This is a genomic window from Bacteroidales bacterium, from assembly GCA_035353855.1.
Lineage (GTDB): Bacteria > Bacteroidota > Bacteroidia > Bacteroidales > CG2-30-32-10 > DAOQAK01.
Window position 1 is genome coordinate 1 of the sequence record DAOQAK010000019.1, and the last position, 57,671, is coordinate 57,671.

51 protein-coding genes (1 of these 51 running past the window's edge) are annotated in these 57,671 nt (G+C 32.9%); 32 read left to right on the forward strand and 19 right to left on the reverse strand.

What is annotated here, in order from left to right:
* The first annotated feature begins 243 nt into the window (after positions 1-243).
* A complete protein-coding gene (locus tag PKK00_06335; GenBank protein ID HNW98010.1) occupies positions 244-1,701 on the forward strand; it encodes a choice-of-anchor Q domain-containing protein in 1,458 nt (485 codons plus the stop codon).
* Between the two features lie 340 nt (positions 1,702-2,041).
* Here PKK00_06335 and PKK00_06340 read toward each other — a convergent pair whose 3' ends face one another.
* Positions 2,042-2,956: a ribonuclease Z gene (locus PKK00_06340; protein ID HNW98011.1), complete on the reverse strand. Its 915-nt coding sequence runs from the start codon at positions 2,954-2,956 to the stop codon at positions 2,042-2,044.
* Entirely contained in the window at positions 2,956-3,696 is a 741-nt protein-coding gene (locus tag PKK00_06345) for a T9SS type A sorting domain-containing protein (GenBank protein HNW98012.1), read from the reverse strand. The genes PKK00_06340 and PKK00_06345 overlap by 1 nt, the downstream gene beginning before the upstream one ends.
* A 226-nt stretch (positions 3,697-3,922) precedes the next feature.
* On the opposite strand from PKK00_06345, the gene PKK00_06350 reads away from it, so the two are divergent.
* The gene (locus PKK00_06350) at positions 3,923-4,807 is read left to right on the forward strand and encodes a T9SS type A sorting domain-containing protein (protein HNW98013.1); all 885 of its coding nucleotides are present in this window, start codon (positions 3,923-3,925) and stop codon (positions 4,805-4,807) included.
* 74 nt (positions 4,808-4,881) lie between these two features.
* Here the strand turns inward: PKK00_06350 and rpsA are convergent, their stop codons facing one another.
* From rpsA to PKK00_06365, 3 genes are all read right to left on the reverse strand, one after another.
* Entirely contained in the window at positions 4,882-6,762 is a 1,881-nt protein-coding gene (rpsA, locus tag PKK00_06355; GenBank protein ID HNW98014.1) for a 30S ribosomal protein S1, read from the reverse strand.
* Between the two features lie 381 nt (positions 6,763-7,143).
* Positions 7,144-8,055, reverse strand: coding sequence for a type IX secretion system membrane protein PorP/SprF (locus PKK00_06360; GenBank protein HNW98015.1), 912 nt, complete (start codon positions 8,053-8,055; stop codon positions 7,144-7,146).
* Positions 8,056-8,107: 52 nt separating this feature from the next.
* Positions 8,108-10,279, reverse strand: coding sequence for an OmpA family protein (locus PKK00_06365; protein ID HNW98016.1), 2,172 nt, complete (start codon positions 10,277-10,279; stop codon positions 8,108-8,110).
* 287 nt (positions 10,280-10,566) lie between these two features.
* Here PKK00_06365 and PKK00_06370 point away from each other — a divergent pair, with 287 nt between their 5' ends.
* From PKK00_06370 to PKK00_06385, 4 genes are all read left to right on the forward strand, one after another.
* Complete coding sequence (locus PKK00_06370; protein ID HNW98017.1) at positions 10,567-12,534, forward strand: glycosyltransferase; 1,968 nt, start codon at positions 10,567-10,569, stop codon at positions 12,532-12,534.
* A 108-nt stretch (positions 12,535-12,642) separates the two neighbouring features.
* Entirely contained in the window at positions 12,643-14,364 is a 1,722-nt protein-coding gene (locus tag PKK00_06375; GenBank protein ID HNW98018.1) for a hypothetical protein, read from the forward strand.
* Between the two features lie 15 nt (positions 14,365-14,379).
* On the forward strand, positions 14,380-15,216 hold the full coding sequence (locus tag PKK00_06380) for an exonuclease domain-containing protein (GenBank protein ID HNW98019.1): 837 nt from the start codon (positions 14,380-14,382) through the stop codon (positions 15,214-15,216).
* On the forward strand, positions 15,213-15,809 hold the full coding sequence (locus PKK00_06385; protein ID HNW98020.1) for a fumarylacetoacetate hydrolase family protein: 597 nt from the start codon (positions 15,213-15,215) through the stop codon (positions 15,807-15,809). The genes PKK00_06380 and PKK00_06385 overlap by 4 nt, the downstream gene beginning before the upstream one ends.
* A gap of 601 nt (positions 15,810-16,410) precedes the next feature.
* On the opposite strand, the gene PKK00_06390 is transcribed toward PKK00_06385, so the two are convergent.
* From PKK00_06390 to PKK00_06400, 3 genes are all read right to left on the reverse strand, one after another.
* On the reverse strand, positions 16,411-17,394 hold the full coding sequence (locus PKK00_06390) for a hypothetical protein (protein ID HNW98021.1): 984 nt from the start codon (positions 17,392-17,394) through the stop codon (positions 16,411-16,413).
* 600 nt (positions 17,395-17,994) lie between these two features.
* Complete coding sequence (locus PKK00_06395; protein ID HNW98022.1) at positions 17,995-18,285, reverse strand: DUF721 domain-containing protein; 291 nt, start codon at positions 18,283-18,285, stop codon at positions 17,995-17,997.
* A 2-nt stretch (positions 18,286-18,287) separates the two neighbouring features.
* Positions 18,288-19,406, reverse strand: a complete 1,119-nt coding sequence (locus tag PKK00_06400) for a DNA replication/repair protein RecF (GenBank protein HNW98023.1) — start codon at positions 19,404-19,406, stop codon at positions 18,288-18,290.
* Between the two features lie 422 nt (positions 19,407-19,828).
* Here PKK00_06400 and PKK00_06405 point away from each other — a divergent pair, with 422 nt between their 5' ends.
* From PKK00_06405 to PKK00_06480, 16 genes are all read left to right on the forward strand, one after another.
* Complete coding sequence (locus tag PKK00_06405) at positions 19,829-20,530, forward strand: DUF4339 domain-containing protein (GenBank protein ID HNW98024.1); 702 nt, start codon at positions 19,829-19,831, stop codon at positions 20,528-20,530.
* 124 nt (positions 20,531-20,654) lie between these two features.
* Positions 20,655-23,291: an AsmA-like C-terminal region-containing protein gene (locus PKK00_06410; GenBank protein ID HNW98025.1), complete on the forward strand. Its 2,637-nt coding sequence runs from the start codon at positions 20,655-20,657 to the stop codon at positions 23,289-23,291.
* Positions 23,292-23,390: 99 nt separating this feature from the next.
* Entirely contained in the window at positions 23,391-24,410 is a 1,020-nt protein-coding gene (locus PKK00_06415; GenBank protein HNW98026.1) for a PDDEXK nuclease domain-containing protein, read from the forward strand.
* Between the two features lie 344 nt (positions 24,411-24,754).
* Positions 24,755-25,306, forward strand: a complete 552-nt coding sequence (locus PKK00_06420) for a hypothetical protein (GenBank protein HNW98027.1) — start codon at positions 24,755-24,757, stop codon at positions 25,304-25,306.
* 51 nt (positions 25,307-25,357) lie between these two features.
* A complete protein-coding gene (locus PKK00_06425) occupies positions 25,358-25,975 on the forward strand; it encodes a YiiX family permuted papain-like enzyme (GenBank protein ID HNW98028.1) in 618 nt (205 codons plus the stop codon).
* Positions 25,976-26,021: 46 nt separating this feature from the next.
* Positions 26,022-26,621 (forward strand): hypothetical protein, encoded by a 600-nt coding sequence (locus PKK00_06430; GenBank protein ID HNW98029.1) that lies wholly within the window; start codon positions 26,022-26,024, stop codon positions 26,619-26,621.
* Positions 26,622-26,684: 63 nt separating this feature from the next.
* Positions 26,685-27,185, forward strand: coding sequence for a hypothetical protein (locus tag PKK00_06435; protein HNW98030.1), 501 nt, complete (start codon positions 26,685-26,687; stop codon positions 27,183-27,185).
* Positions 27,186-27,328: 143 nt separating this feature from the next.
* Positions 27,329-28,156 (forward strand): hypothetical protein, encoded by an 828-nt coding sequence (locus PKK00_06440; GenBank protein ID HNW98031.1) that lies wholly within the window; start codon positions 27,329-27,331, stop codon positions 28,154-28,156.
* A gap of 138 nt (positions 28,157-28,294) precedes the next feature.
* Positions 28,295-28,810, forward strand: a complete 516-nt coding sequence (locus tag PKK00_06445; GenBank protein ID HNW98032.1) for a hypothetical protein — start codon at positions 28,295-28,297, stop codon at positions 28,808-28,810.
* Positions 28,811-28,931: 121 nt separating this feature from the next.
* On the forward strand, positions 28,932-29,633 hold the full coding sequence (locus tag PKK00_06450) for a tetratricopeptide repeat protein (protein HNW98033.1): 702 nt from the start codon (positions 28,932-28,934) through the stop codon (positions 29,631-29,633).
* Positions 29,634-29,718: 85 nt separating this feature from the next.
* Entirely contained in the window at positions 29,719-30,240 is a 522-nt protein-coding gene (gene ribH / locus PKK00_06455) for a 6,7-dimethyl-8-ribityllumazine synthase (protein ID HNW98034.1), read from the forward strand.
* Between the two features lie 157 nt (positions 30,241-30,397).
* Positions 30,398-31,372 carry a methionyl-tRNA formyltransferase gene (gene fmt / locus PKK00_06460; protein HNW98035.1) on the forward strand — a complete coding sequence of 325 codons (975 nt, stop codon included), beginning with the start codon at positions 30,398-30,400 and terminating at the stop codon, positions 31,370-31,372.
* A 179-nt stretch (positions 31,373-31,551) separates the two neighbouring features.
* On the forward strand, positions 31,552-31,824 hold the full coding sequence (locus tag PKK00_06465) for an HU family DNA-binding protein (GenBank protein HNW98036.1): 273 nt from the start codon (positions 31,552-31,554) through the stop codon (positions 31,822-31,824).
* 105 nt (positions 31,825-31,929) lie between these two features.
* Positions 31,930-32,961, forward strand: a complete 1,032-nt coding sequence (locus PKK00_06470; protein HNW98037.1) for an agmatinase family protein — start codon at positions 31,930-31,932, stop codon at positions 32,959-32,961.
* Positions 32,961-33,662 (forward strand): RNA methyltransferase, encoded by a 702-nt coding sequence (locus PKK00_06475; protein ID HNW98038.1) that lies wholly within the window; start codon positions 32,961-32,963, stop codon positions 33,660-33,662. Before PKK00_06470 ends, PKK00_06475 begins: the two co-directional genes overlap by 1 nt.
* Before the next feature lie 58 nt (positions 33,663-33,720).
* Positions 33,721-33,948, forward strand: coding sequence for a 30S ribosomal protein THX (locus tag PKK00_06480; GenBank protein ID HNW98039.1), 228 nt, complete (start codon positions 33,721-33,723; stop codon positions 33,946-33,948).
* Between the two features lie 33 nt (positions 33,949-33,981).
* Here the strand turns inward: PKK00_06480 and murD are convergent, their stop codons facing one another.
* Complete coding sequence (gene murD, locus PKK00_06485) at positions 33,982-35,349, reverse strand: UDP-N-acetylmuramoyl-L-alanine--D-glutamate ligase (GenBank protein HNW98040.1); 1,368 nt, start codon at positions 35,347-35,349, stop codon at positions 33,982-33,984.
* Positions 35,342-36,721 carry a hypothetical protein gene (locus PKK00_06490; GenBank protein HNW98041.1) on the reverse strand — a complete coding sequence of 460 codons (1,380 nt, stop codon included), beginning with the start codon at positions 36,719-36,721 and terminating at the stop codon, positions 35,342-35,344. The genes murD and PKK00_06490 overlap by 8 nt, the downstream gene beginning before the upstream one ends.
* 114 nt (positions 36,722-36,835) lie before the next feature.
* On the opposite strand from PKK00_06490, the gene PKK00_06495 reads away from it, so the two are divergent.
* Positions 36,836-37,399, forward strand: coding sequence for a YqgE/AlgH family protein (locus PKK00_06495; GenBank protein ID HNW98042.1), 564 nt, complete (start codon positions 36,836-36,838; stop codon positions 37,397-37,399).
* Positions 37,400-37,403: 4 nt separating this feature from the next.
* Here PKK00_06495 and PKK00_06500 read toward each other — a convergent pair whose 3' ends face one another.
* The 7 genes from PKK00_06500 to PKK00_06530 form a co-directional block, all read right to left on the reverse strand.
* A complete protein-coding gene (locus PKK00_06500; GenBank protein HNW98043.1) occupies positions 37,404-38,291 on the reverse strand; it encodes a serine acetyltransferase in 888 nt (295 codons plus the stop codon).
* A gap of 5 nt (positions 38,292-38,296) precedes the next feature.
* A complete protein-coding gene (gene cysK / locus PKK00_06505) occupies positions 38,297-39,217 on the reverse strand; it encodes a cysteine synthase A (GenBank protein ID HNW98044.1) in 921 nt (306 codons plus the stop codon).
* Between the two features lie 8 nt (positions 39,218-39,225).
* The gene (locus tag PKK00_06510) at positions 39,226-40,563 is read right to left on the reverse strand and encodes a YihY/virulence factor BrkB family protein (protein ID HNW98045.1); all 1,338 of its coding nucleotides are present in this window, start codon (positions 40,561-40,563) and stop codon (positions 39,226-39,228) included.
* Positions 40,564-40,640: 77 nt separating this feature from the next.
* Positions 40,641-42,197, reverse strand: a complete 1,557-nt coding sequence (citF, locus tag PKK00_06515) for a citrate lyase subunit alpha (GenBank protein ID HNW98046.1) — start codon at positions 42,195-42,197, stop codon at positions 40,641-40,643.
* A gap of 1 nt (position 42,198) precedes the next feature.
* Positions 42,199-43,407: an aldolase/citrate lyase family protein gene (locus tag PKK00_06520; GenBank protein ID HNW98047.1), complete on the reverse strand. Its 1,209-nt coding sequence runs from the start codon at positions 43,405-43,407 to the stop codon at positions 42,199-42,201.
* Between the two features lie 410 nt (positions 43,408-43,817).
* Positions 43,818-44,057, reverse strand: coding sequence for a hypothetical protein (locus PKK00_06525; protein HNW98048.1), 240 nt, complete (start codon positions 44,055-44,057; stop codon positions 43,818-43,820).
* 277 nt (positions 44,058-44,334) lie between these two features.
* Complete coding sequence (locus tag PKK00_06530) at positions 44,335-44,676, reverse strand: hypothetical protein (protein ID HNW98049.1); 342 nt, start codon at positions 44,674-44,676, stop codon at positions 44,335-44,337.
* Between the two features lie 151 nt (positions 44,677-44,827).
* Between PKK00_06530 and PKK00_06535 the strand changes: the two genes are divergently transcribed.
* The 9 genes from PKK00_06535 (at position 44,828) to PKK00_06575 (ending at position 55,013) form a co-directional block, all read left to right on the forward strand.
* Positions 44,828-45,499 carry a DUF5011 domain-containing protein gene (locus tag PKK00_06535; protein ID HNW98050.1) on the forward strand — a complete coding sequence of 224 codons (672 nt, stop codon included), beginning with the start codon at positions 44,828-44,830 and terminating at the stop codon, positions 45,497-45,499.
* Positions 45,500-45,594: 95 nt separating this feature from the next.
* Entirely contained in the window at positions 45,595-46,272 is a 678-nt protein-coding gene (locus tag PKK00_06540) for a hypothetical protein (protein HNW98051.1), read from the forward strand.
* A gap of 50 nt (positions 46,273-46,322) precedes the next feature.
* Positions 46,323-46,652 (forward strand): DUF5011 domain-containing protein, encoded by a 330-nt coding sequence (locus PKK00_06545; protein ID HNW98052.1) that lies wholly within the window; start codon positions 46,323-46,325, stop codon positions 46,650-46,652.
* Between the two features lie 77 nt (positions 46,653-46,729).
* Positions 46,730-48,664 (forward strand): sulfatase-like hydrolase/transferase, encoded by a 1,935-nt coding sequence (locus tag PKK00_06550; GenBank protein HNW98053.1) that lies wholly within the window; start codon positions 46,730-46,732, stop codon positions 48,662-48,664.
* Complete coding sequence (locus PKK00_06555) at positions 48,661-49,545, forward strand: diacylglycerol kinase family lipid kinase (GenBank protein HNW98054.1); 885 nt, start codon at positions 48,661-48,663, stop codon at positions 49,543-49,545. Before PKK00_06550 ends, PKK00_06555 begins: the two co-directional genes overlap by 4 nt.
* Entirely contained in the window at positions 49,546-49,887 is a 342-nt protein-coding gene (locus tag PKK00_06560; protein HNW98055.1) for a translation initiation factor, read from the forward strand. It begins immediately after the preceding gene.
* 60 nt (positions 49,888-49,947) lie between these two features.
* Entirely contained in the window at positions 49,948-53,784 is a 3,837-nt protein-coding gene (locus PKK00_06565) for a DUF3857 domain-containing protein (protein HNW98056.1), read from the forward strand.
* Positions 53,785-53,847: 63 nt separating this feature from the next.
* The gene (locus tag PKK00_06570) at positions 53,848-54,561 is read left to right on the forward strand and encodes a hypothetical protein (GenBank protein HNW98057.1); all 714 of its coding nucleotides are present in this window, start codon (positions 53,848-53,850) and stop codon (positions 54,559-54,561) included.
* Between the two features lie 11 nt (positions 54,562-54,572).
* Positions 54,573-55,013 (forward strand): hypothetical protein, encoded by a 441-nt coding sequence (locus PKK00_06575; protein ID HNW98058.1) that lies wholly within the window; start codon positions 54,573-54,575, stop codon positions 55,011-55,013.
* Positions 55,014-55,143: 130 nt separating this feature from the next.
* Here PKK00_06575 and PKK00_06580 read toward each other — a convergent pair whose 3' ends face one another.
* Together PKK00_06580 and PKK00_06585 are read right to left on the reverse strand one after the other, a co-directional pair.
* Positions 55,144-57,147 carry a tetratricopeptide repeat protein gene (locus PKK00_06580; protein HNW98059.1) on the reverse strand — a complete coding sequence of 668 codons (2,004 nt, stop codon included), beginning with the start codon at positions 57,145-57,147 and terminating at the stop codon, positions 55,144-55,146.
* Between the two features lie 114 nt (positions 57,148-57,261).
* Positions 57,262-57,671 carry the final stretch of a tetratricopeptide repeat protein gene (locus PKK00_06585; GenBank protein HNW98060.1) on the reverse strand. 1,396 nt of this gene lie beyond the right edge of the window, so only the last 410 of its 1,806 coding nucleotides appear in the window; the start codon falls outside the window, past its right edge — the gene reads right to left on this strand; it ends in the stop codon at positions 57,262-57,264.

Sequence of the window (57,671 nt, forward strand, 5' to 3'; positions counted from 1 at the left end):
AAGTATATCAATAACTTTGGGTATGCTTGCCTATTTTTTCTCGGACATCAATGTTAATTTTTATCTTTTTTTCAATTTTTCTGTCGGTTAATCCATTTTTTTTATAGATAAATTTCAAATATTTAAAATCATTAAATATCTAATATTATATATCATACGAAATTTAATTTATAAGGTTATGTACAATAATAATTAATTAACTACGTAAATAATCATATTTGATTAATTTTGCCGTATAGAAATATGAAAGGAAAAAGCATTCAATATATTCCGAAAGCATTTTTGTTTATAATGATATTTGTTGTTATAACAATCACTTCATGTAAAAAAGAAAAACTCATAACGGACTCATCGGCTAAACTGCAATTCTCTACCGACACCCTTATTTTCGACACTGTTTTCACTACCATAGGCTCAATAACCAGGCAGGTTAAAGTATACAATCCGTATGACAATAAAATAAACATTTCCAATATTCGCCTTGCTGGTAATACCAATTCACAGTTTAGTATAAACATTGATGGTGTTGCTACAACCAACTTATCGGAAATTCAAATGGAAGCAAAAGACAGTATATATATTTTCGTAAAAGTTACTGTTGACCCGAATAATAGTAATTCCCCTTTTGTGATTTCTGATTCTATTCTTTTTGAAACGAATGGAAACCTTCAAAAAGTTCAGCTTGTAGCCTGGGGGCAGAATGCCTATTATCATACTCCAAAATATCCAACAAGTAATCCCTGGTATTCGGTTATTCCTTGTGATGCTGTTTGGACAAATGACAAACCGCATGTAATATATGGGTACGCTGTTGTTGACTCAGCATGCACGCTTACAATCAAAGAAAATACAAAAGTATATTTGCACAATAATGCAGTACTATGGATTTACAGGGATGGCAGTTTAAATATTGAAGGTACTCTTGGCAACCCTGTAATTTTCCAGGGTGACCGATTGGAATCATATTACCAGGATGTTCCCGGCCAATGGAGCCGTATTTGGATTTCACGCGGAAGTAAAAATAAAATAGACCATGCCATTATTAAAAATGGAATTGTTGGAATTCATGTTGATACACTTGGTGATAATTGCAACGAACCTGCTTTAAAAATTAGCAACACGATTATTGAAAATATGAGTGCCGCAGGAATGTATTTCCAGGGAACATGGATTGAAGCCGAAAATTGTGTCATTGGAAACTGCGGTCAATACGGAGTAATTCTGAATATTGGCGGAAAATATGATTTTAAACATTGTACTATCGGGAATTATTGGACCCAGTCAAACAGGCAAACACCATCACTAGTACTTAATAATTGGTATGAAGATATAAATGGAATTACCCAATACAGGGATCTGGAAAAAGCATATTTTGGAAATTGTATAATTTACGGCACTGTTGATGATGAATTATATCTTGATAAAAAATCAGGTGCATTATTTAATTATAATTTTGACCATTGCCTTATTAAAACAAAGTTAGATACCGCAGCATCTTTCACTGCAAATTGTTTGAATTGTTTTTTCAATCAAAACCCTGATTTTACTGATGTATCTGCTACTGATTACAGTCTGAACAGCACATCGCCTGCAATTAACAAAGGCGCTCTCAGTATTGCAAATTATGTTCCTTTCGATATTTTACGCCATAACCGCACAACCAACACTGCGCCTGATATTGGGGCGTACGAGAAAGAATAATACTATTTTAGAATTCAGAATTCAGAATTGAATATTTGTCATATGGTTTTGGGTTGAGCTACTGGGTTGGTTGATAATTTAAAGTCGAAAGAAAATCAAATCACATTTTATACATCATCTGGCTTCGATGAACTCAGCCTGACCGTGCGCATGCCGTCATATTGAGTTTATCGAAATATGTTGCGATGGAATTTTTCTTTCTACAAATAACTATTACCCTAACTAGCCGCTATTCCTATAAACTTTTTACTTGGGTTTATAAAAATAATTTAAGATTTTTGATTTGAAGCGACGGATTAGATTTGATTTCTAATTTCTATTTTTTTATCAAAAAAATTCCCTAAGAAATATCATACGTCATTCCTTCTTCAGCAAGAATACTGTTATTAAATTCTTTCTTAGCTTCTTCAAGTAATGGGGAAAGGTCATCATAACGGGCTGAGTAATGACCTAACATCAACTTTTTCACTTTGGCTTTATTTGCAATAGTTGCTGCATCGTAAGCAGTGCAATGAAATTTTTCGCGTGCACTTTTTTCTTTATCACGAAGGAATGTGGCTTCATGATATAACAAATCAACACCATTAATAATTGAAAGATAAGAATCCGTATAACCAGTGTCGGAACAATAAGCGTATGAAACGGACTTCGGTCCGGCAATAGTAAGTTCTGCATTACTATGATATTTCTTATTCACATCAGTAAAACCATGACCTTTTTTAATGGAATCAAAAGCTTCTTCAGGAATATCAATTTTCTGTAAAATTTCTTTTTTAATTTTTCTTTCTTTTTGTTTTTCGATGAACAGAAACCCTGTAGTAGGAATTCTATGATCTAATGGAATGGTTCGGACAACAATATTTTTATCTTCATAAATTATTTCTGAAAGCGTACTGTCAACAGGGTGAAATATCAACGGATACACAAGTGTTGTTTTTGAAATTTCAAGCTGTATGTCAAGAATTTCTTTCAGGTCATTATCGGCGTATAAATGGAGTTCTTTCTTTCGTCCCAATAAATGCAATGTAAACAACAACCCCATCAATCCTAAATAATGGTCGCCATGAAGATGGCTAATAAAGATATGGTCGATACGTTGGAATTTTATTTTAAACCTGCGCATTTGTATTTGCGCACCTTCTCCGCAATCAATCAAAAATAAGCGCTCATTTACATTGAGTACCTGAGCGCTTGAATGTCTTTCGACAGTAGGTGTTGCAGAACTACAACCCAGAATCGTAAGTTTAAATGACATTACTTTTCGATGATCATTCTTTTGGTTAAAGTTGTAGTATTATTACTCAACTTATACAAATAAATTCCGGAAGGTAATCCGTTGGATGAAAACTCAATTTTATTTTCACCAGTTGATGCATCAATTGTTTTTTCAAAAACTTTTTCACCAATTACATTGAGTATAGTAAAAGAATATTTTCCATTATTTGGTGATGTGAAAGTAACCGAAGTATTTTTTGAAAAAGGATTTGGTGAATTTTGTTCCATCGCAAATTTATTCGTATTCAATACAGCAAAACCGCTTGAAGAATCGACAACTAATTTATAACCGGAAAAAGGATATGGAACAGTATACATACCATACATTGCATGAATAGTTGTATTAATAGTTAGTTTATATGTTTTACCTTCCATTGTATCTGTAGGTGTACCTGTAATTAAAACACATCCATTTGATCCACCAGGCCAACCTGTTTTATCAGGTGTAGCAGTAAAAGTAGCAGGCAATCCTAATATTGATGAAAAGTTTACTGAATCAATAGCAATTGTACCATAAGTAGTAACTGTATCAGCAGGTACTACAACTGTTATTGAAGTACTGTAAGGCACAGCAACCTGTGCATGGGGTATATTGGTAATTGTATCTGGATATGCACCAGGAGTAGTATAGCTTATGTCTGGAGTACATGGAGCTTGTGCATTTAACAGAAAAGTTCCTGAAATTATCAATGCAAAAGTTAAAAGTATTTTTTTTATCATATAGAAGTTTGTTTTTTAGTTCATCACAAATATATAAAAAAATGAAAATACCATCCTATATTTAAAACTTTTTAACAACCTTATATGTTTTATTGCATTTTAAATGATTTATAATTTATTTGTATGCAATTTTATTATTTCTTTAATTTGAATTGAAATTACAGAAAGATTAAAACTAAATAGTTAAGATATTATATTATTCATATAGAAATAAAATTCTTCAATCATGAAAATAAAAATACTTTCTTTAATTATATCACTTTGTTGTATTCTGGTAATATCAACCAATGGTCAGAATCAAAAAGCAATTTCCGAAAATGCTATATGGGTTTCATATTACCAGATAGGCTCCCCGCCTACATGCTACTCCAGGCTTTATAAAACAGGCAAGGATACATTAATTAACAGCAATGCATATATTAAAATGTATATGGCTCCGGTGCATCAAACTGGTGCAAATTCATTTCAGATTGATGCACCTTTTCAATACCATCTTGCTTTCAGGAATGATTTAAACAACCGCGCATTTGTTATCCCTGCTAACGACAATACAGAACAATTATGGTATGATTTTAATCTCACAGTTGGTGATACTTTACCTAATATTTCAAAATGGTACTCAACGCAATTCATAGATCAGGGAGATACTATTATAGTTACAAGCATCGATTCTATTTTTTATTGCAATAAATATTATACCCGATACAATTTTAATCATCCTCAATTCCCTTGTCTTGTTCGCGAAGTTGGTTTTACAGGTGATCTGATCAATTATAATGGTATTTATTTTGAATATGCAGTATCTCTTTCAAAATTTATTTCTGATACATCGATGACTGATTGTTCAATAATATTAACAGGATTAGAAAATATAATTCCTGGTTCTCCAACAATAAAAATATATGAAAACAATACTAACAATATTGTTTTCATTGAATCATCGATAAATTCTAATATCAAAATTTTAAATATAAATGGACAGGTTATTAAACATGTCATGAGTAACAGCAATTCCACATCTGTTGACTTGAATACCTTACCAAACGGAGTTTATATAATACGAGTAACAACAGACAAAGAAATTTTTACAAAAAAAATTGTAAAAGAATAAAACAAAATAATTAATAAAACAAGAGCGCCCATCAGAAATGATGGGCGCTCGAAAATTAACTTTATATAATTAAATTATTCTTCTTTTGATTCTTCAGCTTCTTCTGAAGTTTCATCTTTTTTAGCTTTCTTTACAACTTTTTGATCCATTTCTGTTTTCAGGTTAGCCAATACATCAAGGTCGCCAAGAGTAGTTTTTTCTAAATTATCTTTAATTTTTTTAACTGCTTTTTTAGTTCCTTTTTCTTTTTGTTTGGCATCAGTTTTCTCAGCAGTTTTTTCTGCTGCAGCTTTATCCTGGAAAATTTTAGTATGAGAAACTATGATCTTCTTGTTTTCTTTTGAGAACTCGATCACTTTAAAATCCAATGCTTCGTCAACCTTTGCTGTAGTTCCGTCTTCTTTCTGGATATGACGTAAAGGAGCAAATCCTTCAACACCATAAGGAAGAGCAACAACAACGCCTTTTTCAGCAGCAGATACAATTGTTCCTTTATGAACTGAATCTACAGTGAAAACAGTTTCAAAAACATCCCATGGGTTTTCTTCCAATTGTTTGTGTCCAAGGCTTAGTCTGCGGTTTTCAACATCCACTTCCAAAACAATCACATCAATTTTTTCTCCGATTTTTGTAAATTCAGCAGGATGTTTAATTTTCTTCGACCATGAAAGATCGCTGATATGTATTAAACCATCAACACCTTCTTCTAATTCAACAAATATTCCAAAGTTGGTAAAGTTGCGAACAACGGCTGAATGCTTTGAATTTACAGGGTATTTCTGAATAATGTTTGTCCATGGATCGGGGATAAGTTGTTTAATGCCAAGCGACATTTTACGTTCTTCTCTGTCGAGAGTAAGTATGATAGCTTCCACTTCATCACCAACTTTCAGGAAGTCCTGGGCGCTACGTAAATGCTGCGACCATGACATTTCAGAAACATGGATCAAACCTTCAACTCCTGCTGCTATCTCGATAAATGCACCGTAATCGGCAATTACAACAACTTTTCCTTTTACTTTATCGCCAACTTTTAAATTAGCATCCAGTGAATCCCATGGATGAGAAGTAAGCTGTTTCAATCCAAGAGCAATACGTTTCTTGTTATCATCAAAATCAAGGATAACAACATTTATTTTCTGATCAAGGGTAACAATTTCTTCAGGATGATTTATACGTCCCCATGACAAATCGGTAATATGAATCAAACCGTCGACACCGCCAAGGTCAATGAATACACCATATGATGTGACGTTCTTAACGGTACCTTCAAGTATCTGTCCTTTTTCAAGTTTGCTGATAATTTCAGCTTTCTGCAATTCAAGTTCAGCTTCAATAAGCGCTTTATGTGATACAACTACGTTCTTATATTCATGGTTAACTTTAACCACTTTAAATTCCATGGTTTTTCCAACAAATACATCATAATCGCGAATAGGTTTAACATCAATCTGTGATCCGGGTAAGAATGCTTCAATACCGAATACATCAACGATTAAACCACCTTTTGTACGACATTTAACATATCCCTGGATAATTTCATCATTTTCCAATGATTGGTTAACGCGTTCCCATGAACGTAAAACACGTGCTTTCTTGTGTGAAAGTAAAAGCTGACCTGTACCGTCTTCCTGGCTTTCAACATAAACTTCAATCTTGTCGCCAACTTTCAGGTCAGGATTATATCTTAATTCAGATAAAGAAATAATTCCGTCAGATTTGTAACCGATGTTAACAACAACTTCACGGTTATTTTTAGCAACAACAGTTCCGTCAATTACTTCATGTTCGATAACTGAACTGAGGGTATTGTTGTAAATCTCCTCAAGTTTTTTTCTTTCGTCTTTGCTGTAATTGTCGTGTTTTTTTCCAATCGCATTCCAATCAAAATCGGCAGGCTGTGTGTTCTCAACTTTGTTAGTAGTTTCTTCAACTACATTTTCATTTTCAGTCATAATAGTTTAATTTGTATTCCACTCTTCATTTCCCGCCCTATTTATTTTCGGGATGATTTGCGGAAGGTGTTAATACTCCGTTTTTTAATTTTTATTAATTAGGGGGTGCAAAGATAAAAATTATTTTTAGAAATAAAAAGAAGTTAGGAAATTAGTTTTTTGAAAATCATTGATATAACAATAGTTCGTTATGCTTTGAGATTTTTCATTCTTCAAAATGACAAAATGCAGTATTATTTTGTCATTTCGAGCAATAGCGAGAAATCTGTAATTATCTGCATTTTGTAAAAACTTAACGAACTATTAATATATAAAATATTTATATAAAAACAAAAAAAGCTGCATTACTGCAGCTTTTTGATATATTTTAAAATATTTCTTTTAATTGAAGAAACGCGGAGTTTTAGTAGGGATAACTTTTTTAGATACATCGAATGATGCCATGAGTAATATTTCGTGCGAACCACCGCTATATGATTTTATAGCTCCCATGTTAGCATCGTAAGAATATCCAATCCTTATGTTTCTTGTTATGTCAACACCAAGTAACCCAACAATTGCATCACCAGGTCTTACAGTTGCTCCTACCCAAAAACGATTAGCATAGAATGCAAGGGCAGAAATATCAACCTGCGAAATAAATCCTGCACTCTTAAATTTCACTGAAGGTATAATATTGAGTTTTTCGCTTGCTTTGATTTTATATTTGGCATAAACATAATAATGTCTTGGAACCTGTAATGCGGTAGCTTTATCAATAGGTTTTTCTATATGAGTTACTGATGCTCCTATACAAAGTTTGTTAGTGTTATAAGCTACACCAAAGTCAAAATCGGGTTTTGTTTTTGTATCATTAACATAAATACCGTTTGGATCATTCATATCATCATATATAAGCTCATTACCTTTAAGTCCTTTGTTGAGCATCCCGAATCCCAAGCCAAATGATAAACGGCTGCTCTCATTTAAAAACATCTGATAAGCATACATCAATTTAAAATTGACACTGTTTTCATAACCAAGTTTATCAATGATCATGTTTAATCCAACACCACCTGACATTTTATCAACATACGTATTTGCGCTTAACAGTTGTGTTTGAGGAGCCTGATCGAAACCTGTCCATTGCTGACGGGTTAACAATGTAGCATCTAAAGTGCCCGAAATACCTGCCATTGCAGGATTATAAGTTATTTCACTGAACATGTAATTACTGAATTGTATATCGTTCTGGGAAAAACCGGAAAGAACAATAGCAACCAGGAACATAATAGTTGTAAAAATCTTTTTCATGTGTTAAGTGATTTAATTATAGTGCAAAAGTAATACATTTTTAATTTAAAACCTATTTTTTTTCATATACCCATGCTGATGGATATACTTTTTTAATACTTTCAAGTGCAGTAGATGCTTCTGCTTTGTTTTTATATTCAGCAAATGCAACACGCCATTTATTCGTTTCATACAATCCTACAACAAATGCTTTTGAATAACCTGCTTTCTTTAATGTTTCTACAGCATCGTCAGCTTCATTCTGAGTATTGTATGCACCAGAAATGACATAATATTTACTTAATCCTGTATTCGTCGTTGTTGGTTCAGTATACGTTTCAGAAGAACTGGTTGCATTTGAACTTAATATTTTAAAAGTAGTACGACGGTTTTTCTGATGTTCTTCTTCCGTTTTTGCACCTTTGATTACAGGCATAGCAAAACCATATCCTTTTGCAATTAACCTTGATGAACTGATTCCGCAGGAAATTAGATAATCAACAACAGACTGTGCTCTTCTTTGTGATAGCTCTGTATTATATTTCTCGGCTCCACGTTCATCGGAATGTGAACTTATCTGAACATTAACATCAGGTGTTTCTTTCAGAATATTTACAAGTACATCTAATTCAACTTTTGATTCAGGACGTAAGTCGGCTTTATCATAATCATAAAAGATATTATTGATCTTCACTTCTTCTTTAGTAATTTTAATTAAAGCGAAATCGAGGTCGTATCCTCCGTCTTTATTATAACTGCGTGAATAAATATCATTATCGGTATTGAATTTTTTACTATCGTTAAGGTAACCGTCACGAGTTCCTTTTATTGTATATTTCATATTCGGTTTCATTCTTGTGAACTCATATTTTCCTTTATTATCAGTAATAGCCGAATCAATACTTCCGTCGCTTCCTTTAAAATATACTATGGCATTATCCAAACCTTTTTCAGTTTGTTTATCTCTTACATATCCTACAGCTGTTAATATAACAGGGATTTTTGAATAGGAATAAATATCATCATCGCCAACTCCGCCGGTACGGTTACTACAGAAGAACCCTTCATCTTTTAAGTTTATAAAAATTAAACCAAAATCATCAAAGCTGGTATTGAATGGATACATCATGTTAACAGGTTTACCATATTTTCCTTTTGAAATTTTGCTGGTAAAAATATCAAGTCCGCCAAAACCGGGCTGACCGTCAGAAGCAAAAACCAATAATGAATCTCCCGACAGGAATGGAAACATTTCGTCACCAATAGTATTGATTAATGTACCTAAGTTTTCAGGTTGCCCCCATTTTCCATCAGTTTTTTTAATGATATAAATATCTTTTCCTCCAAAACCTCCGGGCATATCTGAAACAATATACATAACACTGTCATTAATGCTTATAGAAGGATGACCAACACTAAATGTATTGCTGTTATAATCGAAAATTTTTGGTGTACCCCATGAATCAGCATTCTCATTATATTCAGAACACATAATATTACAATTGGTTTTTTTACCTGTTTCACCATTACACTGCATATAATATCCTATTTTGGATTTGGTGCTGTATGTGAATGTTCCTTCATTAAAACTGGTATTTACAGGTCCCTTGAATGCAGAAGGTTTCGACCATTCTTTTTTATCGGTATTGTATGTTGATTCATATAAGTCAGAGAAACCCTGCATGGTTGCCGGATCGTATTTGCCTAATAAATCCATACGTGTTGATGCCAAAACAACTTTAGTGCTGCTTAAATATGCAATTCCATAATCACTGGTTGTGGAACATAAATTAGATTCTACCTTAACTTCATGCAAAGGTTTATTAGTCTTACTTTTTAAACCTAACTGACAAGATTCAATTTTAATTTTAGCAAGTTGATCATTGGGTTTAACTGTGAGGTATTTTTCAAAATATGTGATCGCATCTGAATAGCTGCCTAATTTTAAAAGCATGTTTCCCATGTGATAATAAAGCATACTGTCATTACATCCGGAATCAATAGCTTTCTGGTACCAGTTTTTAGCTTCTGTGTAATTATTACCATACCTGTAGCATTCTCCCATTTTAAAATTGATACGTGTAACCTGATCGGGAGTAGCTTTACCTAAAGCTTTATTATAATATTTCACAGCACTAACATAATCTTTGTTTTTAAATGCTGTATCCGCTTTCTGTAGCGGTGTTTGTGCTAATAGTGAATTTGATAAAATCAAAACAAACAGAAATAGAAAAATTCTTTTCATTTTTTTATGGTTTTATGGGTTTTGGTTCAATAAAAAAACTTATTCAAAATAAGTTAGCAAAAATATATAGTTTTTATCAAATATCAAAAAACATTTTCTTATATTTTATGATAGTATAAATAATTTCCCTGTTTGTCTATAAATTTTTAAATTAATTCATTTACATACAACTATAAATAAATTCATGTATCTTTCTATATAATTATTTAAATTGATAATACATATACAACAATAATATTTTTTGTTCGTTATGAGTTAATTCAATAATTTTGTCTTTTATTCATTTCATGAAATTATCTGTAATCATTGTAAACTACAACGTAAAGTATTTCCTCGAACAGTGCCTGTCATCCGTTGTTGCCGCATGCAGAAATATTGAATCGGAAATTATTGTGGTAGACAATAATTCCGTTGATGGTTCATGTAAAATGGTAAAAGAGAAATTTTCCAATGTTATTTTGCTCGAGAATAAAACAAACTTTGGATTTTCTAAAGCCAATAACCAGGCAATAAATATTTCAAAAGGAGAATACGTTCTTGTTTTAAATCCTGATACCGTAGTAGAAGAAAGTACATTTTCAAAAACCATATCATTCATGGACGCTCACCCCGACGCCGGCGGACTTGGAGTTAAAATGATTGACGGCAAAGGGAAATTTCTTCCTGAATCAAAAAGAGGATTGCCTACACCCATCGTTGCTTTTTATAAAATTTCAGGGTTAGCTCATTTATTTCCAAAATCAAAGATTTTCGGGAAATATCATTTGGGCTATCTTGATAAAGATAAAATTCACCCTGTTGAAATCCTGGCCGGTGCATTTATGTTGCTTCGCAAGAAAACACTTGAAAAGACAGGTCTTTTTGATGAAACATTTTTTATGTATGGCGAAGATATCGACCTGTCGTACCGTATAATTAAAGAAGGATATAAGAATTATTATTTCCCCGAAACCCGCATCATTCATTACAAAGGCGAAAGCACTAAAAAAAGCAGTATAAATTACGTCATCGTATTTTATAATGCCATGATCATTTTCGCGCGAAAACATTTTACAAATAAAAGCGCGAAATTATTCTCGATACTCATTCACTTTGCCATTTACCTAAGAGCATACATGGCAATCGCATACCGTTTCCTGAAAAAAATAATAATTCCCCTGCTCGATGCCTGCGTAATTTATTTAGGATTTTATTTTTTAAAAGATTATTGGGAACATAATATCCTTTTCACCCGAGGAGGACATTATCCAGAAGAATATATTTTACTGGTCATTCCTGCATATATTTTCGTATGGCTTCTTGCTGTATTTTTAAGTGGCGGTTATGACAAACCTTTCCGTCCGTTAAAAATATTATGGGGAATAATTATAGGCACAACAATAATCCTCGTTATTTATGCTCTTTTAAATGAAGAATTCCGTTACTCAAGAGCGCTTATAATCATTGGTGCAGCATGGTCGGTTGTTGCAATGTACCTGATGCGCTTCATCTTTTATTTATCAGGAATAAAACATTATCGGTTCGACTCAGGCGAAAACCGTAATTTTATTATTGTCGGAGATAAAGAAGAAGCAGAACGTGTAACCAACCTTCTAAGGCAAACCAGCATCAATCCTAATTTTATAGGACTGGTAAATATTCCCGAAACAAATAATAAAGGAAATGGTTTTATAGGAAACATTTACCAGATAAAAGAAATCATTGAAATATATAAAATTGATGAAGTTATCTTTTGCGCCAAAAACCTTAGTCCACAGGATATCATAAATAAAATGTCGGAGCTGAAAGATTTACAAGTTGATTATAAAATTGCCCCTCCCGAAAGTTTATATATTATAGGAAGTAATTCCATTGACACTTCGGGCGACCTGTATATTATAAATATTAATTCTATCAGTAAAGCAAGTAATAAGCGCAACAAGCGTTTTCTTGACATAGTTGTTTCAATGATTTTATTAATCCTCACTCCTGTTTCAATTTTCATTGTAAAAAACATCCTGGGTTATTTCCGGAATATTTTCGGCGTTTTGGTTGCATATCGTACATGGGTCGGATATTATTATAATGATGAAGCATTTAAACTTCCGCGGATCAGGAAAAGCATATTGAATCCTGCTGATGCTTTCAGTAAAGGAAAACTCGATAATGAAATGATCTCCCGCCTGAATATGATGTATGCCCGCGATTTCAAAATTTCAAACGACCTGAATATTATTTTTAAAGGATTCCGTTTGTTAGGCAGAACATCAAAATAATTTTTCATTCCAATTAACATTCTTCTGTTTTTTGTTCAAAACTTTTGATAATGTTGCTTGTTGCTATTATTACAAAAATTGTAATTTGGTCAACAATTTATTATGCTTATGAAGAAATATTTTTTCACGATTCTTATTTTAAATTATTTTTTTCTGACAATGAATTTGTTTTCCCAAACAGAAAACCAGGGAAACAGCAAAGCTGCCAAGGATAATTTTTCTCTTGAAAACTATAAAGATGCTCTTGAAGAATATTTGAATTTATTAAAAAACGATTCCAATAATCTATTATATAACATGCGTGTTGGCTTGTGTTATCTTAATTTGAACATTGATAAATCAAAAGCCATTCCTTATTTATTAAAAGCTTCTGCCGATCCGAAAGTTGAAAATTTTGTGTGGTATGAATTAGGACGGGCCTATCTTATCAATTACAAACCTGATGAAGCCATAAAATATTTTAAAAAATATTATAATGTTACCGGCGGAAAAGAAAATTATTATGTTTCATCACAGCGTATGATTCAAATGTGTGAAGAAGCAAAATCAAAAATCAGCAAACCGGTAAATGTTACAATAGAAAATGCAGGCCCGGAAATAAATACCGCTTACGCAGAATATAATCCATACATTCCCGGTGATGAATCATTCCTGGTTTTCACTTCCAAACGCGCTGGAAATACAGGCGGGATGACCGACTTCGATGGATATCCTACATCTGATATTTATATTTCTTATCAGAAATATGATAAATGGACAAAAGCAAAAAGTGTAGGACCACTTATTAATTCTGAACTGGTAGAAGAATCCGTAGGTATTTCAAGCGATGGTACCAAACTATTTATTTATTGCGATAATTATACAGCAATGAACGAAGTACTGATGTCGGAAAAAAAAGGTAAATCTTTTACCAAGCCTGTTTATCTTGGAGAAAATATCAATTCCAGCAAACTCGAAACTTCTGCAGCAATTACACCCGATAAAAAATATATAGTTTTTTCGAGTGATAGAAATGAAGAAGCCGGTGGCATGGATTTATACATTTCCAAGAAACTTTCAAATGGTGCATGGGGACCGGCAGAAAATATCGGAGAACCAGTCAATACTATTTATGATGAAGATTATCCCTATTTTTCTGCTGATGGGAAAACACTTTATTTCTGTTCCGAAGGGCATAACAGTATGGGAGGATATGATATTTTTAAAAGCACATGGAATGAAAAAGATGATTCGTGGAGCAAGCCAGAAAACCTTGGATACCCCATTAATACTACCGATGATGACATGACCATCAGTTTTTCATCTACCGGACGTCATGCCTATATTGCATCATCACGCCCCGGCGGTTACGGTGGTTTAGATATTTATAAAATCATTTTTAATGATATTGACCCCGCTTATACTATTCTCTCGGGCACCTTATTAAATAATGATTCCATGAATATTTACAAAGCACTTGCACTTTCCGATACACTGCAAAAAGATTCACTGATACAGTTAACCGATAATGATCTTGCCGTAAAAAACAATGATACATTAGTAAAAAATAATAACACCACTAAAAAAATTCCTGTTGACATTTCTGTTATTGATAAATCCACTCAGAAAGTTTTCGGGAAATATCATCCCAATGTTCTGAATGGAAAATTTCTTATCATACTACCACCGGGCGATTATAAAATTAATGTTATTGCTGAAGGTTATGAAAAATATTCGGAAGATATAAGTGTTTCTGATCGCAACAGTAATACTGAAATTTTCAAAGACATTATGTTGCCTGCTATTGTTAAAGAGCCAGAGATTGCACCAGTAAACGAACAAAAAAACTAAACTAATAAATTATTTATGGAACTAACACTATCGAAGCCTCTGGCTTTTTTTGATATTGAAACAACCGGAACCAATATTGTAACCGACCGCATTGTTGAAATATGTATTTTAAAACTTTTACCAAATTCAGAAAAAGAAATTCTCACACGCCGCATAAACCCCGGTATTCCTATTCCCCCTGAAGTTACGGCAATTCACGGAATCACAAATGAAGATGTAAAAAACGAACCCTCTTTTTCGGAAATTGCAAACGAGCTGAACACTTTTTTCTCAAACTGCGATTTAGCCGGATATAATTCTAACAAATTCGATATCCCGTTTATTGTTGAAGAATTTTTAAGAGCAGGTATCGACTTTGATTTACGCAATCGCCGTTTTGTTGATGTACAGAACATCTTTCACAAAATGGAACCACGCACACTCAGCGCTGCATACCGTTTCTACTGCAATAAAGAGCATGAAGATGCTCACAGCGCCGAAGCCGATACAATTGCAACTTACGAAATACTGAAAGCACAGCTTGATAAATACAAAGAAACAGAATATACCGACAATGATGATGTGAGCAGTATTCCAATAAAAAATGATGTACAGGCATTGCACAATTTTTCATTCAACTTGCACTTTGCCGATTTTGTCGGGCACATTGTTTATAATCAGAAACAAGTTGAAGTGTTCAATTTCGGGAAACATAAAGGAAAACCGGTTGAAGATATTTTTAAATCAGAACCTTCATATTACGACTGGATGATGAAAAGCGATTTTCCACTGTTCACAAAAAAACTGATCACTGCCATTAAACTCAGGGGATTCAATAAAGCATCTGTCAATATCCAAAAGAACGGTAAATGAAAATTATTTGCATAGAAGGGAATTATAAAAACAACGAATTTAATTCTTCGCATCCTGTTTTTTTTATAAAACCCGAAACCTGTTTACTAAAAAATAATCATCCATTTTTTATTCCCGACCACTCCCCTGTTATTATTCCTAATGTTAACCTGGTAATTAAAATATCACGCCTGGGAAAAAACATACAGGAAAAATTCGCGCATCTTTATTATAATGAAATTGGTATTGGCGTAGATATAACAGCAACAGATACTTTGGCTGATTGTAAAAAAAACAGCCAGCCATGGGATACTGCAAAATCATTTGATAATTCAGCGCCTTTAGGAAATTTTATTCCCATAACATCCATAAGCAATTTATTTAACATCCCATTTTCATTACAAATAAATTCCGAAACAGTTTTAACATCCAATTCATCTGAAATGATTTTTAATTTTAATAAGATCATTCAACATGTTTCGCAATATATTACTATTAAAACCGGCGACCTGGTTTACACCGGCAGTCCTTTATCTTCATCGTATTTAAAAATAAACGACCGGCTCGAATGTTATATTGGCTCTCAAAAATTACTTTGGTTCAACATAAAATAAAAAGATTGTCCTGTAAGGACAACAGTTTGGTAAAGAAGAAACGCAACTTTATAAATGTACCGCTTGCCTAGCCAATAAGCAGGTACGTACTAGCTCTTTATAAAAAAAATATTTATTTTTATATCTGTTGTAGGTTGTAGCTGCTGGTCTGGTTGAATGGCAAAAGTTGTTTGTAAAAAAAACTTTTAACTCATAACGATTAACTTAACCAGTTGCCATAACCCATCAGCATAAAACCATAATAGAAATCTTTGTTAATTAAGCCCATTGTAATAACTGTTCAAATGTATAGTGCCTACCTGCCTCGCTGGTCAGCATCACAGCGAGGAGTGCAAGGCAGGCGGCATATTTATTTAATGATATATCAAAAAAATATTAGTATAAACTCCAATTCGCTATAGCGAACAAAGAATTATACTCGTTCTTATCAAGAATGCAAAAGAAAATTTGATTAGAACGAGTTATGCCGATAGGAACAAAATAAGAAAAATGCAAATCTGTTCCGTATCGGTATAAATTCAAAATTCTAAGAGAATAAATCTGTAAAAAAAAAGTCCTGCCGAAATATTGACAGGACTTTATTTATATCGGTTATGTATTTTCACTTCACTGAAACTTTTGCTGTAAAGAAACCGGTATTCGAGGAATTATAAACCGTTTCATAAATGGAAAGGAAAATGGTTCCGCTTTCTTTAGCTGTTCCAAAATATTTTGAACCGGCTTTAATCATTGTGCCATCTTCTCCAATTTTGTATACCAGGTTTCCGTATGAAGGATATGTGCTCTCGGTATTGTAATCTTCATAATCGGCTGAGCTGGATCCATCAGGAGTGTATTTATTTCCCGAAAGGCTCTCCAGTACTATTTCACCAGACGAGGTAATATTTATTTTCTGTCCGCTTTTCACTTTTATTCCTGTATTTAGCCATCCACCATTCTCATTTCCACTTATATGTTTATTGGCAAGAATTTTAAAAGATTTATCGCCGTTTTCCATGTTATAATAAGTTACTTCAGCTTCTTTGATTTTTTCTTTTGGAATATTCAGATCGCCGTATTCGGTTTTTAAAGTAATGGCTTTTATAGAAAAAATACCGCCTATATTATATTCATAATTAATGGTAACAATATCTTTTGCATTATAACCTTCGTCAACGCCATAAGTGCTTTTCATTTCGCTAACAGCTGCTTCAGCAGTATAATCAGTATATTCAGAAGTAGTATATTCATTGCTATAAATATATTCATCAATGATTGGAATAGCGCCTATGTCCATTTTTACCAACTCGTCATAGGCAGCCTGACGCTTTGTTTCATCAGCAACATTCATCGCTTTCACCATATTGATGATTTTACTTTTATTTGCAACATCAGGATTAATACCAAATTCAAGCGATGAAACATCTTTAATTGGAATTTCAAGTTTACCCCAATCGGTATTTAGCGATACGGTTGATATGCTCGCTGATGTACCCGAAACAACATTCCCATCGCGAAGTGTAAGTTTCAATTCAATTTTTTCTTTCTGTGCAAATGTTGATAATGATATAAAAATTGCGATTAATACGAACAGTGTTTTTTTCATAAGTATATTATTTAAATTATTTTTCTTTATTCTTTACACAAAAGTAAGTGAAATTATTCTCTTAATAGACATCTTCAAAAAAATATTATTTACATTCTTTTGTCTTGACACAAAAGAATCAATAAGTCAAGGCTATCAGGAAATTTCTACAAAAGCTACGATTTGATTTTTATCCCGAAAACGAACTCACCCGATTGAAAATCGGGCTCAAACAGCGTTTTCTTAGCACAGTGCAAACAACACAAATTCAAATCTTATTTTGCGATGAAATTTCCTGAATGCCATTAAAAATTTACGCGTAGGCAATGGAAAATTTGGCATGGCAGATTTTTGTGCGATGATGGTCGTGATGGTTGTGGATTAGATAGCTATGCTCGTGCGACAAACAACCATCGCAGCCTGCCCGACTGAGTCATTCAGGCAGGAGCTTTAAAATTTTCCGATTTTTGCTTTACTTTTTCTAAAAAGTAATAATAAAATATGTTTATATTTTTCCGAAACGTTTATGAATAATTCTGTTTTTCATTATTTTAATTTGCCAAAAGATATCTATCGCACGTTGAACAATAAATGTATAGTAAAAAAAATTACAGAATCTGATTATTTAAAAAGAATTTCAACAACAATTTCTTCACCTGCTTGCTTATTGAGCATCTTCATGAGTTTTGCACGTGCGTAATGCATTTCTTCTTTTAACGCAGCATTATCAAGAGTTACATAAAGTTTTTTATCGCGGTAGTAAAGTGCCTTAGTGTGTTTATTGATAATTTTCCCAACCACCTTGGGCCATAGTTTATTTATCTTTACTTCATTCAGTTTATCCGACAAATTGTAATCATCCATCAGCGCATTGATCAAATCGTGAATCTTGTATTCGTTTGCACAGCCCATAATTATTCCGGTCTATATTTTGTGTCAACTACAGCGCCCTGTTTTATTGTAAAAACTTTAAGCTCTGTTTTAATTTCTTTAAAAATATTCTCAACTCTTTCGGGATGCGCATCGGTAATAAATACCTGCCCGAAACTATTATCGCTAACCAGTTTCATCAACTGCTGCACCCTGAAATTATCTAATTTATCAAAAATATCGTCAAATAAAAGTATGGGTTTAAAACCCTTTGTTTTCTTAGTGTAATCAAACTGCGCCAGTTTCAATGCAATCAGGAATGACTTCTGTTGGCCCTGCGAACCAAACTTTTTTAAAGGATAATTTTCAATACTGAAACTTAAATCATCTTTATGAACACCAACAGTAGTGTATTGTAAAGCCCTGTCGCGTTCAATTGCCTCATCCATTAACTGCTGAAATTTTCCATCATGCAATTGCGATTGGTACTCAATATTCACAGCTTCCCTGCCGCCAGAAATAAAACGGAAATGTTCGCGAAACATAGGAAGAAAATTCTCAAGGAATTCAACTCTTACCGAAAATATTTTTTCACCAAGTGTTACCAGTTGTTTGTTCCATATTTCGAGCGAAGCCTTTTCGAACCGGCGGGTTTCGGCAAAATGTTTCAGCAAGGTGTTGCGCTGCAACAACGCTTTATTATAATTAATAAGGTCGTCTAAATAAATTTTATCGAACTGCGAAATGATGCTGTCCAAATATTTCCTGCGGGCTTCGCTGCCTTCAATGATAAGCGCGCTGTCGGCAGGAGAAATCATAACCAGCGGGTACAATCCAATATGGTCCGACAAACGCTCGTATTCTTTTTTATTTAATTTGAATTGCTTGCGTTCATTGCGTTTCTGTGCGCAGTACACATTATCGCTGCTATTTTCTTTTTCAAAGATTCCCTGTACTACAAAAAAATCGGAATCATGAAAAATATTCTGCGAATCGATTGGATTGAAATAGCTTTTACAAAACGAAAGATAATGTATGGCATCGAGCAGGTTGGTCTTGCCTTCGCCATTATCACCAACAAAGCAGTTGATCTTCTCGCAGAAACTCAAATCAGCTTCCCGGTAGTTCTTAAAATTGATCAACGATATTTTTTGAAGAAACATTATTTTTCTTTATTAGCGCAAAGATAACAAATTTTACTAATCTACATATGAGAATATTTTCAACAATTTATTATCCTTAAAATTTTACTACAATATAAGAAACTGTTTAAGTTTTATTTTTTTTATTTTGTATGAAAATATCAGCCACGAATACACAAAGTTGCACGAAGGCTGGTTGTGTTGGTATTGTATTTTATTTATTGTTATATCGTAAAAGGTAAAAAATATTCGAACTAAGGACGATAGCTATTTTTAACTTAATACTAATAATTTTGCTGCAATATAATAAAAAGATTTATTTTTGATAAAATTGAAAAAATAAGTTAATACAAGTTGGCGAAATCCAACTATTGTATTTAGGGTTACTGTTCTTTATTAAAGCAATAAAATAGTTGGCAGCAAGCCGAATAAATGAAAAGAATATGAAATACTATTACATCGAAATAAAAGGACAGCAACAAGGGCCTTGGACTATCGAAGAATTAAAAAATATGCGATTGACCAAGGGAAGTTTGGCGTGGACAGATGGAATGACTGATTGGGACAAAGTTGAAAATATTGACGAATTGAAGGATTTTGCAATACCGACTCCTCCTCCTTTGAAAGTTTCCGAAGCACAGAATAATTCAAACATTTCTCAAAAAAAAGACTCAAAATATGACAATAATTATGAGAAAGCAAGTGAAGCTGTAATAGTAGGATTTGTATTTATTATCATTAATTGTGTTATCATATTTGGTGGTTTAAACAAATTTAAGACCAAAGAAGAAGTTGCTAATTATAATTTTATAGTAGGTTTTATATCATTTATTTTTAGAATAATCATAACAGTTTGGGTCAGTAATATTGCGAAAGGACAAAATAGAGATACATTTGGTTGGGGTATTTTTGCGTTCTTCTTTCCTACTCTTGCATTAATTATAATAGGTTTTCATAGAAAATTAAAAGGAGATGACCAGCCTATTACTTCAAAAATTGAGACACCAAATAAAGAAGAAGCAAAAAGCATTACAGTGAGGTTTAAATCAAACAAGAGACTTGAGACATTTGATTTGAAATATTGGGAGACAGTAAAAGATTATTATGGTGAAGAGAATTTTGATATTATTAAATACTATAAATAAAAATATATCGGCCAGCTGCCAACTTTGAGCTGCTTCAATGGCTCCCTGTTCGTGCTCTTCTCATGACAAGTGCAAAAAAATAAATAAACTAAAAGATAAACATAAAAACTAAAACACAAAAACCATGATAAAAAAAATATTAAAAATTACGTCGATCGTAATAGCGGTGATAATCATTGCTGCTATTGTACTTCCGTTTGCATTCAAAAGTAAAATCGAAGCAAAACTGAAAGACGAAATTAACAAAAGCGTTAATGCAAAAGTCGACTGGAAAGACTACAGTTTAGGTCTGTTCCGAAACTTTCCAAATTTTAATTTATCGCTCGATGAGCTTACTGTCATTGGTGTTGATTCATTCGCAACCGACACACTTGCAAATATAAAATCGTTGAACATCACAGTCGACCTGATGAGTGTTATCAACGGCAGCACCTATAAAATCAAAAAAATAAATTTAGATGAACCCAACCTATTATTGAAAATTTTAAAAAGCGGAAAAGCAAACTGGGATATTGCAAAACCTTCGGAAACAACCGATACGACTGCTACCGAGCAACCTTCCGATTTCAAACTGGCGCTTCAAAAACTTTCCATCACAAAAGGAAATATTATTTACGACGACCAAAGTACGGATATGCGAATTGAAGCGAAAAACGTGAATAGCTCCATTAAAGGCGATATGACAGCCGATGTAACTTCATTAAGTACAAAATCGACCATCGAATTTTTAACTTTTGCTTATGGCGGAATGAACTACCTGAACAAAGTGAATACCGAAGCTACAGCCGATATTGAAGCCGATCTGAAAAATTCAAAATATACATTTAAAGAAAATGAGTTTCGTTTGAACCAGTTGTTCCTCGGTCTTGACGGATTTATATCGATGCCATCGGATGATATTGATATGGATCTAAAACTGAATGCAAAAAAAACCGAGTTCAAAAATTTCCTTTCACTTCTCCCCGCCTTGTATGCTAAAGACTTTGACAACATTGACACAAAAGGAAAACTTGCGCTCGACGGTTATGTTAAGGGAACTTACAACGATAAAAAAATGCCAAGCTTTGCCGTGAATATCCAGGTTGATGACGGCATGTATAAATATCCCGATTTACCGAAAGCCGTTACCAACATCAATATCAAGACAAGCATTACAAACACCACCAGCGATATTGACAACACGGTTATTGATATTTCAAAATTTCATTTCGAAATGGGCAGCAATCCTGTCGATATAAAAATGAATATTAAGACTCCTGTATCTGACCCGCAGATCAACGGAACCATAAAAGGAAAAATAAATTTAGCTGAAGTAAAAGATTTTTATCCTTTAGAAAAAGACCAGCAGATGAACGGAACAATTAACACCGATGTTACATTAAACGGAAAACTTTCATCAATTGAAAACAAGAAATACGAAGATTTTAAAGCAACCGGACAGGTTTCGATTAACGGCTTAACCTACAAAAGCAACGACTTTGCACAGGGAATCACCATCAACGATATGAAATTATTGTTTTCGCCGCAGTATGTTGAACTGGCTTCATGCAGCATGATAATTGGCAAAAGTGATTTGAAAGCCACAGGACGCATCGATAATTTATTATCGTACTTTCTCAAGAACGATATTTTAAAAGGCACATTCACCAGCTCATCGAAGCTAATGGATCTGAATGAATTCATGCAGCCTTCTCAAACAGCTACAACTGCTCAGAAAACAGATACCGCATCAACCATGTCGGTAATTGAAATTCCTGCGAATATTGATTTTGTTGCAAATGCAACATTCGGAAAAGTTTTATACGACAACATGGAAATGACAAATGTGGTCGGCGTTCTGAAAATAAAAGATCAACAGGTAAACCTCGAAAATTTAAAAATGAACATGCTCGACGGACAGCTTACCATGAGCGGTTATTACAGCACAAAGAATCCGAAGCAACCTGAAATAAATTTCAACCTCGATATAAATCAATTCGATATTGCAAAAACAAGCAAAACATTTTTAGTGGTTCAGAAATTAGCACCTGTTGCCAACGCATGTTCCGGAAAATTTTCAACTAAGATGAATATGACAACATCATTGGACGGCAAAATGACTCCTGTTATAAAAACCATGTCGGGCAAGGGTTTGCTGAATACTTCAAGCATCACTGTTCAGGGTTTTGGCCCGCTGACAAAACTTGGCGAAGCATTGAAAATAGAAAAATTCAAAAAGCTAATTCTTGATAAAGTCAATCTTTCATTCAGTTTTGCTGACGGAAAAATATTTGTTGAACCTTTTGATTTTACTTACGGACAATCAAAAGGAAAAATCAGTGGTTCCAATTCGTTCGATCAAACCATTGATTATGTAATGAATCTTGAAATTCCAAAAAGTGAATTTGGCGGAGCAGCCAATGGTGTGCTGAACAATTTAACATCGAAGGCAAACAGCAAAGGTGCAAATGTTACGGTTGGCGATGTTGTGAAAGTAGATGCCATAATTGGAGGAACCATTACCAAACCTACTATCAGTCTTGGATTAAAAGGCACCATGAACGAGGCTATTGACGATTTGAAAGATAAAGCAAAAACCGAAATCGACAATAAGAAAAAAGAAGCAGAAGATAAAGTAAAAGCAGAAGCAGATAAACAAAAGCAGGCAGCCGAAGACAAAGCCAAAGCCGTACAGGATAGTTTGAAAAAAGCTGCTGAAGAAAAAGCAAAAAAGGAAAAAGAAGATTTGAAAAATAAATTAAAAAATAAAATTAAGTTTTAATTTTTTCAACGTATAAACATATTAAAAAAAGCAATCCTTCCATTACAATCTGTACAGTAAAAAAAGATGAATAACAGAAATTAATTAAGTTTGTAAGAAATGCAAAAAGAGAATAAAATATTACTTAATACAGAGACAGCGATTTTTCAAGAGTTATCTCAACTTATTGAGCAAAGCAAAGCACAGGTTGTATCGTATGCAAATAGTACGTTAACACTTCTTTTCTGGCAGGTAGGTAAACGTATTAATGAGCATATATTGCAAAATAAAAGAGCTGAATATGGAAAGCAAATAGTGCAGACTTTATCGGCTCAATTGGAAAAAGAATTTGGCAGAAGTTTTACCGAGCGTAATTTGCGTAGAATGATGCAATTTGCAGAAGAATTTGCCGATATTGAAATTGTGACATCACTGATGACAAAATTGAGTTGGACACATTTTCTCCAACTACTTTCATTAAAAACGATGGAACAAAAATTATTCTATTCGAGGAAAATAGCAGAAGAGCAATGGAGTGTAAGGCAAACTCAAAAATATATTCAGCAAAAAACGTATGAAAGACAAGAAATTGCCAATTCGCAAATTGTAGGAGAGAATACAGCGTTGAAAGACACATTTAAAGATCCATATATTTTAGATTTTCTGGGAATGAAAGATGGGTATCTAGAAAAAGATTTGGAATCTGCTATAATTAGAGAGCTTGAAAACTTTATATTAGAACTGGGGAACGGTTTTACGTTTGTAGAACGACAAAAACGAATTATTCTTGATGGAAAAGATTTTTATCTTGATTTATTGTTTTTTCACCGAAAACTAAAACGACTTGTTGCAATTGAATTAAAACTTGATGATTTTAAACCTGCATATAAAGGACAAATGGAACTCTACCTTAAATGGCTCGATCGATATGACAGGCAGGAAGACGAGAACAGCCCTATTGGCTTGATATTATGTGCAGGAAAAAGTACCGAACAAATTGAATTACTCGAGTTACACAAAGATGGCATTATGGTTGCCGAGTATTGGACAGAATTACCACCTAAAAAAGAACTTGAAGCAAAGCTTCACAAAGCATTGATTGAAGCAAAAGAAATTTTAGAAAGAAAAAAATTACAATAATGAAATGAATTTTATTGGCAATAAAAATATTTTAAATATACAGAAGACCGCTTTCTTATGTAGTAGGTCAATTCTGCATCAGTAGTATTAAAGTGCTACGATGAGTAATCGAGTATAAAGAAAAGAGTGCTGTATTATCAAAGATATTCTTAGCCAGCAGGAAAAAGAAGATTTAAAAAATAAATTAAAAAATAAAATTAAGTTTTAAAATTTTTCAAATGCTGATATTGCAGTAATAAGTATACACAAAAGTTATGATGCAAATAATGAAATGGACACTTTATATTATTTTAATATTTTTTTTTCTTTCTTGTGACTCAAAGAAGTTTAAAACAAATTCTGTTTTGAGAGATACTTTAAAAAAAGATACGATTACAAAGTCTTACTCAAACAATCAAAATGAATACAGGTGGGACACTTTATATATTTCAACCGATTCTGACACCTACGTTATTGGAGATTCTTTTACTAAGAAAATTAGATGTGTCTCAACAAGATTTAGACCTGTAATTTCATTTGGAGACTTCCCTGTTGATACAATGTTCAAAGGATTGAAAGCTCCATTAGATTTAAAAAGTCATAAATTAGGTAAAATGTTTAGAACAGCAATAACTACAACCTATAATAAAGAGGGAGTTAATTTTGCAGGGCATTATTGCTTTGTTGAATGGGGTTGCGGTTCTGGGCGCCAAGAAAGTGTAGTAATTGATGTTAGGACAGGTAAAATTTACGATGGATTAAATTCTGGACGTAGTGGATACAGATTCAAAAAAGATAGCAAAATGATAATTATTAATTCGCCTGATGATAAAGACTACTATTTTGATGATGTATATGGAAAACCAAGAGTATATATTTTTGACGAAAATAGTAAACAGTTTAAAGAAAAAGAATAAACCTGCTGCAAAAAAGTGTTTGCCGTAAGTGAATTTAATATGCTCTTCATTATGCAAAAAAAATTCACATCAATTATTTTATTTTTTCTGACAATTTTATTTTACCAATGTAATGTCAGACAAAATAAAATTTCCGATGGTGATATTATCTTTCAGACTGACACATCTACATACAGCAAAGCAATTAGAGCTGCAACACATTCTCAATATTCACATTGCGGAATTATTTTCCAAGAGAATGGAAATTATTTTGTTTATGAAGCAATAGGTCATGTTAAAAAGACTTCATATAATAATTTTATAGCAAGAAATAAAGGACTTCATTATGTAATAAAAAGATTAAGGAATTCAGACAAAATATTAACTTCAGAGGTTTTGAATAAAATGCAAAATAAATTCAAAGCTTTTGAAGGGCTCGAATATGATGAAGGATATAACTGGTCTGATGATAGACTTTATTGCTCTGAATTGGTTTGGAAGATTTATTATTATTCAACTGGACTTGAAATAGGAAACACACAATATTTAAAAGAATTTGATTTAAGTAGTAAGCTCGTTATGGAAAAAGTTAAGGAAAGTTTTGGAGATTCAATTCCATACGAAGAGTTTTTTGTTTCACCAGAAGCAATTTTTCAATGCAAACTCTTATATACTGTTGATTCACTTTAAAAGGCTAGTGGCAGCTAAGAGCTCATTAGCATTCAGTATTAATATTATGAGAAAACATTTTAATATATTTATTTTAATTTTAGGCATAGGACTTCTTTCTTGTTCATCATGTATTGATAAAAGAAAAGACAATGCTACTGATTCATTCAAACAATTATTAAAGAAATTTAAAATTCTTAAATTACCATTACAAATAAGAGAAGGGGAAATTGAAACCAATGGTCTTGCTTTTAGTTGTGACAAAAACTCCAAAAGCGATACTTCTTTTATAAAATTTTATTGTATGTATTATGGCATGCTCCCCGATACTAATAATTTCTATGCATTAATAGTTTTAAATCCCGCAGATATTATTTTACCTACTCTGATAACATTTGACAAGACAGGAAAAAAAATAAACGAAGAAATATTATGTGTAAGTGGGTGTGGCGGCGGTGGACCAGGATTAGACTGTAATCCTCAGACTACAATAATAGAAAATGATTTGACAATTTATTGTGTAGATACTATTCGTACAGTTGAATTTGACAGAAAAGGAAATCCAATTGAAAGCACACGAAAATATTATTGTGAGTATAAGAATGGGAAATTAAATAGTAACGGAAAAATCACAATGACAACTGAACAAACAAAAGATTTAAAATAAATACTGTGAGTTTGTGTCTATTCACTACAATTACAAACGACATTTAACACCAAGTTTGATAATATGAATAAAAATACTGTTTTAAGATTACTGACTTTATTTTCGTTATATTTAATTGCAGGAAAATGCGCTTCACAGGACAGCACTGCATTCTACAGACGCTCTAGTATATATTTTGAGATTGGAGGAAATGCATGTAGTTATTCCATTAATTATGAATGGATACTCACTCATAATATCCAAAATAATTTCTCGGCAAGAGGTGGAATAAATTATCTTGCTGGATATATGGGCTGTATTATTATGACAAATTATTTTTGGGGAAAGAAACATAATTTATTTGAGCTAGGTGCCGGGCTTTATAGACATTGGAATAAAAATGACTTAGATAATACTTTTACAATGACAGTTGGGTATAGATATCAAAAAAATGGATTACTATTTAAGTTAGGGTTCACCCCATTATTTGATGTAGCTTTTGACAGAAAGCAATTTATTAAGCCTATGATCGGGCTTGGTCTTGGTTATGCTTTAAAAACCAAGAGAATAATTCAGAACGACTGATGCCTGTTGACATTCATACAGATTTGCTAGTTTAGTTTGAATGTAATAAATTTGAAATGATAATTAAATTTACACAACATAATTTTATTTAAAGAATACGTTGCAATAAAAAAACCGTTATAAACATTATCTTAAATTTATACATGAATAAAAAAATTGCTTTCATTTTTTCTTCAATAATATTCATGGTATTGTTATCATCATGTTCAATGATGTTTCAAAGAGCTTATATAGCTTCAGCGCCCAATATCAATTATTTTGAAAAAGAAAATGAAAAAAATCTAAAGCTTACATTATTCTTAAATCATTACGAAGCACAATCAAATTTTGCACTTTCAAAAAACATAGGATTGTATACAGGTATTAATGGTGGTTTTAGAAAACAAATTGGTTGTGAAATTGCAGGAATTTATTATAAGAAATTAAACGATAAAAATTATTTCGAAACGCAGGCTGGCTATGGTTACTTCAGCAACACATCCACAATAACTGATTTACCATGGGATATGGGAGCAATGATAGAACATGGGACATGGTATAGCATGAAAAGCAATACGATTTATCATAAGTTTTTTATCCAACCTACATACATCTATAACCTGAATAGTGTGAATTATGGTTTTGCTATTAAACTTAGCGCAAATTATTTCGACAAATATTATTACTATCATTGCTTTAGCGAAAACCCCGAGGATAATTTCATTACATACGACACATACAGCACTGGCGACTTTCAACATAAATGGAGTTTTGCTTGCGAACCTTCTTACAGGGTTCAATATAACAGCAAACTTTATTTACAATTATCAGGAATTATCATAAGTAATTTTGGCAATTCACAATTAATTCATGGTCGATTTGATCATTCACAATTAACAGATGAAAAAGTAATCGGAATATCGAGAAACCCACAGCATCTGTATTTCCTATTCACTATTGGATATGAAATAAAATTTGGAAAGAAAAAATAAAAACAAATCACATAAAATGAGTAATAAGTGTAAAAACATTGTTATAAACATAACAACATCGTAATTTGAAAAGCATTTAAAAAGCTGCATTGATAGTATAGATTTAATATCTTTGACCAATTCTTAAATAATACTCATATGCCAACACCAAGCGAAGAAAGCTACAGGTTCCTGATCGAAAACGAATGGCGCGATATTCATCATTCCCGCATACAGGAATGGTCGGCATTAGGATTAATTGCTGCCGCACATGCTGGATTATTCGCTTTTGTTGATAAAATAAAAAGCGAACCCGCTACTTATCTTTATCATATTAATCTAATTTATGTTTGCAGTATTATTGATATCTCATTTGCATTATTAGGATTAATAATTGTTTGCCGTCACCGTAGATTAATGTGGCTAAAATTAAATTGGATATTCGACGCAAATGATAAACTTGGTTTAATAAAAAAAAGTGCTAATCCTAATGGTATTATTCCTGAAAATTACTGGAAGCAAAAATATCGTGATTCTTATCTTGAATTTTTGAATAAGCCAAAAGTTAACTGGAATAAATTAAAAATGCCACGACCTTTTTCAACAAGCGGGTTAATGGCAATGTTATATATAATCCTTGGTATTATTGATGTTTTTATATTATTTTCCGCGTAGATATTTTATAATTTTACTAACTTTTAACAACTTGAACCTGAATAAAAAATTATTATTTACACCATATATATTGTTAATATAAAAAAAAAATTAATTTTGCAGTCTCAAAATAAAATTTAAAATGGCAAAATCAGATAAAGAATCAGTAGGCGACAAGAATATTTCTGCAGTTGAGGAAGCGCTTAGTAAAACCGAAAAATATATTGAGAAGAATCAGAAAATCATAATGTACGTCATTGGGGCTATTGTAGTAGTAGTTGGCGGATATATGCTTTTCAAGAAATTCTATCTTGAACCAAAAGAGGAAGAAGCACAAAAACAAATGTTCTGGGCAGAACGTTATTTTGAAAAAGATTCACTCGACCTGGCTCTCAATGGCGATGGAAACAATATCGGGTTCCTTGAAGTTATTGATGAATACGGAATGACCAAAGCTTCAAATCTTGCACATTATTATGCAGGAATGTGTTTGTTAAAAAAAGGTCAATATGAAGAAGCAATTGATCAGCTTGAAGATTTTGATTCCGACGACCAGTTAGTTGCACCTATGGCTACCGGAGCTATTGGCGATGCATATATGGAACTCGGCGATAATGATAAAGCATTAAAGCAATACATGGAAGCTGCCGATATGAACAATAATCAATTCAGTACCCCATTCTTTTTAATGAAAGCAGGATGGACATATGAAGTTATGGGCAACTATGACGAAGCACTAAAATTATACGAGCGTATTCGTACTGATTATTACAAAAGCGTTGAATGGCGCGAAATTGATAAATATATAACAAGAGCCAAAGCTCTTAGTTCTTCTAAAGAATAATTTTACTTTTACCTGTATTAAAAATAGCAGAAATGAAAATTTCTGCTATTTTTGTTTTCAATCATTGATAAATACAAATAGGATTATGTCATCAAAACTAAAAAACCTTTCACCCTTTAAACAGGGAAATATGCCTTCAGCTTCAAAAATGTCGTTTGGGATAGTTGTTTCCGAATGGAATGAAGAAATCACAGGGAAGCTGTATAAAGGCGCTTATAATACATTAATTAAATATGGTGTAAAAAAAACCAACATTATAAAAATTAATGTACCCGGAAGCTTTGAACTACCTTCAGGCGCCCAGTTCATTTTGGAAAATACAAAAGCAGATGCTGTTATTTGCCTGGGTTGCGTTATTCAGGGCGAAACACGTCATTTTGAATTCATATGTAATGCTGTTGCAAATGGAATTTCAAGTGTGGGAATTCTTTATAAAAAACCGGTAATTTTCGGAGTACTGACAACAAACAATCAGCAACAGGCAAAAGACCGCTCTGGCGGAAAACATGGAAACAAAGGCGATGAAGCAGCTTATACGGTAATTAAAATGGTGGCTCTACAAAAAGGGTTATCTGGAAATAAAAAGGGAAAAGGTATAAAGGTATAAAGGTATATGGTATATGGTATATGGTATATGGTATATGGTATATGGTATATGGAAAGTGGAATATGGAAAATTAAAATATCGAATTAAATCTTTATAAACTTATACCCTATACCCCTATACCTCTATACCCCTATACCCATGTTCAAAATAAACTTTAATGAAAAAAAATTTAAATATCGTTTACATGGGCACGCCCGAATTCGCAGTTGCCCCACTTAAACTTTTACTGGAAAACGGTTTTAACATTTCTGCTGTGATCACCGCACCCGACAAGCCTTGCGGGCGAGGATTAAAAGTTGCACACTCTCCTGTTTATTTGTTTGCAAAAGAAAAAGGATTAAAAATTCTGCAACCGGTAAAATTGAAAGATGAAAATTTTATTAATGAACTTTCGGAAATTAATCCCGATTTACAAATTGTGGTTGCATTCCGTATGCTTCCCGAAGCCATCTGGAAACTCCCTAAAATAGGAACTTTCAACCTTCATGCTTCACTGCTTCCGCAATATCGTGGCGCTGCTCCAATCAACAGGGCTATCATGAATGGAGAAACCAAAACCGGAGTTACTACTTTTTTCATCAATGAAAATATTGACACGGGAAATATTTTATTACAACAGGAAACACCCATAAATCCTGATGAAACAGCAGGTGAACTTCATGATAAATTAATGAATATCGGTTCGGATCTTGTTTTAAAAACTGTTCAAATGATAGAAAATGGAAATATTAAAACCATTCCTCAAAACAAATTTGTAACAGAAAATATTGTTTTAAATAATGCTCCTAAAATTTTTTCCAACGATTGTAAAATAAACTGGAATGCGGGAATCGACAGTGTTTTCAACCACATCCGCGGTCTAAGTCCTTACCCTGCCGCACACACCGAATTAATTTCACCTGAAGGCACTCCCTATTATATTAAGGTATTCCGCTGTACCAAACGAAAAGAAACACATAATTATAAAACAGGAAAAATACTGACCGACCGCCGAACTCAGATAAACGTTGCTGTTCCTGGTGGTTTCATAAATCTTGTGGAAATTCAATTGCATTCAAAGAAAAAAATGACCATTCCCCAGTTTTTATGCGGATTTCCAATAGATGACAACTGGAGCGTAAACCTTATTTAACTTCAAATAAGCTGTTTTTACTAAGTAATTCAGGCATTTTCATCGAGAGTTGTTAACAAAAACGCCAATTTATTAACAAAATCGCACTTTTTAGAAGTGAAGTGCTTGCGGATTCGCTGATTATACCTATATTTGCGCTGTAATTAAAAAACCAATTAATTAACCTAAAACAAAAAGGTATGAACAAAGCACAATTAATTGAAGCAATGGCTTCAGAAGCAAAAATCACTAAAGCTGCTGCAAAATCAGCATTAGATGCATTCGTATCATCTACTACAAAAGCTCTTAAAAAAGGTGAAAGAGTTGCATTAGTAGGTTTCGGAACTTTCTCAATAGCTAAAAGAGCTGCTAGAAAAGGACGCAATCCTCAGACTGGTAAAGAAATTAAAATTGCTGCTAAGAAAGTTGCAAAATTCAAAGCTGGTGCTGAATTAGCTGCTAAAGTAAAATAATTTTTGCTTTGCTAATCTTCTAAAAAGTCTCCCGCCCGGGAGACTTTTTTTTTATTTTACATTTTGTACTTTTGTGTACTATAAATAATTTTAACACTTTATTACATGAATGATTTCAATCCAAATGATATTGGAAATATCAACAATAATATTTTCGGGCTTCCTTACGATACAAACTCTGCAAATATAGTATTTGTGCCCGTTCCATGGGATGTTACCGTTTCATATAACGATGGCACAGCTCATGCTCCCGAAGCCATATTCAACGCATCTTTCCAGGTTGACTTATTTGACCCGATAAAAAAAGATGCCTGGAAAACAGGGTATGCGATGACTAATATTCCAAAAGAAATTATTTCAAAAAATAAAAAACTAAAACAATTATCATCATCCATTATTGAATCGCTTGCATCAGGCGAAAACATTAGCACTTCAGTCATTCAGAAAAAACTAAACATTGTAAATCAGGGTTGCTCCGAATTGAATGAATGGGTTGCAAAAGAAACAAAAAAATATATCAGCAAGAACAAACTTGTTGGTATTATTGGCGGAGATCATAGTTCGCCTTTAGGTTTTATAAAATCACTTTCAGGTAAACATAGCGATTTCGGAATTTTACAAATCGACGCTCATGCCGACCTTCGTGATGCATATGAAGGATTTACTTATTCTCATGCATCAATAATGTTTAATGCTTTAAAAATACCACAGGTAAAAAAACTGGTACAGCTTGGCATCCGCGATTATTGCGAAGATGAACACAACCTGATTCAAAAGAATAAAAAAAGAATTAAAACTTTTTTCGACAGGGATATAAACGGGAAAAAATTCAAAGGCATAAGCTGGGAAAAAATCTGCAAAGAAATCATCAGCGAACTTCCCGATAAAATTTACATCAGTTTTGATATTGACGGGTTAGACCCAAAACTTTGTCCGTGCACCGGAACACCTGTCCCCGGCGGCTTCGACATACATGAGATTTTTTATCTTTTCGAAATGTTAGTTTCATCAAAGAAAAAAATAATAGGTTTCGATTTATGCGAAACAGGAATCAGCAAAAATGAATGGGATGCAAATGTTGCAGCAAGGGTTTTATTCAAACTTGCCAACATCATGTCAAAATCAAATAATTTATAATGACCGGTAAACTTACATATGAACAAAAAACAGGGTTATACGATTTCCTGGCTGGTTTTATTACCGATAACCGCAAGCAACGCTTTGATGAGATAGCAGCATTCCGCACCCGGCATTTAACTGTTGTCCTTGAAGATATTTACCAGTCGCATAATGCAAGCGCTGTGCTGCGTTCATGTGATTGCTTCGGCATACAGGATGTTCATATCATTGAAAATGCAAATACATATAATGTGAATCCTGATGTTGCATTGGGTTCTTCAAAATGGTTATCCCTTTTCAAATACAATCAAAAAGAAAATAATACTACAGATTGCATTTCCTATTTAAAAAAGAAAGGTTATACTGTTCTTGCAGCTTTGCCCCACAATAATGATAGTTTGATTGATAACGTTGATATATCAAAGAAGACAGCTATAATGTTCGGAACGGAAAAGAATGGACTTACTGAAGAGGCAATTAATTCAGCTGATGGTTTTGTTAAAATCCCTATGTATGGATTTACTGAAAGTTTTAATATTTCAGTATCTGTTGCTATTGCTTTATATTCTTTATCACAACGTTTACGAAACAGTAATATACACTGGCAACTGGACAAAAATGAAATAATCGATATGAAAATAGAATGGGTTAAAAATACAATACAGGATGCAATTTCATTAGAAAAAAAATATGTTGAAAAAATTATAAATTCAAAATGAAAATATTTTTTCAGAAAATTTTTATATTTGTAATACTTAACCTTAAATAATAAATTATATGGGAAAAGGAGACAAAAAATCAAAAAGAGGTAAAATATCAATGGGCAGTTATGGTATAACCCGCCAAAAGAAAAGAAAAGGAACATACCCTGCTAAACCGGTTAATACGGCAAAAAGCGAAAAAAAGATTACAGAAGTTATTTCTGAATCTGATACTAAAAAAACCGCTGTAAAAAAAGCCCCGGTTAAAAAAGCGAAAAAAGAAACTGAAACGACAACGGAATAAATAAACCAAAAGAGTTGAAAAGGTAGTGAGAAGTTATAAAACGCTTTTCACTATTTTTTTATATACCTCTCCCCTTTCTTCAAAATTTCTAAAACTGTCATAACTCGAAGCGGCAGGTGAAAGCAGACAAATTCCATCTTTTACTGTCTTTTGCTTTGCAACAGTTACAGCATCTTCAAGCGAATCGGCAATAATTAAATTTTTATTGGGTTTTTTCTTTGAAATCATCTGATACATTCTTTCACCGGCTTTTCCCATAAAAATAATATTTTTCACTGATGATTTTATCAAATAATCTACAAGATATGAATAGTCAACACCCCTGTCATAACCTCCAAGAATAACGGTATTCACATCTTCAAGCGTTTTAATGGCTTCAATGGTTGCTTCAGGAATCGTTGCAATGGAATCGTTATAATAATCGATCCTGTTAAAATTACCTACGTATTCAATACGATGCTCCAGACCCTTAAAGAAATTCACACCTTCAATAATATTGTTATCAGGAATACCATATAGTTTACAGGCGCAAATAGCGGCCATAATGTTAAGCAGGTTGTGGCTGCCTTTCAGTTTTCGTTCCTGGTAAATATCATAAATCGGGTATGCATCACCGTCTTCGCTGAAAAATATACTTCCATCAAGAACATAACAACCAAAGTTGCATTTATTTTTTAAGGAAAAAGTATAACAGTTATCAGCATATTCCTGCGATTTTATAAACTCTCTCGATGCTTTATCATCGGCATCATAAATAAAATAATCATAAGCTTCCTGGAATCTGAAAATGTTAAATTTTGCCTGCTTATAATCTTCGAAGCTTTTATAATAATCAAGGTGTTCCTGGAAAATACTCAGCAATATTGAAATATGCGGGGCTTTATGAATGTACTCCAGTTGATGCGATGACAATTCATAAACAATACATGTTGTTGAACGAATCTGTTCAAAAACATTAAAGGGAGGCACACCAATATTCCCAACTAATAGCACATCATCAGTATATAATTTCATGATGTGATAAATTAATGATGAAGTTGTGCTTTTTCCTTTAGTTCCTGTAATTCCAATAATTTGACGATGATAACATTCCAGAAAAATATCCGTTTGTGAAGTAATTGTGTTCTTATCAAATTTAAAATTAACATGATTCAGCGAAACACCCGGGGTTTTAAAAATCAAATCATATTCCAGTATTGCTTCAAGATACCTGTCGCCTGAGTAAAATTTTATCTTTTCATTTTTTATACTTTCAAAAGCATTTGCATTTTTATCGGCTATCGCCAACTTCACATTAGGAAAATATTTTTTAAAAAAACAATATGTCGATTCCCCTTCCCTGCCGTAACCGAGAATTAATATTTTTTTTCCTTTAATTTTTTCTTTTATCAAATCAATCATAAAGATGCTTTTTTAAACTGTTTTCAAAACTTGTTTTTAAAAAATGTTCAGCATTAAATTGTTTCAAGAATACAGAAGTGTCAAAGGTTTTATATTTATTATACTCATTGCTTTCTTTATAATGTTTAAGCAATTTAGGAAGTTTATCATTAAGCTTCTCAATAATCATTACCAGGGCCACATTTACATCATCAATAGTTCCAACACATTCAAATGGCTTCGTTTCTTCAGCGCCATATAATTGTTTAAATATATAAATTAATTTTTCATCATCAAGAATATTCTTTCCAAATATATTTATTATTTCATCAGAACTGATAAAAGGAGAAAGAATTATTGCCGTGAACAAGCATTTAGGACATATACCACACCAGCTATCGGTTTTGCTTCCGGCATTACAACTTCTAAAAACCTTGAAATATTTCGGGGATTTAGAAAATAATTTTGCAATCTGCAATTCATTAATTGGTCGTAAAAAACTAAAATAATTAAAATCTTCCGAAATATATTTCTTTACATAATCCCTGAAATCTTTTTCAAAAGCAAACGATTTTGAATATTGATGATTAACATCCGAACCACTTACGGTTGATTCATTAGCGCTCGATTCATTCGATAATAAAATATTTTTATTTCCGGTTATAGCAGAAGTATAAAGCGAAACAAAAGCCAGCAATGCAGAAAAAGGAGTATGACCATTCAGAAAACCTTCATCATTCATTTTAAGCAAAAGCGGATCAATGGTTCGGTTTACCTCGATGACCTTATCCATAGAATAGCCGGCAGTTTCAGCAACATCAACACATGCTTTACGCGGGTTTAAGATAAGCAATAAATTTTTATCTTTCGACTCTGTATTCAATTCAATAGTTACTACAGAATCCTTACCTCCGCCAACAGGGATGATGTTGGCATCATCCAGCGAAAAATTTTTTTTTGCAGCTACATCTTCCGACTCGGAAATAATTTTCATAAAATCTTCCTGCGTATCATGAATTGAATTCAGATAAAAAAACTCACCCAGTCCTTTATAATAAATATTTTTCCACCATTCAATCTGTTCCCTGCTCAGCAAAAAAGGTTTAACAATAACTTCCTTAGGACACGCGGTTTTCCAATAACTTATAAGTTCTATCATCCCTATATTGAAAACAATATTATCCAGATCTTTTTCAGAAAAATCATTAATTTTATAAAAAGATTTTAACGGGATAGTATAAGAAGGACGGAAATTATATATGTTATCGAGATTAAAATTAAATGCTATTTCAACGGAATGGGACAATATCCTGTGTTCAAAACTTTCGAATGAAAATCGTTTAAACTGTTTTCTGAATTTTTGATATTTATAAAAGTTATCTGATTTCCCCATTTATAAAACGATAAATAAAATTGAATATTTTTTTTAATCTTTGTTTCAAATATACAAAATTGTTTATTTAAAAATTAGGTTTCATTTAAACTTTTTAGTATTTTTATGTAAATTATGAATCCAGCTAATATAAAACCGGCACAAGGCACCTTATTAATATCGGAGCCTTTTTTAAAAGATTTTTATTTCAGAAGATCTGTAGTTCTGCTTGCAGAACATGATGAAAATGGTTCTTTTGGACTGATTATAAACAAACCACTTGAAATAAAACTAAATGAGGTAATAGTTGATTTTCCTGAATTTGATGCGGATGTATATCTTGGCGGGCCTGTAAAAACTGATAGTTTATTTGTACTACATACTATCGGAAATAAAATACCTAACAGTTTGAAAATAATTGAAGGCCTTTACTGGGGCGGTGATATCAACACTATTAAAAAATTAGTAGAAGAAAAAAAGATAAACAAAAAACAAATTCGTTTTTTTATTGGTTATTCAGGTTGGGATCCAGACCAGCTTAACAATGAACTAAAAGAAAATTCCTGGGTAATTAAAAAACTAAAATCAGAAAAAATTTTAAAAGAGCCTCCTGCAGAAATGTGGAAAAACCTGATTATTTCTTTAGGCGATGAGTATTCAACATGGCTCAATTATCCACTCGACCCAATGATGAATTAATAATTTATTTTTTCTGTAATATTTTTGCATTAACCGGAACATCCTGTGTTATCCACATATTCCCACCTATTACGGAACCTTTTCCAATAGTAACTCTTCCCAGTATTGTTGAATTAGAATAAATAATCACATCATCTTCTACTATCGGATGTCGTGCAATTCCTTTGATAGGCTTGCCATTTTCATCTAACGGAAAACTTTTCGCTCCAAGTGTTACACCTTGATAAAGTCTTACATTTTTACCAATTATAGTTGTTTCACCAATTACAACACCGGTTCCATGATCAATAAAAAAGTATTCATTAATATCAGCACCCGGATGAATATCTATTCCTGTTAATGAATGAGACATCTCTGTTATAATCCTGGGGATCAAAGGAACATTCAATTTAAAAAGCTCATGTGCAATACGGTAATAAGTTAAAGCAATAATACTGGGATAACAAAAAATTGCTTCCCCATAACTTTTAGCTGCAGGATCACCATTGTATGCCGCTACCACATCGGTAGCTAACAATTGTTTTATATGCGGAAGCTTTTTAAGGAATTGTGTTGACAACTCTTTTGCTTGTTTATCACAGTCGGTGCAATACCTTTTTCCATCAGTGCAATCAAAGCATAATCCTCTTTTTATTTGTTCAGTAAGTATCCTGTTTATTATATCAAGGTTTGCTCCTATGTAATAGCTCATTGTTTCTGCCTCCACTTCTGAATGCCCAAAATAACCGGGAAACAATACTCTTTTCATGTTTAACATTAAAGTGTTCAAGCTTTCGATAGAAGGCATGGATGCATCGTGAACAGAGCGATGCTGAAGAAAATTATATTTTTCAGAATTCAGTTGGAACACAACTTCATCAATAATATTTTTATAATTATTTTTTTCTGTCATAAAATTTATAAAAAAAGTGATGTACTTAAATATCTTTCGGCTGTATCGCAAACCATAAAAACCACTATCTTACCTTTATTTTCAATCCTTCCGGCAACCTGCAAAGCAGCATAAGCATTTGCACCTGATGATATACCGCAAAGTATTCCTTCTTCTTTTATCAGCATTTGTGCAGTTTTAATGGCTTCGTCATCACTAACGGAAACTATTTCATCAATAATTTCTGTATTTAAAATTTCAGGAATAAACCCTGCACCTATTCCCTGTATAGCATGACGTCCGGCTTTTCCACCCGAAATTACAGGAGATGATAAAGGTTCAACTGCAATAATTTTTATACCTGGTTTTCTTTTTTTTATTACTTCTGCTACACCAGTAATGGTTCCACCTGTGCCAACACCAGAAACAAAAATATCAATTTTACCATCAGTGTCGTTCCATATTTCTTTAGCAGTGGTAATCCTGTGAATTTCGGGATTGGCTTTGCTGCTGAATTGCATCGGCATAAAACTATTTTCATTTCCAGATACAATTTCTTTTGCTATCTCAACAGCACCATTCATGCCCTTTTCAGAAGGCGTCAACACCAATTCTGCGCCAAAACCTTTAAATAATTTTCTTCGTTCTTCACTCATACTTTCAGGCATGGTAAGTATCAGCTTATACCCTTTTACTGCACAAACCATAGCAAGCCCAATACCGGTATTACCACTGGTAGGCTCAACTATTACGGTGTTTTTATTTATCAATCCTTTTTGCTCTGCATCAGTTATCATGGCATTTGCGATCCTGTCTTTCACTGATGAAGAAGGATTATAAAATTCGAGCTTAGCAAATATTTCAGCAACGCATCCTTCGGAAATCTTATTCACCTTTACCAATGGTGTATTTCCAATTAATTCCAATATATTTTTTGCTGCTTTCAAAAGTAAATTTATATTTCCATCAAAAGTTTATTCGAAGAGCTTTGTGCTATAGTTTCTGTAAAAGTTTTCATTGATTCACTAATATCTTTTAAAGCCTGGGACGAATGAATCTTGACATCCACCTCGCAATGTTCATCAAGCTTTTCAACTACGTATTGAATAGTCATCTTGTGAATATCAGTAGCCGGTTGGTATGCAGTTTCTTTTTCATTTTGTGTTTTTAATTCCGACAAAATTCCGCATCCGACCAAATCGTATAATATGCGACGAATAACTCTTACAGGTACTGCCAGGTGTTGCGACAATTCAGCATCAGTAAGAGGTTTTAATCCTTTAGCAAAATTTTTTATCAAATGATGTGTGATTAGAAGAGATAACAACCTCTTGTTATATCCACTAATTTGAGAAATATCGATATCATATTGAAATTTATGAACGTTTTGATGAGCATACGAAATTTCAACACCTAACAATAATGAAATCCAGCTTACCCTCAACCAAACAAATAAAAGTGGCAATGCAGCAAAACTTCCATATACCGCGTTAATATCTATCAGTTCCAATTGCAGAACAATGTATCCCATTTGTGCAAGCTGATAAATGGTTCCGGCAATTACACCTCCATATAAAGCAGAAGTAAACTTAACTTTTGTATTAGGAATCACCATGTAAAGCATTGTGAATAAAAACCACGCTATGAAAAATGGTGTCCAGTTTAACAGGAATGAAATAAAAGGCCCCACGTATCCAATAATAGCGTATTCATTCGACATGCTATTTACTGTTGATGAAACAAAAACAGTAGCGCTGCTTGATAAAATAATGAGGATAGGAGCAATTAACATAATGGCAAAATAATCGCTGAACTTACGGATAAAACTACGAGATTCTTTTTGTTCCCATATTTCATTGAACGATTCTTCCATCTCGCCAAACATTTCCATAACAGACCATATCAAAATGATTAATCCAATTCCGGCAATCAATCCTCCCTGGGTCTCTTCTATTAATTTATTTGCAAAGCCCAGAACAGTTTCAATAATTTCTTTTTCACCGGTAAAATTCTTGGTGATCTGCTCTTCAAGCATCTGCTCAAATCCAAATCCTTTTGCAATTGCAAATGCCATAGCGAAAATAGGCACTATTGACATTAGTGCATAATAAGTCAGAGCCGACGCCCTTAACGGGCACTCATCTTCTTTAAACCCTCTGAATGCAATAACTATAATCCGAAGTTGTTTTAATAAAAACGATTTCGCCTTAGGCAAATCTTCAAGCCTGATGTGCCAGATATCATGAGTGAGAAAATGATATATCCAAACAATATATTTTTTAAGCCTTTTCATATTTTTTTACAAATTTTCAGGCAATATAATTTCATTATACGCAAAGTATAGCGAATAGTTATATATTTAAAACAGGTTTATTGGCGTATCTGCCAAACTGTATCAATTACAGTTCCGTCAACCCATTTAACTACAGCAACAGGATTATCGGTATACTCTGCTTTATCAGGTTTTCCGCAAATTTCCTCTGCTTCTTCTTTAAGTTGTTTGATTGTTTTAATAGGCAATGAAGAACCTTTTAACTTTTGTATTAAATCTTTTCTTAATGGATTGATAGCAATACCTCGTTCTGTAACGATTACATCAATTAATTCACCGGGACCGCATATTGTTGTTACTTCATCACGAATAACCGGAATACGATCACGGAATAAAGGAATAGGAAGTATTGTACATTTTGAGAATATACAATTCTGCCAACCACCTATACCATGCAATAGTACACCATCAGAATGTGTAACAACATTTGCATTATAATTAAGGTCTACTTCTGTAGCGCCTAAAATTACAACATCAACCATAGAAGCAAAGTTTCCTTTTCCATGATAATTATAGCTGGTGAATGGACTTGTATTTAAATGATTCCGGTTTTCACGCATAGATCGAACACCTTCAAGGTCGAAAGTCTGACCATCAAGAATGTAATCCACTAAACCATCTTCAAGCATTTTTACCAGGTATTTATTGCTGCCTCCACGTGCAAAGCGGGCTTTCATGCCACGTTCACGTAAAATATCGGCGAAATAAATTCCTATCGAAAGTGCAGTTCCACCTGCTCCTGCCTGGAATGAAAAACCATTTTGAATAATTCCTGCTTCATCACAAAACTTAGCAGTCATTTCAGCAAGCAGAAGCCTATCCGGGCTTTTAGTAATTTCAGTAGTTCCTGAAACTATTTTTTCGTGAATACCTACTTTGTCAACCTGTACAACATAATCCACGTAGTTACCATGAATTTGCCATGGTATGCAAGGAAAAGGAACAAGATTATCGGTTACCACTATAACCTTATTGGCATATTGCGAATCTGCTAAAGCAAACCCAAGAAGTCCGCATGCAGCAGGTCCCCGGTCGCCGGTAGCATTGCCAAAATAATCTGCTGTTGGTGCAGCAATCACGGTAATATCAATAACCACTTCACCATCCTGTATTGATTGATAACGACCGCCATGCGAACGAAGAATTCCCATCCCTTTCATTTTTCCGGCAGAAGTAAAACGTCCTAATGCACCGTTCATACTTCCCTCGATATGATGAATCACACCATTTTCCAAATATTTAATAAGTGGAGAATGACATTCAAATGAAGCAGAAGGAACCCAGGTAAGGTTTTTAATTCCCATCTCGGCAGCTATATCGAAAATTTGTTCTGCAATCACATCGCCATTCCTGAAATGATGATGTGTTGATATGACCATACCATCTTTCAACCCGGCTTTTTTTAATGCATCTTTTAAAGTTGGCACCAATTTGTTTCCATCAGCAGGATAATTAGCACAACTGGCAATAAGTGGTGCATATTTATGACCCGTAGGAATATATTTACCAACTCCCATGTATGGGATTTGAGGCTTTCCATTTACTTCGGTAGGAACAAGGCGTCCTATAGCATTTTTTACAAATTTTGCAGCCATATTATACTTCCCTCCAGTTTGATTTTAGTTTACCTAATTTAACAGCAATATTTATTGTACGTTGAGCTCTTTTCACAACTGGTGGATCGATCATTTTTGTTCCGAGAGAAACAACACCTAATCCTTTTTCTCCAGCTTCAATAAATGCATTTACAATTTTTTTAGCTTTTTCAATTTCTGAATCATCCGGACCAAAATTTTCCTGGATAACCCTTATTTGTCGAGGATGGATACAACCCATTCCATCAAAACCAAGAGCCTTCGATTTCAATACATTTTGTTTCAGTCCTTCCATATCAGCAACATCAGAGAACACCGAATCTATCGGTTGAATTCCTGCAGCACGACATGCATTCACGACCTGGCTACGTGCATAAAATGATTCGACACCTTCTGATGTACGTTTAGTGCCTAGATCTGCTGTATAATCTTCCAATCCAATAGCCATAGCAACTATATTTTCTGAAGAAGAAGCAATTTCAAATGCTTTTATAACGCCCAGGCAACTTTCAATAATTGGCATCAGCCAAACGTTTCCTTTAATTTTATTCTTCTTTTTGATATCTTCGATTTTTTTATTCACCTGTTGAATCTGCTCTGCACTCTCACATTTAGGAATAAGAAGGAGATTAACGTTATGTGGAATTAAAAATTCCAAATCATCCAACCCGCGAGGAACCTGGTTTATACGAACCATACGTTCCACACCATAAAAATCGACAGAACGTAATGCATTTCTTACAACAAATGATGCTTCAAACTTTTTATCAGGAGCAACAGCATCTTCAAGATCAAGAATGATTCCGTCAGGTTTATGAATGCCGGAATTTATCATCAGGTTTGGAGTATTTCCTGGTAAGTATAACCTGGAGAACCGGAATCTGTCTTTCTCTGTCTGATACTGATTTTGCTTAAGAACAGGTAATAAATATTCTTTATCAGAGTCCATTACTTGTTTTATTGCAGCTTCAAGTCTAGCAGCAATAACGAAATCAAGCGCACCTGAATCCTCTATAAGTATTTTTGCATTTTTTATTTCAAAAAATGAAAGGATATCGGTTGCTAATTTATGAATGCTTTTACCAAACATCACGTTAACCTTACTTTCTATTTTAAGGTCAACGCCACCTTTGGTTATTAGCTCAATGCTTACATGACAATCGGAACGTATTCCCTTTCCTTTATTGCCAACTAATGCAGTTTTTGTCAAAGTACCCTCCTTTTTGTATTTTATTAATTGTTAGGTTGACCTAAATGAATTCCACCATTTTTATCAATATGAAGATTTTGCTCTTCTTTGGTCTCTGGTTCTTTAGCTTTCTGAGTTGCCTTTTGCTGAACCGGTATCTTATTTTGCTTATGCAAACAACAAGAATCTGTCTTTATATTATTTATTGAATCAATAATATTTTGTTTTTCAATTTTTAAAATAGAATCAATAATTGCTTGCTCATTATTATTATCTTTTTCGCTTAAGTATTACAAGAAACTAAAAGCAGAAACGTTATAACTAATGTAAAGAAAGAATTACGCATAAAAATTATTTATTTGAATTCTTTGGTAAAAGTATAAAAAAAAAGAGTGCTTTTAGGCACTCTTTTTTTTTATTGAAGACGAAAATTACTTAGCTTTTTTTTCATCTTTCTTTTCATCTTTTTTCTTTAAAGTGTCAGCTTCAATTTTTGCAATTGAATCAGCTTTTAATGAATCAGCTACCTGGATAGCTTTTTCAGCTTGAGCAATTGAATCAGCTTTTAAAGAATCTTTTAATTTTTGTTCTTTTTCTTTGTCATTACCACCACCGCATGCAACGAAAGTTACAACACCAGCAGCAATAAATAATGCGAATACTTTTTTCATGTGTTTTTAAAATTTAGGTTAATTCAGTGGCAAAATTATTTATTATTTATTTCTTACAAAACAATTTTCGACTTTTTTTTTAACATTTTTTATGTATTTTTTATATATGCTTAATATAAAGCGACTTACATAATAAAAAAAATCAAGTATTTATCACTATTAACAGTTTAAAATAAATTTTGGTATGGTAATTTATGTTAAAATCAACAAATATATATTCATTTGATAAAAAAAAGGAGGATTGTTTAATCCTCCTTTTTTAATAAATTTTCATTTATTAATTAGTTTTCTTTGTAGTTCCACCAGGTCTGGTACCTTTAGGCTGAGCTGTTGTGCCTGAAGTTGTTGTTTTTGGAGCCTGTCCTTGTGGATGGTAACCTTGTTTAGGTTTAGGTTTATTCTTTTCAGCTTTCTGAATAGAATCTTGTCTTAAAGAATCCATTCTTCTCTGATCTGCTTCAACTCTTGCTAAAGAATCAGCTTCTCTTTTAGCTTTTTCAGCAGAATTTATTGAATCCTGTCTTTCTTTTTCTTTCTTTTCCTGATCCGCTTTGCTGGGACCACAAGCAACGAATGTAACCATTCCTGCTACTAATGCTAATGCAAATAATTTTTTCATATTTTTTGTTTTTTTGGTTAACCTGTGGGCAAAATTAATATTTATTTTAATATGACAAACTTTTTTTTTATTTAAAAAAAATTATATACTTTTGTCGCAAAATAAAGATGAATTCAAATTAACCTTATTATTAACTTAACACAAAATTATTATGAAAAAAATTCTTTTATCTGTAGCAGCGTTAGCATTTGTATTTGGTGTTACGCTAACTTCATGTACAAAAGATGATGTAACAGCTCCAGTTATTACGTTAACAGGTGCAGCAACTATTACCTTAGACCTTGGTGATACATATACCGATTTAGGAGCAACAGCAACTGATGCAGAAGATGGTGATTTAACTACAAGCATTGTTCCAACCAGTACAGTTAACACAAGCCAGGTTGGAATGTATACAGTAAAATATAATGTTACTGACGCTGCCGGTAATGCAGCTGATGAAGTAACAAGAACTGTATATGTAAGAGCTGACAAATTAGTTGGTACATATAATGTAAGTTGTGTTATTTCTTCAGGTCCTGGTGCTCCAGGTTGGGATGGTACAGTAACCGTTACTGCATCCAGCACAGATTATAACAAACTGGTTATTCATAATTTTGCCGGATGGGGTGATCCTGTAGTAGCAACTATTACTGTAAGTGGAGCTAATATAACAGTTCCTTCACAACACCCAACTGGCGTTCCATCTGGAAGTGAAGGAACAGCAGCAGGTACAACCGGAACATATAATGGAACTACTTTCAAGATTAATACTCTTAATTACACTTGGACATATGATACAGGTGGTATTGATGTATGTGCTGAAACTTGGACAAAATTATAATTCTATTTTTTAAAAAAAAAGAGATACATGAGTTCATGTATCTCTTTTTTTTTTACATTAGTATAATTATTGCAATTGCTTTTATTAAAAAAATCATGAAAACGTCAATTAGTATCATATTTATAATTCTATTCTCTCCTATATTTTTATTAGGACAATCAGATAGCACATTTAAATCATCTTTAAACGATTCTATATTAAATAAAATATATTCACACATTCCTAAGGGGTGGACTATTACAGAAAAGGGCAATCAAATTGTATTTCAACGCAACGACTCTATTTTCTCTTTAGAAGAATATCGTTTTGATACAAAATACATGACCGAAACAAAAGCTGAAAAAAATGAAAAAATAATAACAAACGGAAAAAAAATTGTTAGCAAACTTGTTTTAAGATATGAGACCCGTTGGAGCTATTCAAAAACCTTAACTACAAAAAATAATAATGCTTTATATAGCCAAAAATTACAAAAACTTCCTGAAAAATACAAAATAACTTCTCTTTATAATAAAAAATTAAGCACCAAACTTAATTCTGTATATACTGGTATAACCGATAAAGAAAAGGATGCAGTAAAAAAATACGAAAAAGAGCGTGTTGAAATATTATCAAAAATAATTACACTTCCGATGTATAATACTGAAAAATATAGTTTTTTTATTGTTTCAATGGAAGGGTATAATAATGATAATCATTATATAATCCCAGAAGCAGCATCATCTGAGTTTTTTAAAATATTAACACTGTTTTTTGAGTTTTCCGCAAATTAACCTTTCTTCTTTGTTATATGTTTTTTATCTTTGCTAAAAACATAATCAATATGAAAACATTACACGTGATCTTATCCGGTATTATAACTATTTCTTTATTCTTTATAATTTCGTGTAAAGATAAAAATGAAGATACCACTTCGCCTGTTATTACGGTGAATGGGAATAATCCGTATACTGTTAGGCAAGGCACCACATATTCCGATCCCGGCGCTACTGCCACTGATGACACCGATGGCGACATTACTTCAAAAATAGTTGTTATAAATAATGTAAATACTACCGATACGGGTTCGTACCAGGTTAAATATAATGTTGCCGACAATGCCGGTAATGCAGCCGAAGAAAAAGTAAGGACGGTAAAAGTGATTTTCATGTAAAAACTTTTTCCTTAAAACTTTAAAACGACACTTAACCGTGTCGTTTTCTTTTTAAAATATTCCTACCTTTGCTCATGATGAAAAGGTTACTCAAAGGCAGTTATTATAAGATTTTTTTCACCAGGATACTTTACGTATTTATTCTTTTTTCATTAACAAGAATATTGTTTTTCGTTTTCAATCATCAATATTTTCAAACAACTTTAGTTGAATTTTTAAAAATTTTATTTTACGGTCTTCTTTTCGACCTTTCAGCAATTATTGCATTCTATTCCATTTTTATATTCTTTAGCATTATTCCATTTCATTTAAAGCACTCCAAAGAATATCAAAAATTTTTACAATTCCTTTTCACTATTTCTACAGCAATTGTTTTAGCCGGAAATTTATTGGACTGCGAATATTTTAAATTCACACAATCGCGCACAATAGCCGATATTTTTAATGTTCTGGGATTGGGTTCCGATTTTACTTCACTCCTGCCCCAATATGTAAAAGATTTCTGGTACCTGTTCCTGGTATGGATTTTATTAATCATCTTAACATGGATTTTCTTTAGCAAAACAAAAATTATTGCAGATGAAATTTCAATAAAGAAAAAAATATTTTCCTTCTATCTAAAGGAAACTTTAATTTTTATTTTAATTTCAGGTATTAGTATTGTTGGATTCCGTGGGGGATTCCAGCTCCGCCCAATCAGTATCATGACCGCAGGGCAATATACTTCGACACAAAATGTAGCACTGGTATTAAATACTCCTTTTACAATTATAAAAACTATTGGAAAAACTGGTGTTAAGAATATCAAATATTTTGATGACAAAGAACTAAAAAATATATTTTCACCAATACATAATTATAAAAAAGATACGGCACAAAAAAAATTAAATGTTGTTATCATAATTCTCGAAAGTTTTTCAAAAGAATATATTGGTGCATTAAATAAAGAACTCGATAATGGTAAATATAAAGGGTATACTCCTTTTCTTGATTCACTGATAAATCACAGTCTTGTATTTACCAATGCTTTTGCAAATGGCAAACGTTCTATCGAAGGCGTTCCTTCTGTGCTTGCAAGTATTCCTTCGTTAATGAATGATGCTTTCATCACTTCGGTTTATTCCGGAAATAAATTTAACAGTATTGCCAGTTTGCTTAAAGGAGAAGGGTATACCTCTTCATTCTTTCATGGTGGCACAAATGGGACAATGGGATTTGATGCATTTATAAATTCTGCCGGTTTTGATAAATATTATGGACGGACAGAATATAATAATGAAAAAGATTTTGATGGCAAATGGGGTATTTGCGATGAAGAATTTCTGCAATATACTGCCACAACACTTGATCATTCATCGAAACCTTTTATAGCAGGAATATTTTCTCTTTCTTCTCATCACCCTTATAATATTCCGGTACGATATAAAAATAAATTCAAAGGCGGGAAATTACCAATTTTAAAAAGTATTCAATATACCGATTATGCTTTAAATAGATTTTTTAAAACGCTATCAGAAAAGTCATGGTTCGATAATACAATATTCGTTATTACTGCCGATCACACTTCGGAATCGCAATACCCGGAATACCAGACACGCTGTGGGATGTACCGAATCCCAATTATTTTTTACCGCCACAACAGTGATTTGAAAGGAGAATGCAAAACCATAACTCAACAGGTCGATATCATGCCTTCTGTTTTAGATTATCTTAACTTTGATAAAAATTTTATTTCATATGGTGAAAGTGTTTTCGACAGTACACATAAACATTATGCAATAAGTTATGTAAATGAAACATACCAGGTAGTAATGAACGATTATGTTTTAGTGTTCGACGGGAATCATGCTTTATCTCTTTATAATCATGCAAAAGATAAACTTCTTACAAATAATATCATCAACAAAAACTCTATTATAAAAAAAGAAATTGAACAACATGTTAAAGGAATAATTCAGGTGTATAACAGCAATTTGATTGAAAATAAAATGACCATAAAAGAACTGAAATGAGTGAACAAAAAAAGAAAATAATATTCATAATAAATCCCATTTCAGGCATTGGAAGGCAGGTATTGGTTGAAAGAGCTATTAAAAAATTTCTCGATCATTCCAGATTCACTTATGAAATAATAAAGACAGAATATGCTCATCATGCAATTGAAATATCGAGAAAAGCATCCCTGGAAAAAACAGATATAGTTGTAGCTGTTGGTGGTGATGGCTCTGCAAATGATGTAGCCTGCGGATTGGTGAATTCCGAAACCATCATGGGATTGATTCCTGTCGGCTCAGGCAATGGACTGGCGCATCATCTGAAGATCCCTTATTTATTAAAAAGATCCATTGGCATAATTAACAGGCAAAAAGTTTCAAGAATAGATACGGCAACTATTAATGACAAACTTTTTATAAGTATTGCCGGCCTTGGGTTCGACGCTTTAGTTGCCGAGGAATTTGCAAAAAGCAAACGACGCGGTTTCTTTTCGTACCTGATCAATGTAGTTGTTCAGTTTTTTAAATATAAACCTTTGCAATATAAAATCAGTTTTAATAATCAAAGTATTTCATGTTCCGCTTTATTAGTGAGTTTTGCCAATTCCGACCAGTTTGGTTACAATATTACCATTGCTCCCGATGCCAGGATCAATGATGGTTATATTGATTTATGTATTATTCATCCTGTTTCAGTTTTTAGTGCAGCATTTATGGCAAATAAACTTTTCCTGAAAAACATTAACAGATCAAAGCATGTGGAAATTCATAAAGTTAAAGAAGCACAAATTGAGGTTTCTGATAAGGTTTCCTGTCATATTGATGGCGACCCTGCTGAAAGAACAAATAATGTAAATATTAAAATTGCACCCAAATCACTTAATATAATCATACCGTAAATGCAAAAGAAAAAAAATATTTCCGGAGTTGTATATTCTACAAACCCAGATTTTCAATATAATTATCAAAATAGTGATGAACCCGAAACATTACCCCCGCAACAGCAGCAACTGCGTGTTTTCATTGAAACCAAACACCGCGGCGGAAAAACAGCTACGGTCGTAAAAGGTTTTATCGGTAAAAATGCTGACCTTGAAACATTGGGCAAACAAATAAAAATGAAATGTGGTACAGGCGGAAGCGTGAAAGATAATGAAATAATTATACAAGGGAATTTCAGGGAAAAAGTAACACAATATTTATTAGCCCAAGGATATAAAGCAAAAATAGCAGGAGGTTAAATGTAAATTATTTTGTATTTTTATAAAAACTAATATCTGAACAAATAACGAATAATAAATATGACGAATCGCATTAAAATTTTCAAAACAATTGTAATTTACATTTCTGTTTCGCTTATGCCTTTTATAAGCATCGCACAGGATGGGTGGACCGAAATAAAAAAGAATGATAATGTTTCTGCAAAAAAAATATTCCTGGAACAATTAAAAACCGACAGCACTAACCTGAAGGCGTTATATGGCATGATTTATATTTCTGAACTGGTACAGGATGACATTTCGTATAGCAAGTATATCAATTGCCTTATAAATAATCATAAGCAACCTGAACATTATTTATTATTCAACAACGAATATAATAATTATAAAAACAAACTTTCATTCCGTAACGATTCGCTGAAAACTGCCACTACCCTGTTGAATGTTGAAAAAGCATATTCATTGTTTAACGAAAGAAAATTTGCCGAAAGTAAAAAAGCTTTTTCAGAAATCACCGGAAACTACAATTGGAGCGTAATTGGACCTTTTCAAAGTATTTCGGGTTATGGATACGTGAAGGAATACGAAATTGAAAAAGACAATTTCGATACAACAAAATTATACGACAGTGGTAACGGAATCGATTATAAATGGGTAAAACGAAACCTGCGCAACGATGATGGAAAAATTGTTTTCACTGATAACCTTCCTGATGATTATAGTGAAACGGTATATTTTGCAAACACATTTATTAATGTACCCGAAACAGTAAAAGCTCAGCTTCGCATTGCCCGCAACACACCAATAAAAATATGGATAGACGGTTATCTTGTTTTTCAGAATGATAAAAATTCAAAATTCAAATGGGATAATGATATTGCCGAATTAACCTTAACTAAAGGCACACACAGGATTTTGGTAAAATGTGCTTCGCTTAATTATGATACTGATAATGGCAATTTTCTTGCTTATCATGATGCATCCGGTTTCTCATATTCATATAATGATTATTTCGATAGTTATTCCTCACTTTTTGGTTCATCATTTTCTGGCGACCCACAATTTGCATTGAGAATAACCGATGCAAACGGTACATTATTAAAAAATATTAATTCTGATTTTAATGCATCATATTCAGCATCGTCGTTCGATGTGAATACATACAATTATAAACTTACTGATATATTTAAAAACGCAATAGCTAAAAATCCCGATGAGCTGGCTAATTATTTTTTCCTGTGCAAAGCATCTATCAACTCAGTGGAATCAATAGAGAATGAAGAATTTTTTGTTAAACTTTACCGGAAGAATCCCGACATGGTTTTCTTTAAATACCTGGCAGCAAAGATCTACGCATTAAATAAAAAAGATGAGAAAGCATATCTTATCCTTAATGATATTGATGAAACCAAAACCCCAGTTTTTGCACTTTCATACGAGAGCCTGAATAAAATTGATCAGGATGCCGATGAAAAAGAATATGCAAAATTGTTATTCCATCTCGATTCTGTTTATCCTTTCAACTACTCTATAATCCAGGATGTGATTTCATATTACCAGAAAAAAGGAATGAACGATGAGAAAAAGAAATATGTTAAAGAAAAATCAATCGCGTATCCTTCATACAAAGAAGACCTGAAAGAATACCTTGAAGACGAGAACTACAAACCTGATGAATACAAACCTGAAACGGATCGCGACAGAAAAAAAGAAGCAAAAGAAGCTTTAAAAAGTTTGAAGAATAATTTTTATTCATGGGATTATGAAACATTGATCACCTATTATAAAAATAAGAATAAATATGATAAAGTTATAAACCTGTATAATGAAATCATATCCATTGAGCCTTATGTTTGTTCACACAGAACAGATAAAGCAAACTTCCTTTATACAAAAGAAAAATACGACGAAGCCCTTTCTAACTTGTTTACTGCCCTGGAAATGACTCCTTATTCCGAATCGATTCTTGAAACAATTGGCGATATATATTCCGATAAAAAAGAAAAAGAAAAAGCCATTGAATATTACGAAAGAGCGCTTTCATTAGAGCATTCCAATTATACCCGTGAAGATATAGAAGAGAAAGTGGAGAAGCTTACAGAGAAAGATAATATAAAAGAATATTTTACCACGAAAAGTTTTGATGATATTCTGAGCAAAAATGGATGGGAAGAAAAATACAAAGATGAAAAGTCGGTAGTACTTATGTACACTAAAGATGTATGCCTTGACAAAAAAAGGACCACTCATATTTACCAGAAATTAATGATCAAAATTCTTAGTGAAGATGGTGCTAGAAAATGGACAGAAAATAATTTCAGTTTTTTAGGGCAGCTGAACTATGTGAAAGTAATTAAGAAAAACGGGGCCGAGATTACTCCCGATATGAATTATGAATATGTCGTATTTAAAGATCTTGAACCCGGTGATATTATCAAGCTGGAAGGTACTTACAAAGGTTATCTTGAAAATGAATTCGACAACAGCATGTTCCTTCTCAATTACATTTCATTTGACGCTCCTGTTTATTATTCGAAAATAGAAGTGATACTCCCCGACAGCATTGAATTTAAATATGACTGTCATAAAGTTACCGATAATGTGATAAAGAAAAATGAAAACGGGTATACCTTTTATCGTTGGGAATTGAATAATATTCCAAAGTACGAAGAAGAAGCAGATGTTTATGACCGCATTGAACCGTACGCATATATCTGGGGCACCACAATTAAAAGCTGGAGTACCATTCCTGAATGGTACAAACAAAAAACATATAAAAAACTGGAAGCTACTTACGAGTTAAAAGAAGTTCTTGATACAATAATCAAAACCAATATGACTCCATTTGAAAAAGTGGAAGCTGTATACAATCATGTTACTCAAAATATTGATTATTCCTATGTCGACTTCCTGCAAAGCAATTATATTCCTAAACGTCCGGGACTGACATGCTCCGGCGGAATTGGCGATTGTAAAGATGTAGCCACGCTTATGATATCGATGTTACGCCAGCTGGGTATTGAATCATATTTCGTACTGGTAAAAACAAACAGGTATTTTCATAAATATATTATGCCCAGCATGCTGTTCGATCATGTTATTGTTGCTTACGTGATTGAAGGGAAGACATATTTTGCCGATCCCACATCAAACTATTATCCGTATTTCTGTCTTAACGAAAACGATGCCGATGCACATGCAATAATAATCCGCGATGGGGAATCAGATATTTTTAAATTAAATAATTATTATTCCGACCCTGTAAATAATATGCAGGAAATTAATATTGATGCTGATTTTAAAGAAGACAAATCAATTACTGTAAACGCTGATGTTAATACACAGGGCATAGAAGCCGGTTACCTTAGAGAAGTATTAAACCCCATGACCAATGAAGAACAGAAAAAATTCATTCCCGAATATTTTGGCGAACAACTTCTGGAAAATATGAAAATTGTAAGTTTTGATTTTGGTAATCTTAAAGATATTTCAAATCCTTTAAAATCAAATATTAAATTATCAGCCGAAAACTATGGTGAAAAAATTATGAGCATGCTGATTTTCCGCATTCCTTTTGTAAAAACTATTCTTTCCAGCACTGCTCTTAATAAAGAAAAAAGATTCACAGCTATTGACCTTTCACAGATACTGAATATTACTCCGGTAGTTCAAAAAGTAAATATTAAAATTCCTAAAGGATACAAGATTGCTGAAAAGCCACAAGACATACTTATTGAAAATAAATTCGGGAAATATGAATTAAAATTCACTAAAACTACCGATGAATTAATCGTTACAAAGACTCAAATTTTCAAAAACCGTGTTATTGAAGTGGAAGATTTCGATGCATTCAAAAAATTCTATACAGAAATTAAAGATGCCGATGAAACAAAACTCTCAATAAAAAAGTCAGAGTAAAATATTTAAAAAACCTGTAATGTAAATTGCAGGTTTTTTTTATCTTTGAAAAAAAGAAATACGATGAAAAAAACTTTACTCTTTATTCCATTAATCCTGCTGCTGTTTATTTTCCATAATAGTTCAGTAGCACAAGTAAGTTCGCTAAATATTGGATGGACATATGCTCGCATGTTCTCCCCTTTAAGCAACCTTGAAATCCCTATGTATGAATTCAACTTGAATAATCCCAACATCGAAAAAAAATATGACATGCCTGAATATTTCAGGGGGATATATACCGACTGGCGCATTGGCAGCCCAAAAGGAGGAATGATTATAGGATGGGCAAATAAACATGCTATTGCCGAAGCCGAAGGCATTGCCAAAGAAGACACCGATTCATTATATAAGGTACGAAATATCAAAACCCGCTTAAATGTATTAAGCTGGGGAGGATATTTTAGTCTATACCGAAGAATAAAAATGGGGATCACATTTGATTTCGGAAGTTTTAAAGTAATAAAAAAAGTAGCGCCGAAAGATGAATTCAAAAATGCTGAATGGGTTGCATTATATGATAAAAAGGGAACAGGCACCTTGGGGATGACTGTAAATATAAGCTTCCCTATTAAACTTAGCGAATCGCTTCAACTCCGCTTTCAGCCCTATGCGCAATATGTATTTATTGCTGCTCCGTTAAGTGTGGAAACAACTTATTATACCAATAAATATTTCTACAATCCATCTAGTTTTGGTATCAATACCTTTTTATCATTCATTTGGGGAAATCATTAAAAACATATACTATGAAAACAAAATATATATTTTCAATTTTATTCATAACCATATTTTTTATGTCGTGTGAAGTAAACCAGCAGGGATTAAGAAAATTCCACGGAAACTGGAATATCGACAAAATGGAATATTATGAAGTTAGCGGTGGCAGCTATACATTGGTAACCACAACTAACGATGCCGGTTATTTTCAGCTATACGATCAAATGTATGATGACCAGGAAAATGATTGCATATACAAATTCAACACGAACTTAACTTCATACTTTGCAACTGCACTAGGTACTTCAGGAAGTTGCTTATGGTATTGCCCGGCAAAAAACCAGATCGATTTCACCGGTGCCAGCGCAACCAGCGTTACTGTTGTCAAGAAGAATACAAATAATATGGAATGGACATATAAAAGCGGAAACTTTAAAGAAGTATTTACACTTAAACGAATTGATATCTAAAAGAAAAATTAATGTAAAAAAAGCGGAATTAAATTCCGCTTTTTTTATTGCATCACTATTGTCATTCCAAAAAAATTACATTCGCAAACCAGGCAAGAATGATTATACATTAACAATACAACAGTTTAGATTATTTACAATATTTGGAAATATTTTCTTTCGCCTCATTCAACCCAAGCGCTTCTGCATTTTTATAATCGGCGCAGGCTTCATCAAATAACTTCATTTTGATATACTCATTTCCACGACTGAAATATGCACCAGCATCATTAGGGTTCAGTTCAATAACTTTAGAGAAATCAGCAATAGCCTTATCCGAAATACCTTTTGAATGATATGCAACTCCCCTATTAAAATACACATTAGCATTATCGGGTTTTAATTCAATTGACTTTGAATAATCAGCAATAGCATTATCCAATAACCCCTGGTAGTTATATACATTACCACGATTATAAAAAGCATCAGCATATCCGGCATCCAATTCAATGGCTTTAGTATAATCGGAAATCGCTTTTTCAAATGATCCCATACTGCTATAAGCGTTTCCACGGTTATAATAAGTAACAGGAAATTTTGGTTTCAGTTCTATTGCTTTAGAATAATCAGCAATTGCTTTATCGTATTTTTTCTGATTATAATATTCTCCGGCCCGATTGCTATATGGATCGGCATAATCCGGTTCCAGTTCAATAGCCTTAGAGTAATCAGCAATAGCTTTATCGGCAAATCCTTGCGCTCCATATGCAAACCCGCGATTGTTATAAGCTTTTGTATGTTTTGGATTCAGCTCAATAGCTTTTGAAAAATCGGCTATAACATCATTCATATCTTTTTTCCTGTCTCTTTTTATACATCCCCTGTTAAAATATGCCAGCGTAGACTTAGGGTTTTGTGAAATAACCGTATCATAAAAAACCAACGGATCGGAATAGTTCCATGATTTTATTAATGTGAACGAACTGAAAAATATTATTACTGCAATAAATATCCATGTTCGTTTTGTGTCGCTATTTGTTGTTTTTTCCCATGGAAATAAATATAAAACAAATAAAAGGACACCTATCATTGGAGAGAAGAAACGATGATCCAGGTAATCGATATAAGGATGCCTGTAGAACATTGGAGGTAAAATGAAAATTAAAAACCAGGAAATACAAAATATTTTTTCTTTAATTGATCTTTCTTTATTCTTGAAAAATAATATAAGCAAAACAATAATTATAACAATACCCATAACGGTTTTTAATGTAGAGAAATTCGGAATAGGTGCAATTTTATATGGGATAAAAAACATGGCTATGGCTTCGGGGATGGTTCGCAGATTCCAGAGAACAGACATTATCCCTACTTCATCTTTATCATTTGAAAAACTCCCGATTGCCTTGATGCGCATCCAATACATCAATATTCCTGAAATGGCATAAAGCAAAAGGAGAATAAAGTATTTTTTTTCAAAACGTTTTTCTTTAGTATATAAAAAATAATAAAGCACAAACAGGATTGGAAGTAACATAGCACTTTCCTTGCAGAATAAAGCAATGGTGAATGTTATCCAGTGCCAGAATAAAAAATTATTCTTTTTTGTTTTAAGGAATTCAATGAAAAAAATAAACGACAATAATGAAAATAAGGTCAACTGCAAGTCGCCGCGGGCAGGAATCCATGCCACAGAAGAAATAAACAGAGGATGCATGCAATATATCAAACTGCCTAATATTGCGGGTTTCACAGGCAATGATAATTTTCTGAAAAAGATAAAAAGCGAACACGCGATACATCCTAAAAGCAAAACATTCGTCAAATGATACATCCATGGGTTATTTCCGCCCGAAAGCTGGATGTCTGTCATATACGACAATGTTTGCATAGGGCGGTAGAACGAACTGCACTTTGAAATAAAAGCATCGGTAAGAAAAGCAAAAGGAGCATTGTAAAAATCACTCAAAAAAGAAATGTTATCGATGATAATGACATCGTCATCAAAAAATGAAAAATCAAATGCAAGCGTTTGTATGTAGAGTAATACAGGTATTAAGAAAACTAAAACGAAAGGAATAACAGGATTCTGTTTTTTAGCCAGTGGTAATGGCTTTTTAATCGTTGTGTTTTTTTGAGATTGATTTTGTTTCATTAAACTTTTTATAGAAAATTTATTATTAATTTTTTACCACAGATTTGCCGCAACAAACACAATGTTTTTTTTGCAAAGTTCACAAAGAAAATTAAAGCGTAAATTATTCCTTTTTTATTTTTCCTTGCAACACTTCTCCATATTTGCTTTTGCTGCTTTATCACCTAGCTCATCAGCTTTTTTATAATCAGTGCAGGCTTTATCATTCAATCCCTGCCTGTAATATGCATCACCCCTATTATTGTATGCTTTTGCATAGTCCGGTTTATTTTCAATAGCTTTTGTATAATCAATTATAGCCTTAACATATATTTTTTGAAGAGAGTATACATAACCACGGTTATTATATGCACGGGCATAACCAGGATCGATTTCAATTGTTTTATTGTAGTCGGCAATAGCTTTATCATATTCTCCCTGGTTAAGATATATGTTTCCTCTATCGTAATATGCTTCGGTATAGTCAGGTTTCAGCTCAATTGCTTTTACATAATCATTCATTGCCTTGTCATATAATTTTTGTT

Bases quoted from the DNA above. Each gene is read 5' to 3' on its own strand.
- PKK00_06390 (HNW98021.1), bottom strand. From the start codon at position 17,394: ATGAAAAAAACACTGTTCGTATTAATCGCAATTTTTATATCATTATCA.
- PKK00_06440 (HNW98031.1), top strand. From the start codon at position 27,329: ATGAATAAAAAAATTGCTTTCATTTTTTCTTCAATAATATTCATGGTA.
- PKK00_06570 (HNW98057.1), top strand. From the start codon at position 53,848: ATGAAAAAAACTTTACTCTTTATTCCATTAATCCTGCTGCTGTTTATT.
- PKK00_06495 (HNW98042.1), top strand. From the start codon at position 36,836: ATGAATCCAGCTAATATAAAACCGGCACAAGGCACCTTATTAATATCG.
- rpsA (HNW98014.1), bottom strand. From the start codon at position 6,762: ATGACTGAAAATGAAAATGTAGTTGAAGAAACTACTAACAAAGTTGAG.
- PKK00_06550 (HNW98053.1), top strand. From the start codon at position 46,730: ATGAAAAGGTTACTCAAAGGCAGTTATTATAAGATTTTTTTCACCAGG.
- PKK00_06380 (HNW98019.1), top strand. From the start codon at position 14,380: ATGGAACTAACACTATCGAAGCCTCTGGCTTTTTTTGATATTGAAACA.
- ribH (HNW98034.1), top strand. From the start codon at position 29,719: ATGTCATCAAAACTAAAAAACCTTTCACCCTTTAAACAGGGAAATATG.
- PKK00_06450 (HNW98033.1), top strand. From the start codon at position 28,932: ATGGCAAAATCAGATAAAGAATCAGTAGGCGACAAGAATATTTCTGCA.
- PKK00_06500 (HNW98043.1), bottom strand. From the start codon at position 38,291: ATGACAGAAAAAAATAATTATAAAAATATTATTGATGAAGTTGTGTTC.
- PKK00_06545 (HNW98052.1), top strand. From the start codon at position 46,323: ATGAAAACATTACACGTGATCTTATCCGGTATTATAACTATTTCTTTA.
- PKK00_06490 (HNW98041.1), bottom strand. From the start codon at position 36,721: ATGGGGAAATCAGATAACTTTTATAAATATCAAAAATTCAGAAAACAG.
- PKK00_06435 (HNW98030.1), top strand. From the start codon at position 26,685: ATGAATAAAAATACTGTTTTAAGATTACTGACTTTATTTTCGTTATAT.
- PKK00_06530 (HNW98049.1), bottom strand. From the start codon at position 44,676: ATGAAAAAATTATTTGCATTAGCATTAGTAGCAGGAATGGTTACATTC.
- PKK00_06470 (HNW98037.1), top strand. From the start codon at position 31,930: ATGAATGATTTCAATCCAAATGATATTGGAAATATCAACAATAATATT.
- PKK00_06510 (HNW98045.1), bottom strand. From the start codon at position 40,563: ATGAAAAGGCTTAAAAAATATATTGTTTGGATATATCATTTTCTCACT.
- PKK00_06465 (HNW98036.1), top strand. From the start codon at position 31,552: ATGAACAAAGCACAATTAATTGAAGCAATGGCTTCAGAAGCAAAAATC.
- PKK00_06565 (HNW98056.1), top strand. From the start codon at position 49,948: ATGACGAATCGCATTAAAATTTTCAAAACAATTGTAATTTACATTTCT.
- PKK00_06400 (HNW98023.1), bottom strand. From the start codon at position 19,406: ATGTTTCTTCAAAAAATATCGTTGATCAATTTTAAGAACTACCGGGAA.
- PKK00_06370 (HNW98017.1), top strand. From the start codon at position 10,567: ATGAAATTATCTGTAATCATTGTAAACTACAACGTAAAGTATTTCCTC.
- PKK00_06340 (HNW98011.1), bottom strand. From the start codon at position 2,956: ATGTCATTTAAACTTACGATTCTGGGTTGTAGTTCTGCAACACCTACT.
- PKK00_06345 (HNW98012.1), bottom strand. From the start codon at position 3,696: ATGATAAAAAAAATACTTTTAACTTTTGCATTGATAATTTCAGGAACT.
- PKK00_06410 (HNW98025.1), top strand. From the start codon at position 20,655: ATGATAAAAAAAATATTAAAAATTACGTCGATCGTAATAGCGGTGATA.
- PKK00_06350 (HNW98013.1), top strand. From the start codon at position 3,923: ATGAAAATAAAAATACTTTCTTTAATTATATCACTTTGTTGTATTCTG.
- fmt (HNW98035.1), top strand. From the start codon at position 30,398: ATGAAAAAAAATTTAAATATCGTTTACATGGGCACGCCCGAATTCGCA.
- PKK00_06395 (HNW98022.1), bottom strand. From the start codon at position 18,285: ATGGGCTGTGCAAACGAATACAAGATTCACGATTTGATCAATGCGCTG.
- PKK00_06475 (HNW98038.1), top strand. From the start codon at position 32,961: ATGACCGGTAAACTTACATATGAACAAAAAACAGGGTTATACGATTTC.
- PKK00_06480 (HNW98039.1), top strand. From the start codon at position 33,721: ATGGGAAAAGGAGACAAAAAATCAAAAAGAGGTAAAATATCAATGGGC.
- murD (HNW98040.1), bottom strand. From the start codon at position 35,349: ATGATTGATTTGATAAAAGAAAAAATTAAAGGAAAAAAAATATTAATT.
- PKK00_06385 (HNW98020.1), top strand. From the start codon at position 15,213: ATGAAAATTATTTGCATAGAAGGGAATTATAAAAACAACGAATTTAAT.
- citF (HNW98046.1), bottom strand. From the start codon at position 42,197: ATGGCTGCAAAATTTGTAAAAAATGCTATAGGACGCCTTGTTCCTACC.
- PKK00_06365 (HNW98016.1), bottom strand. From the start codon at position 10,279: ATGAAAAGAATTTTTCTATTTCTGTTTGTTTTGATTTTATCAAATTCA.
- PKK00_06360 (HNW98015.1), bottom strand. From the start codon at position 8,055: ATGAAAAAGATTTTTACAACTATTATGTTCCTGGTTGCTATTGTTCTT.
- PKK00_06555 (HNW98054.1), top strand. From the start codon at position 48,661: ATGAGTGAACAAAAAAAGAAAATAATATTCATAATAAATCCCATTTCA.
- PKK00_06560 (HNW98055.1), top strand. From the start codon at position 49,546: ATGCAAAAGAAAAAAAATATTTCCGGAGTTGTATATTCTACAAACCCA.
- PKK00_06540 (HNW98051.1), top strand. From the start codon at position 45,595: ATGAAAACGTCAATTAGTATCATATTTATAATTCTATTCTCTCCTATA.
- PKK00_06575 (HNW98058.1), top strand. From the start codon at position 54,573: ATGAAAACAAAATATATATTTTCAATTTTATTCATAACCATATTTTTT.
- PKK00_06535 (HNW98050.1), top strand. From the start codon at position 44,828: ATGAAAAAAATTCTTTTATCTGTAGCAGCGTTAGCATTTGTATTTGGT.
- PKK00_06405 (HNW98024.1), top strand. From the start codon at position 19,829: ATGAAATACTATTACATCGAAATAAAAGGACAGCAACAAGGGCCTTGG.
- PKK00_06430 (HNW98029.1), top strand. From the start codon at position 26,022: ATGAGAAAACATTTTAATATATTTATTTTAATTTTAGGCATAGGACTT.
- PKK00_06415 (HNW98026.1), top strand. From the start codon at position 23,391: ATGCAAAAAGAGAATAAAATATTACTTAATACAGAGACAGCGATTTTT.
- PKK00_06375 (HNW98018.1), top strand. From the start codon at position 12,643: ATGAAGAAATATTTTTTCACGATTCTTATTTTAAATTATTTTTTTCTG.
- PKK00_06335 (HNW98010.1), top strand. From the start codon at position 244: ATGAAAGGAAAAAGCATTCAATATATTCCGAAAGCATTTTTGTTTATA.
- PKK00_06580 (HNW98059.1), bottom strand. From the start codon at position 57,147: ATGAAACAAAATCAATCTCAAAAAAACACAACGATTAAAAAGCCATTA.
- PKK00_06425 (HNW98028.1), top strand. From the start codon at position 25,358: ATGCAAAAAAAATTCACATCAATTATTTTATTTTTTCTGACAATTTTA.
- PKK00_06445 (HNW98032.1), top strand. From the start codon at position 28,295: ATGCCAACACCAAGCGAAGAAAGCTACAGGTTCCTGATCGAAAACGAA.
- PKK00_06525 (HNW98048.1), bottom strand. From the start codon at position 44,057: ATGAAAAAAGTATTCGCATTATTTATTGCTGCTGGTGTTGTAACTTTC.